Genomic DNA, 57,488 nt, shown 5'->3' with positions numbered 1-57,488 from the left:
AAGGTATCGAGATTGAAAAGGAGGAGTAATGCAGATATTTTTCTTGCTGACCGTTATCGCCACAACACCAGCGTGGCGGATTGAAATGACCGGGCCAGAAGCCACCTTACCAGGGATGGCAACCTGGCAGGAGGTTATGATATCCGAACCTGTAGCAGGCAGCGATGAGATTCGGATTATGCCCGGCTGGCCCAAGAAGGTGCAAAGTAACAGTACATTTTCACCCTGTAGAGGTGCTGCCCTTGCCGACTTTGACGGTGACGGAAGCCTTGAGGTGATTATGCCATCGCCCGCCGGTCAGCTTCATGTTTGGCGCGCTGATGGCAGTTACTATCCGGGCTGGCCCAGAACTTTTTCCGGGATGGGACAGTATGCGGCGGCGGTGGGTGATATTGACCGCGACGGCGAATACGAAATCGCCATCTGCACCCGGGGAATGACTTCGGGTGGTGCGGTCTATGTGTTTGCGGAGAACGGAACGGTCAAAAGCGGCTGGCCCTTTACCGGACTGGTAAATGGAAACTTTGCCGACAGCCCGACCCTTGCCGATATCGATGGCGACGATACGCTCGAAATCATCGTCGGTGAGCGCGACTGGCCCATTGGCCATCTCCATGTGTTGCGTCATAACGGGGTTGAGCAACCTGGTGCCTGGCCCTGTTCTCTGAGCCATGTGCCGGCGCTCGGTGCTGCGGTCGGCGATATCAACCTTGATGGTGAACCGGAGATTGTCTACGCCTCGTACAATGCGCTCTATGTCTTGCACCCCGACGGTACCCTTTTGCCGGGCTGGCCCTTGACAAATCCGAACGGTGGTTCTTTTTCCTATCAATCACCGGCACTGGCGGATATTGACAATGATGATACCCTCGAAATCGTCATTGCCTATCATGGCAGTTCTTCCGGGACCGCGGTATTCCGTCACGATGGGACGCAGGTTAACGGCTGGCCCTACGCTTTTCCCCGCTGGACCTATTGTCCGCCCACGGTTGCCGACCTTTATCGGAATGACGATTTGAAGGTGCTGTGCGGGCTTTCCGGGATTATGGGCGGTGCCGCAGCGGTTTTGTACGGGTTTGATGACGACGGTTCGGTTTTGAACGGGTTTCCGGTTGTCCAAGCGGGTGGTGATGCGGCAGAGGGGAATATCACGGTGGCGGATGTTGATGGCGATGGTGATATGGAGGTTTTGTTTACCAGCAACCTGATGACCAGTGCCGACACCTCAGGTTATCTTTATGCGGTTCATCACGATGGCACACCGGTTGCCGGCTTTCCTTTGCGGACTTATGGCTGGACTTATCTAAATGGTGCGACGGTTGCCGATGTTGATGGTGACGACTCGCTGGACATCGTTACGGTTTCCTACGACAATGCCACAACGATGGCGGTTACAGTCTGGGAGACCGGTGTACCTTTCAATCGAATGGCATGGGAATGGCCTACTTATCAATTTGATATGGCGCGGACCGGTCTTTATCAAAAACCTACAGTCGGGGTGAGCGAAGAAAAGCGTAATAAAACGGTTGTCCAGCGCCTGGTGCCCAGTTGTGTGAGGGCGGGGATGAATGTTTATTTTGTGCCCGCGCCCGAAAAACCGGTGCCGGTATCGCTCTACGACCGTTCCGGCAGGGTGGTTGCGGTGCTCAGGGTTGGACCGCAGGGCACAACATTGCCTTCGGCGCTTGAGCCCGGGGTTTACTTTGTCCGGACTTCCCGGTTAAGCCATCTGGACAAACTGATAGTTGTCAGGTAAGAGTTCGAAGTGGGATAAAAAAATGCGGCGTCCATTTCGGACGCCGCATTGCGTTTGACGCTCTTTTACCGTTTGACAATCAGTTTCTGAGTTTTCCATCCATCGGGTGAAGTTAACCGCAGGATGTAAACACCATTTGCCACCTGACTGGCATCCCAGTTGAGTCTTATTTCACCGGGTTCCACAACCTGGTCAAAAAGGGTGGCAACAGTCCGGCCGCTGATGTCAAAAACTTCTGCCTGGACTCTTCCGGTTCGAGTGAGATGGTAGCGGATTGCGACCGAATGGGAGAAGGGGTTGGGCTGACAGATGATATTAGGGATATTCCTTCCCGGCTGGGTTCCTTCTTCGTCCGCAATGCCGACATTGTTGTCAAACCAGTTCTGGGCGCTGTCAGCGTTCGCCTCGAAGTTCGCCTCAGAAGAGCCACCGACAAAGGCAAACGCGACCCGATAACTGCTTCCCGGGTTCAGGTCAAACGGACCTACCGAAACACCAACCGACCAGTCATAAGCCCGGTTCGAGTTGCGTTGATTGATTGTACCGTTAAGGATGCGGAGCTTCATCCCTTCGGTCATTGCGGAGTCGGGATAGACATAGCGGGCGTGGTCAATGGCGCACAGGTTGGCAAAAGATTGCGGGGCAAGAATTTTAACCCCGACACAGGGGTTGGCACTGGACGAGGAGCGCATAAAGGAGAACCGTTTAGTTTCGTTCGAGGTTACGGTATTGGAGGCGGAATTGGAACCAACATCAAAGTCGGCAATGATACCGGCATAAAGCCCGTTCACCGCACTGGAACCCTGGTTCTGGATGTCGTAAACCAGAACGACGAAGTCGTCGTAGCCGCTTCTCGCATCCATATAGGAGTTCTGAGTTACCCGGATATTTTTCGGGGTGGTGTGGCCTGCATCACTGATGACCGCCCGGAACTGCTCAGCGCCGGCTTGAGGAGGCGTTACTGGCCGCAGGGAGTCAACAATCCGGAAGTCGGTGTTGTAACTGGATGCGGGCTGGCCATAAAACCGGTCAGCGATGTAACTGGTGCTGTTACCCAGAAGGAAACTGGCGTAGTAAAGGCTGGAGGCGGAACTCTTGGGATAAGAGAATCCCGAGCCCGGGTCGGCAGAAGGTGGTTCGGTGAAGCCGATTGAGCCGAGGGCGGTGACGGTAAGTCGACAGTAGCCGGTGTCATGGTCAAGGGTAACGGCGCCGGGTTGCTGTGGTGTGCCCACAGTTAGGGTGAAAGGCTGGTCCCAGGTGCCTTCGCTGCTGGTGATGTGAAGGGTGAAGGAGATTTGAGTGCCGGGTGGGGTAGAGGCGCTGGCGCTCAAGCGGTACCGGTCGCCGCGCGCCGTGTCACCGGAATTCAGGTTGCCATAGGCGCTGGTTGAGTCAATCCGGGTGATGTAAGCCGAAGCGGTGCGGAGCGTACCGTTGACATTGGTTGCACTGGCGTTGCCGAGATTTTTTAAGGTGACATAGAGGTCGGCGGTTTCACCCGGGTCCAGCTGGTTATTGGCACCGTCGTCAACATAGGTGCGCAGAATTGAGATGTAGGGTTGGGGGGCACCGGAAATGACCGTGACCGTCTTTTCCACCGGCAGAAACTGCTTGCGGGTGATGGTCAGATACATTGTGCCCGGGGTGATAGGGTTAATCGTAACGCGGGCAACGCCGGAACCGTCGGTGCGGCCAACTTCGTGGAGTTCACCCGGTTTGTAGAGGCAGACCAGAGCGCCGACAACCGGGTTGCCACCGCTGGTTACCGTGACCTGGAAAGTCTGGGCGCCGGTGGTGGTGGTGTCCTGGTTCTGGACGGCCATTGTGCTGGGAACGCCGTTCCACATTGGTAGCGCCGGGTCACCGAACAGGTTTAACTCATAGTAGCACCAGCGCCAGAGCGGTTGACTCTGCGCCATATAGCCGTAAACCCCTTTGCTCGAGCAGTGGTTGCGGCCGATTTCGACCGTGTCGCCCAAAAAGTAGTAGTCGTAAAACATACAGTCCAGTTTCTCCGAAGGACCCATTGACGGCGGTGTGCCCCAGCCATAGCGGGAGTTCATAATGGTTGCGACCGCGCCGCCATTGGCGTTGTTGACCAGTTCTTCGGCGAGGCAGTCTGAGGCTTCAAAGTTGCCGGAGATACAGGCGATTGAGTTCAATATCACCGGTCGGGTGGAGTTCGTCTGGTTACGGGCAACGGTGGTGGTGTAGATGGGTGTGCCGGATTGGGTGTAGAAGCCGTAGTCATCGCCGTGAGCCGCAACATGACAGAAGTGAAAACCGGCGTTGATCGAGTCACGCATCGGGGTGGTGCTGGTTGGGTTTGCGATGTAACGGTCAGCCCAGCCGGAGGGTGTTTTGGCGGCGATGGTGTCGGACACGATTCTGCCCGAGTAGCCGGTCCACAGTTCCACATAGGGCAAAAGCATCTTTTGCAGGTAGTCGGTGGTCGGGGTTTTTTCGTAGTAGAGGGTTTTATTGACAAAAGTGGTGACCTGGGTGGCATTGTCCACCGAAGCACGACCGATGAACAGGTCGTAAAACAGGTCGACCGTATCACCGCCGACTTCACCGAAGATGTTGTTGCGGTTGCCGTCCCAGGACCACTGCAGGTCGGCGTAGTAAACATCAGCCGGGATGTAGTCAGCAGTGCCAGAAACATTAACATAACCGCGGCGTGCCGGAACAATTGAGTTATCACCGGCTAAGAGAACCTGGATTAAGCCGTGGTTCTGCCAGTAGTCAATGATAAAATTGCGGATTTTTTCCTGCAGGTCCCGTCCGGGATAAACACTGTTGATGGAGTCGGTTTTGAAAATTCGGGTGTAGTAGCCCTTTTTGGTGCGCCATTCGGCAAAACTCTGGAAATTTGGAGCCAGGGAGGAACTGGTGATGATGCAGTAGTCGCAGTCCATATTGTCGCGCAACCGTTGAGGCGGGGCAAACCGCTTGACCGCTTCAGGGTTGACAACAACACTTGCCACCGCCGGCGCAAAATGCTCAATCTGCCGTTCGGTTAAGGTCGGTGGTGTTACTGCACCCGCTTCGTAATCGACATAGACCTTTACCCGGCGGTAAAGCGTGAGTTTGCCGGTAACAGGGTTCCAATGCATAGGATAGACCGCAAAAGGGCACACCCGCCAGCCCATCATTGTGCCGGTGTAGCCGTTCCATTCGTAATCGGCTTCGGGATAGTTCGCCGGTGTTGAGTAAACAACCGGGTCGGGCGGAACAAATGCAAGCGGGTTCTTTGCCGAAAGCGGGACCGGTGGCTGGGCAGGATGAACGCGGTAAACACCGGGCAGTTCCAGTACCTGTTCGGGAACGACCCGAACCGCCGTCACCGAGGCGTTAGCCGGTACAACAACATTGAACGGGGCGATGGGCAGTGACGGTTTACCCGGTTCCGCGGTCGAGGCGAATCTCGGTATCTGAACAACATCATAACCGTTCGCTTCGGTGATATAGAGGTCTCCGGCATTGAACTCTATAGTCTGGGTTATTGTGCCGGCGAACAGTACAACCGGCAAAAACATTAGAAGCCCCCAAAATTGGAGCATCTTGCAACCTGACAAGTTCTTCTTCATTCTCTCTCCTTTTACCTGGGGTTTTGGTTTTGGTCCGGGAAGAAAAAATTTATCTCCCGGTTGACATCTTCTTCGGGATTGGAGGCGTGGACCGCATTCATCCGGACCGAAGTACCAAACTCGGCGCGGATGGTTCCTGGTTTTGCCTGTGCCGGGTCGGTAGCACCGACAAATTCCCGGAGGCGCTGTTGACAGCATTCACCTTCAATCAAAAGCGCTACCACCGGTCCCGAGGTAATGAACTCCACGAGTCCGGCAAAAAAGTCTTTGCCGCGGTGGATGGCATAAAACCCTTCGGCTTCGGCGCGGCTCAGTTGTTTCATCACCATTCCGGTAATCTTAAATTCCGCCTGTTCCAGGCGGGAGATAATCGCGCCGATGTGCCCCTTTTTAACCGCATCGGGTTTAATAACAAGGAGGGTTTTTTCCGGCTGTCGCGCCATTAATATTAAATTTTACTCCTTTAAGCGTCAATGTCAAAATGTTTTTTCGCCCAGGCGTGTGCTGCATTCAGGGCGCGCTGGGCAAGAAGGGTGCGCCTTTTTAAGCCCCGGGCACTGGTGTTAATGGGGGGCAGGATGCCAAAGTTGGCGTTCATTGGCTGGAAATCCGGGTTGGGAGTGGTGATGTATTTCAGGAGCGCACCGAGGACGGTGGTTTCGGGTAAAACAAGAGGAGGTTTGTTCTGAATAAGGCGCGCGGCATTGATGCCGGCTAAAAAGCCGGTGGCGATTGATTCAACATAGCCTTCAACACCGGTGAGTTGACCGGCGATAAAAAGGTCTGGTCTTTTTTTCGTCTGGAGGGTGGGTAAAAGTAGTTCGGGACTGTTTAAGAAGGTGTTGCGGTGGATGCTGCCGTAGCGGAGAAACTGGGCGCGTTCCAATCCCGGGATAAGGCGGAAGATACGCTCCTGTTCGCCGCGTTTCAGTCGGGTCTGAAATCCGACAAGGTTAAACATTGTGCCCACCTGGTTTTCTTTGCGCAACTGGACAACCGCAAAGGGCATTTTGCCGGTACGGGGGTCGATGAGTCCAACCGGTTTTAAGGGACCAAAGGCAAGGGCAAGCCGGTCGCGCCGGGCAAGTTCTTCGATGGGCAGGCAACCTTCAAAGAAGGGGACCCGGTCAAAGTCGTGCGCCGGGTACAGTTCACCGCGGGCAAGTTCTTCTACCAGACGGTTGTACTCCGGTTCGGTTAAGGGGCAGTTTAGGTAGTCGTCGCCTTTGCCATAGCGGGATGCGGCAAACATTTTTTCGAAGTTCAACGATTCGGCAGCGACGATGGGCGCAATCGCATCGTAGAAGAACAGTTGCTGGGCACCAAGGAATTCGCTGAGAAACTGGGTTATTGCGGGTGAAGCAAGCGGACCGGCTGCGATGATGGTGGGGGTTTCTGGTGGCACCGCGAGTTCGTGACGGATTAGTTCAACTCCCGCCTGTTGCAGCGCTTTTTCCACTTCAAGGGAGAACTTTTTCCGGTCAACAACGAGCGCCTTACCGCCCGGCACCCGTGTCCTTTCCGCACACTCAAAGAGAAATGAACCGTAGATTTTCAACTCGGCTTTGAGCAAGCCGTGGGCATTGGTTGTCTCTTCGGACTTCAGAGAGTTAGAGCAGACCAGTTCGGCAACATCACCGGTCTGATGCGCCGGTGTCATTACCAGGGGGCGCATTTCGTAGAGCCGGACCAGAACACCAAGACGGCGACACTGGAGTGCCGCTTCGCAGCCTGCCAAACCGGCACCAATTACCGTGACCATCAACCGGACTAATACAACCCGTTTACCCTTTTCCCTGCAGGGTATTCAACATTGTACTCAAGGTTGATTTCAAATTTGTTGCCCGACGGGATTTCGGTGGTGTAGGTTAATGTACCCTGCGCTTCATCCTGCTCGCTCGGTTTTGGTTCCAGCCGGGTGATGGTAACTTTAATCTCCTTCTGCTGGGAGACCGGAACCTGTTCCACAATTTTGATTTTAATCGGTTTCGGGTTGTAATTTTCAACAGTGGTGCGATAGATAAACTGGAGCCGTTCGGTTTTGTTCAAAAATCCGGTGCGGGTCTTGAAGGTTTTGACCAGTTCCCGTTTCACCTTGATGCGTTCGTCAATACCAAAGCCGAGTTCGAGCGACTCTTGGGGTGCGACCGTAGCGATGGCGGTTGTGCCGGTGTACTCGTCACCGACATAGGTGCTGGCTTCACCGCTGAGCAGAATGAGGTCAGAGGTGTTGGCGAGTTGCGCGGTGAGAAACGCCTTTTCCGAGGCACGGGGCAGGGTGTAGTACTCAAAACGGGCAGGCAGGGTAATCTGTTTCAAGGGCAGTTTTTTTGCCTGCTCCCCGGACTTCAGGTTCACCCGACCGGGAATAACATACTGGATGGACACGCCAGTTTCCACCGTCGATATCTCTTCGCCACCGGGTGCGGGTGCCGCTTTCAGGGCGTCTTCTGGAGCAGCAGATTCCGAGGCATATCCTGCTTCAGCACGGACCGCGCGCGGTGGAGTTTCTTCAATCAACCAGAGGTACCAGGGATAAGGTTGCGGGGGCTGGAGTTCACGGCTTGGTGTTGCGGTGGAGAGGATAATTTTGACATCTTCCCAGTCTTCGCCGGTACGCTGGCTGAGTCGGGCAAAGTAGTTAGCCTCAACCTGGTCGGTACCCGGTTTTGCCCGCAGTTCGTAATAGGGTTGCCAGTTTGCTGCCCGGGGTAATGAATAGGCGATAACAAGCCGGTAAGAACCGGGTTCGCCTTCGGCAACAAACCGCAACAGTTTACGGTTCTCAATCAGGGCACGGGCATCAGTTAGCTCCTGCCGCGCCGCATCAAGCCGTTTTCTTGTCTCGGTTTGCTCCCGGGAAAGGGTAATGGCACGGATTTTTACTTTCGTTAACTCCTCTGCAACAAAGTTCAGGGCACCGCGCCACGACTCCGGCGCAACCTTACCCTCGCGCAGTTCACGCGCGATGATTTCGGGCGTACCAAGTTTTATTGAATTAAGAAAATCCTCCTTTGCCTTGAGCACCGCCGCTTCATCCTCCAGAATTCTTAAACTGTCTTCCAGCGCCCGCACCCGGTTCTCCAGCCTTTTGACCTCCGGAGTTGGTTCGGCAAGATAACCCGGCTTTATTTGCACCTCACCGATGCGTAACCCTGGTGCCCGCACCCGGACCGAGTTGTTATCAAGGGCGCCGGGCAGACCAGGTAGAGTGATTTCGGTAGAGCCGTTCAGGGTGACCGAAGCGGTGCGCACAACCACCACCTGATTGGAATAGACGATAACCGTGTCAATTTTTGCGGAAACGGTCATACCCAAGAGCAGGCTGATGATTAAATTCATTAGACCTCCTTATTTTTCACTGCTTTCAATCGTTGCCCCGCCCAGCACCTCGTCATTCTGCCAGAAAACAATCGCCTGACCAGGTGTTGGTGCCCATTGGGGCTGTTCAAACACAACCCGGACCCGATTTTCGGGCTGAATTTCAACCTCAGCCCAGGAACCAGTGCCTTGATAACGAACTTTTGCCCAGACCCGGGTCTTATTCTCCGGTGGTTTACCAGAGGTCCAGGAAGCGTCTGAGGCGTTTACGACCCGGTGGTACACATCCTGTTCCGAACCAATGATAACTGCATTGCGCATTGGGTCAATTTTGACCACATAACGGCGTTCACCAAAGGCGATTTTTAAGCCTTTGCGCTGACCGATAGTGAAGTGGGCGATACCGGAATGTTCGCCGAGCAGATTCCCGCCTGTGTCGTAGATGGGTCCGGGCTGGAAAATTTCCGGACGAATCTGTTTCAAAAAGGCGGCGTAGTCGTTGTCGGGCACAAAACATATCTCCTGACTTTCCGGACGCCGGGCATTGGGAAGGCCGAAACGGGCGGCAAGTTCCCGGACTTCTTCCTTGGTATATTCGCCAATCGGCAGCAAAAGTTCTGCCATCTGTTCCTGGGTCAGGGTGTAAAGGAAGTAAGACTGGTCTTTGTTTTTGTCAACCCCTCTGTAAAGGTGCCACAACCCCTGCGGGTCTTTTTTTAGCCGGGCGTGATGGCCCGTGGCGATGAATCGGACGTCAAGGTGCCGTGCCTTTTCCCGCAGGACGCCGAACTTTATCAACTGGTTGCAGCGCAGACAGGGGTTGGGTGTCCTGCCCTGAGCGTACTCGGTGATGAAATGTTCAATGACCTGCTTCTGGAACTGAGGGCGGAGGTCAATGGTGTAGAAGGGAATGTTGAGAATGTACGCGGCACGCCGGGCGCTGGTTATCGCTTCGGAACCACAGCAGCTGGAATTAGGAGTGTCTGCCCGGGTTTCGTCGTAGAGCCGCATCGTGATGCCGATTACTTCGTAGCCCTGCTCTTTCAGGAGCGCGGCGGCGACCGAAGAGTCAACACCGCCCGACATTGCAACAACAACCCGCATCAGTTTCCGCCGCAGTTATTTTTTTCGTTTCAGATGTTTATTGAGCGTGTCCCAAAGTTTTTCGTGTGCCTGCGCCGGCATATGACAACCGGGCTGGAGGCGACAGAAATCGACGGTGCGTTGCAGGCTGCGGACCAGCTGGGCACAGGCGCGGCAGGTCTGGATATGGAGCAAGAGGTGTTGTCTAATCGTTGCCGGTGCCTCGCCTTCAACATAAAGTGCTGCCCAGGCTTTTAGTTCGGTGCAGTCGCAGATTTGTGTTTTTTTCTTTCTCATAGCGCTCCTTTAGAGATAGCGCGCCAGTTGCTCGCGCAGCGCCATTCGGCCGCGATGAAGGCGCGACTTCACCGCCGGGACAGTTATTCCCAGCGTTGCACTGACCTCTTCATTACTCAACCCTTCAAGGTCGCGCATCACAACCACGGTTCGGTACTCTTCGGGCAACTTAGCGATTGCCTCCTGCAGCCTTTCCCGCAGGCGCTTCTGTTCAAACGCCTGTTCGGGAGTTGAACGAGAGTCCGGGATGTCGTACTTCAGGTCGTCGGTGTCTTTTATCGGTTCGTCAAGGGAAACGGTTTCCTGGGTTTTGCGCCGGCGCAGTTTGGTAAGGCTGACATTGGTGGCGATACGGTAGAGCCAGGTGTAGAAACTGGATTTGAACTTAAACCGGGAGATGGAACGGTAGGCACGGAGGAATGTGTCCTGCAGGGCTTCGGTGGCATCCTCTTCATTGCCGAGCAGTCGGTAGGTGATGTTGTACACCTTATGCTCGTAGCGCCGGACCAGTTCTTCAAACGCCTCGGTTTTGCCCCGCTGTGCCCGGCGCACCAGTTCATCATCCGAAACCGGTAAGCCCGGTACCGCTAACTGTAGACTCTTGCTTTTTGCCACTAAATTATAAGATATTTATTGCCGAGAGGTTGTCAATTAGCCACGCTGTTGGTTTTTACTTTTCGAATGGCGGTGCAACGCGTTGACCGCGCCATCTCCCGGGCGAGTTGTCAAACACCTGCACGATGTGGTAGAGCACGGCGATTGATTTTCGGGGCGATTCGCCGTGAAAGTAGTCGTGGACGAGATTGATATAGTCAACAACCTGCTTCTCATATTCGGTTAGATTCGGGTCTTCAGGGTGGAGCATCTGGGCGATGGCGCGCAACTCATAAGATTTGGGCAGGTCGAGGAAGACAATCGCGACGCCCGGGTCGGTCATCTGATTTAAAAAGGTATGGGTTTCGAACCCGGGGTTCGAGTACAGTTCGAGCGAAGTCTGTTTGGTCAGGTCAAAAAGTTCCACGCCCCGCTGGTACAGGCTTTCAAGGATGGCAATCTTGCGTTCCATTGAGTCGTTCCAGGAGCGCTGCAACAGGGCAATCATTTCGGGCAGTTTTTCCTTTTTCGGGAGCCAGCCCATCCCTTTGACCGCATTGTTCAGGGAGAAGTAAGAGTCGTTGCGTTTCAAGCCGTGCGTGGCAACGATGCCGTTGTGCGGTCCGGCAAGTTCGGGCATATCGCCGCTCTGGTTTTTCATCATTTCCCGGATTTTCCCTAACTGGGCAAGGCGCCGGCTGAAGTTCCACTGGATAAAACCCTCGGGCACGACGACAAGCTGGAACTCCTGCCATTTCCCTTCAACCCGCGCTCGAATTATGCCCGAATCCAGTCGGCTCACATCGATATTGTCCTGACGGAACCAGCCGTGATAGGTGCCCCGGTTTGCCGCAGCGGAAAGGGTGTCCGGGACAAACTTTACATCCTTCCAGAACTGGGCGCTGCTGTGTTCGGGGTTCTTAAATTGGGGCATATCACCCCCTTGCGCCATCATTAGGGTGCTCAGGACAACAAGCAGACTTATCAAAAGTTTTTTCATCTTGACCTCCTGTGGTTTGAGTTTCAACTGCTCGGCGGGTAATTACCGGTAACCCGGTGCCCGAATGTGCCCGGCGGTGTTCGAAAATCCGGACGATACCAATGGCGATTAAAAGCCCGATGCCGGCAAGAGCGGCAGCACCGAGGTCGTTGAGAAGGGTGGTGCCGATGACGACGCCGGCAATCATCAGCAGGGCGGGCAGACCGAATATCAACAGGCTGGAGCGGAGCCGTTCTTTTTCTTCATGCTGGATATAGACTTGCTCTCCGGGTTTAGCACCAATCGGGTTCCGGGCAACGATGGTGCGGGTGCGCTCGCAGGACCAGTTGCAGAGATGGGCGGCGCCACAATGCCGGCAGGAGTCAGAAGGGACGACTTCAACTTCAGCCCGGTCACCCTTGACCGTTTTGACCACGCCGGGCTCTTCCGGAACGGTTGAGACAGGTTCCTCGGGCATAAAAAATTTTACCGGACCGGTTGTTGAAGTCAAACCGATAAGGAAAGAACCTTTGGTGTTATTCGTTATCCGGCACGGAGTTCTTTTTTCTCTTTCGGGCAGGGAGAATCTGGACAAGAAAACCCAGAATGCCGAGTCCAATCCAGGAGAGCGCCATCACCGGTGAACTTGAGCCGCGCCAGTTCAGCAAATTATATCCTTTAAGCAGGGCGAAGATGCCGGTGATTGTGGAGTAGGAGCCGATAAATGCGGTCAACAGGCAAAGCACCGGCCGACTGATGAAAAGGGCGAGAATGCCACCGAGAATGCCGGCAAGTCCGATGATTAAGAGGTGATAGCCACCGGTTGCCGGCAGCAGCGCGCGGCAGAGCAAAACTGTGCCGGCAGCACCGAGCAGGAAAATGCCCAGTTTGAACAGCAATGACATCAACAGGGCACAGACAATTGCGAGGACAACGATGACAATTATCGTTACCGGTCCGGTGATGCTCAGGGTTAAACTTATGATACTGCCCAAGTAGGCGCCCAGCGCCAGGCCAATCACAACAAGGGTGAAGCGGAGCAGGCGATACCCAAAAAAGCAGACCAGAAGCCCGAGAACGGTGGCGAGGATGGCAACAAGGGTAATCCGGGATGGTTCCATATTAATGTTACTGCGGCTTTTTTCGTTTTCGGCTCAACACCTCTTTCAGGCGAAGGATAACACCGGAGAGCATCATAAATATCAGCCCGATACCAATCACTACACCGCCCCAGCGGAACCAGGCGTGCAGGTGTAAAAGTTCGTGGAACCGCTGAAACAGTAGAATCAGTACGCCGGTCAGAGCGGTTAATAGAACAAAGGGCGCAAGAACCATGCCGACATAGATGTGTGCCTTGCGCAGTCGCCGCATCGCTCAATCTCCGGTATAACGGTTAAAAAAAAGTACCTTATCCTGAGGGAGCCGTTCAGGCCGGGTTTTTTCCCATTCAACCTGCTTTTCGGAGAGAACCGGGCTGATGGTGTCGGCGTGTTTGCCAATCAGAATCAGGGTGATGATGTTAAACCGTTCCGGGATGTTCAAAACTTCGCGCACCTTTTTCGGGCTATAACCGGCAATCGGATGGGCAACCAGTCCCAGTTCGGTTGCCCGCAGAATCAGAAAGGCGGTCTGCATTCCGGTGTCAAACAGGTAATACTCCCGGTCGTGAATGATGCAGTCCGCCTCCTTTTCGGCAAAAACCGCAACCACAATTGAGGCGGCATAGCACCATTCATTCCCCTTGCTGAAAGCGGGTTTGAGTTGCTCAAGGGTTTTGGGGTCGTAAACAAAGACAAACCGTGCCGGCTGGTTGTTGAAACAGGTGGGCGCGAGCTGGGCACTGCGGGTCAGGTCGCGAATCAAATTTTCATTGACTTCAATTGGTGCCAGTGACCGGTAAGCCCGGCGTGAGTTAATTGCTTCTAATACGGTCATTTTAACCTCCATTACCGGTAAGTGTACCGTTTTTGGTTAACCGGTCAATAAAATTGGCAAGACCGGTCAAACTGTGTTGTTGGTTCTTAACCGAATTCCTGAACAGTAACCGGATAGAATGCGGTTTCAGTTTCTGTATACTTTAAAGTATAACGCCCGAAAAAGCCGGTTTTTACATAAGGTATTTGGATTGAATATGTTAGCCATTATTCCGGAAATTTTCCCTACCCAACCCCGGGGTAGTTATGGGAATGGTATGGGAAATTCTTGGGTGGTTGGTTTTCCCTGTGGTTTAAACTCCGACATCCGGTTTTCGTTGATAGCTGGCGGCAAGGTGAAAACCGGCAGGTTTTTCGAGGTTAAGGAGTGGTTAGGAGAGGAATACCGTGATGTTGTTTGACATAGGTACAGTTTTCGATTAAAATTAACATAGACGCTGGTCCGGTCCGTTCCCAGTTTGAATCACCACCAACAAATGACGAACTTACCGGAAGGTGTCAGAGAGTATAAATAGAAGGAGATAGTATGAAGAGGCTAATTTTAATAGCAAGCCTGATACTTTTAGCCGGTATCGGATTCCAGGCACAGGCAGACCAGAATGCGGTCGGTGCCGTTCGGTACAATGATATTGCATCGTTCGCGTCGTCCGGTTCATCAGAAATTTCTGCGCCAACCCGAGTGGTAACCGAAGGTGACATACCTGCAGGATATCGTCCTACACCAGCGTTACCGGTCTATTATGAGCCACCTCAGGTCGGAGAAGTTGTGGACCACGGTGGATTGGAAGGGGAAGCCCAGCCGCTCTGGGGACCGGATGTTCAGGTTTATGCCGGGGCGCTTAGAAGCCCGTCTCCGATAAGGTCGGAGCGGATGATTGCGTATGACCAGAGTCAAACCGGTATCCTGTACGCCGCTTTTGTGGTGTCGAGTGGTGATACCGCCCGAATTTATCGTTCAACCGACGGTGGCAATACCTGGGCACCCTGGAACTATGTTGCTCATACCGGTAATGTGCTGAGTTCACTGGAACTTGTGGTCGCGGAAGGCGACTCCAGTTTCGTATTTCTGTTTCTGCGGACCTCAGCCGGCAACGGTGATATTTACTGTGCTCGTTTTCGGCCCTCAGGTGGTGGAGTGGTATTTCCCGTTAAGGCGGACAGCGATACGATTGTGAACCTTTCTGCCTGCCGGGATTTTGGCAACCCTTATTACCTTTATGTGACATTTGAGTTACGCAATGGCCAATATAATGTTTACACCTACCGGTCAACCAATTACGGCGTAAACTGGGCAGAGGCGGGGAACAGCGAAGTTGCGGACAACCAGGTACCTCCCAAACCGGACATCTGCTGTGGCAACAATAACCGGATATTTGTTTTTCTACTTGACAAACGGCAGAGTTCAGTTGATTCGGCGTCGTTCCGGGTAAAGATTAGCACCGACCGGGGTACGACCTGGCTCTCTTCTATTCAGGTAGGTGTTCCATTCGTTCGGGTTTACGATGGCGTGGCAGCGGCAAGAAGAGACGTGCCGACAGTCTGGCTGGTTCATGTTCGGAATATGGAACTGGTCAATGGTAGGGGCGAAGGAGTTTTTTACTACTATTCGACCGACAACGGCGCCACCTGGAACTATGGCGGTGATGATGGTATCGGACACGCGGACACCGACAACAATGAGGTGATGCCGAGCATTGCTCCGCTCTGGCGTGATGGAACGCCAACGGTTTGCTATGCGATTGTGCCTTCAGAATCTTTGATGTTTACCTGGTGCTGGGGTGATACCAACTGGGCAACGCCGATCAAGGTCAATGACCATAGGCATGCGGGCAACTTTGCACCCGCCGCGGGCTGGAAAACGGTTGGCGCGAGCAGCTATTCCACGGTGCTTTATGCCGGTGTTGGTCCATCCGACCTCTGGTTTGACGCATTTGATTTGACCGGTGTCAAGGAGCGACATCAAACCGGGGTCGCACCGGTTGTTGTTGTCAAGCCCAATCCGGCGGGAAATCGAGCGGTAATTAACTGGACGCTTAATCAGTCGCACGATGTCGTGCTGACCGTGCACGATGTTTTAGGGCGACCGGTGGCGGTCCTGGCACAAGTTAAGGCAGAACCCGGAACTCATCAAGCGGTCTGGAACTGTAAAGATGTTCCGGCTGGTGTTTACCTGTACCGCTTAAGCACGGGCAGGGCAACTTATACCGGACAGATTGTGGTTTCCCGGTAAAGACAACAAAATGAACTTGCGGGCAGAGCCAGCCGGCTCTGCCCTTTCTTTTACAATAAAAAAGTTGACAGAGACCGATTTTAAGTCTATAATAAAAGCGGTAGGGCTAACCCCGTTAAGGGGAATCGGTTTAAGATGCTGGCATTAGCCTGAACTGATTAAGCGATTTCCCAAAATAGCCGGTTAAAGCCCGTCCAGGCGCAGAGCAGTGTAGGGGCTGTGCTCAATGGTTAGTTGGGCGCAGTTCTGGGGAATAATCCCCGACTCTGTTGCCGGATGGTAGGTTAGATTAACTTTTAAGGAGGCTTGAGATGGCAATAAAGACCGTTGACAGTGGAGCGTTGACCCGGCGTTTAAGCGGGCGCGCCGCCACTTTTAACTGGGAGCCAGCCAAGGTAGGGCCAAGGTTCGAATGGCTGGATTACGAGACTATCCGAATCCTTGAAGGCGGTCTTGCCGGCAAAATCCTCGGTGTCAAAACCGAGATTTTACGGCACTCGGCGACGGTTTCTCTTTACGACGACAAGAACCAGATTGGCATTGTGTCAATTGAACGAGACCCACCTGGAAAAGGTATAATCCTCTGGGATGCGGGTATTAAAGAGCGGTACCGGCAGAACGGACTTGCCGCAATAATGACCTGGATTATCTTCCGGGAACTTTTAGCGATTCAGGATGTCGCGACATTTCGTATTCGGATGGTACGGTCGCTAAAGACCGGAGAAAAGGGCACCGAGATACAGAATGTCGGGATGGGGATAATTGCGGTGCGGTTTGGTTTTACACCGGAACTTAACCTCCGGCAGATTCTTACTGGAGAGAACATAACCGGGCTTGAGATTCTTCCACCAATGAATGGCAATCCACCGGCACTAATGTTCAGTTTGAAACGGGACCCTTTTGTTCTGGTTGCGTTTGTGCTCAATCCGGACACGATGAAACCGACCAACGACTTTCGCACCTATCTCGAGTTAAAACGGGACGATTTGGTAATTCACGAATGGGCAGAGCGCGGGGCGCTGGTTGTCAATGGCAATTACCTGCTGCGTGAGCCTCAGGTAAACCATTTTATTAACCGGATTGCGGTGAGCGAAACCGAGGCGCTGACCTTTCGGGAAAAGATTCGCGGGCTATAGAGTAAAAAGGATTTTAAACTTGGTCGCTGTCCTTTGCAGGGCGGCGATTTTTTCTTATTATTAACCGATGGCTGGACACAATCACGGTTCAAACCGGCAGGGGCGGAGTTTGCTCATTTCGCTGGTTTTGAACTTGATGTTTGCCCTGGTTGAGGCGCTCGTCGGATTTCTTGCCAATTCGCTGGTACTGCTGGCGAGCGCCCTGCACGATGCCGGTGATGCGGTGGCGCTGGCGATTTCTTATCTGGGCTGGCGGCTGGCGCTTTTACCACCTAACCAGCGCCGGACCTTTGGTTACCGCAAGGTACGGATTTTAGTGGCGTTTGCCAATGCGCTTGGACTCGGGGTGTTCACCTTTTTTGTCATCCGCGAGGCGGTTTTGCGGCTGTTGCATCCCGAACCGGTGAGAAGTTCGTTACTTGTGGCAATGGCGGTTTTAGGCATCGTCGTCAACGGTAGCGCGGTTTTGGTTCTTTCCCGGCATCGCGGTTCGTTAAACATCCGGGCGGCGATGTGGCATCTCCTTGACGACCTTTTTGGATTTGTTGCGGTGCTCGTGGGCGGGATAGTGATTCATTTTACCGGCTGGTCTTCTGTTGACCCGTTACTTTCCATCGGGGTCAGCGTACTGGTACTTTTTGGCATCTGGCGCGTGTTCCGGCAGTCGGTTAGTATCCTGATTGACTCAACCCCGCGGGACCTGAAGTTTCAGGAGGTGCGGGATTTTATTTTGAACTATTCGCCGGTGGTCACGGGAATTCACGACCTCCACATCTGGACCTTGGGCGAAGAGGAACGGGCACTGATGGCGCATCTGGTGGTGAATGATGGACGGGTAAGCGAATTTCATTCGTTGCTCGCGGGCTTGGACTGCGCCCTGCGGGAAAAGTTCGGAATTACCCATACGACCTTTGAACTGGAGTGTGGCGCCTGCAAGTCCGAAGAGAATGTGTGCCTTAGTTAATCGTTTTCTCCGGTGTAAATTACGCTCCGCGGTCGTTGGTTTTTGCCTCTGATGAGGTAAACACCCGGTGCGACCCGATTGCCGTTGTTGTCTCTACCATCCCAGATAGCGGTGTTACCGGTAGTAACAAGCCGGCGCACAACCCGTCCTGAGATGTCGGTTACGGTCATCGTCTCATCAGATTTTAACCCGACAATTCGAAACGGTCCCGGTCCCACCGTCGGAACAACTCTCAGATGCGAAGCGGCGTAAGCTGGTTTTTCCTCGATGCCCTGGCAGTAGGTGGTCCAGTAAACTCCGTTGCCATTTTCTGCGACATATACCACGCCGGGTGAACGCTCTGGCGCCAGAGGAAGGTAACAGATTCGCGGCCTAACATTTTTGCCCGGCTGAGCGTTGTGGGCGTTGACTTTTTGCGGTTCGGTCCAGACATTGGGTTGAGAGGCGGTACCAAGGCGCAGGTAAACGGAGTTATCACCGGCTTGACTGGCGATATAGGCGATGGCAACCTCATCCGGTTGAAGTGGCGGTTGGGTTTTAAGTCAAAGTACCGTTCTTCAAAATTGGGGCTTCCGGCAAGTGCGACAGGTTCGCTCCAGTTGATACCGCCATCCGTAGAGTAAACACACTCAATGTCCCAGTTGCCCGAGTTGTTGCGGTTACGCGCATACGCACACCAGACGGTTGCCAGCGAGTCAACCGGGTTAAAAGATGCCGCAAGAAGCGGGGCTTCAATCCGGTCGCCGTCCGTACTCATCGTGTAGCGCACCCATTGCGCCGGGTCCAGTCGGTCTAAGTTGGTCCAGATGATTAGTGTGTCGTTACTATTACCCGTGACCCCGGCAAAGTAAATCCGATGTCCGGCACCCGCGGCAAGGTGAGGGTCACGGACCAGTATCGGGTAACTGTCAACAAGCGGGAACCAATCATTGCCGTAATCGGTGCTTCGGAGAAACATCAGGGCTATTGCTGGGGTTGGTGGGTTAGTGTCAACAACACAGATGTAAATCCAGTGCCCGGACCGGAAATGGTCGGTACAGCCCGATGCGTAATGGGCATTGACTTCATCAGGCTGGATATAACCGAAAAAGCCAATACTGCTTATACGATTTATCATTTCCAACCAGAGGTTGTGAGGTAGTTCATCAGAACAGTCGAAAAGGGCGTAGAAAAATGAGGAGTCGCCATCACTGGCAAAAGAGAACACATAGGTAAGCAGGGTGTCGCTACTTTCACCCGCGCCAAACCATTCCCAGGTTTCACCATTGTCGGTTGAAAGGAATAGTGTGTCTATTCGGGGCGGGTTGGTAAATGTCTGCACAATAAGCATGCCATCGGCAAAATCTTCGGCAATCAGAAAGTCCGGACTGCTGGGCTGAATCCGAATGTCAGCCTGTGCTCCGGCGGCAATAAGACAGAAAATCATTAGTATTGCTTGCCGGTAGGGTCTCATTTAAACCTCCTGTTTACAGGATAAATTATCTGTGTAATTTCTATTTTGTCAAGAGTAATCAGAGTGGTGTGCGGCGCAGACGCAGGGAGTTGGTGACAACATTGATGGAGGAGAGCGCCATCGCCGCTTCGGCAATTAACGGGTGGAGTAAACCGAGAATCGCCAGCGGGATTGCCAGCAGGTTGTAGAATAGCGCCCAGAACAGATTTTGCTTAATCTTTTTGAATGTGGCGCGGGACAGTTTTACCGCCTTGATCACACCGCTGAGTTCGCCGCGAATCAGGGTGACATCCGAGGCGGCGATTGCGACATCGGTACCGGTGCCGATGGCGATGCCGACATCAGCCGCTTTGAGCGCGGGCGCGTCGTTGATGCCGTCGCCGACCATTGCCACCGTGTTGAATTCAGCACGCAGTTTTTCGATGGTACTTTTCTTTTCGGCGGGAAGAACTCCCGCGATGAAGCGGTCAATCCCAACCTGCCGGGCGATGAGTGCCGCGGTTTGCGGGTTGTCACCGGTGAGCATTATCGGCGTGATGCCGAGGGTTTTGAGTTCAGCAATCGCCGGCGCTGAATCCGGTTTTGGGGTGTCGGCGACAACGATAATGCCCAAGGGATGGTGTTTGGTTGCCACATAGAGCAGGGTGCCGTTTGTTTCAAGGGTGCGGGCAAGCGATTCTAATGGCGCCGGGTCGATACCGAGTTGTTTTAATAGTTCTAATTTGCCCACCGCGACCAGTTCGTCTGCTACCATACCGGTAACACCAAGCCCGGGTTGAGCGGTGATTTCGGTTGCCGGCAGGGGCGTGACATTTGCCGCTTTTGCTGCCTGAACAACCGCCCGCGCCAGGAGATGTTCAGAACCCTGCTCGACCGCGCCCGCAAGGGCAAGAAGGTGCTCCTCTGTTACACCGGACACTGGTACGATTTGCACAACCTGCGGTTTGCCCGCGGTTATGGTGCCGGTTTTGTCAAATACAATCGCCTTGACCCGGCGCAGGGTTTGCAGCGCCTCACCGGAGCGAAATATGATTCCCTTTGCTGCGGCAACGCCACTCGCCACCATCAATGCGGTTGGTGTTGCCAAGCCCAGGGCGCAGGGGCAGGCAATCACGAGAACCGCAATGCCGGCAAACAGGGCAAGGGAAACTCGCGACAGTTCAGGACTGACCCAGGGCAGAAAGGTGTTTGCCCAGATGAGGACCGGTTTAAGGGCTGGGGCAAAGAAGAACCACAATAGCGCGGTCAAAAGGGCAAGGCTGATGATGACCGGTACAAACCAGGCGGTGATGCGGTCAGCAAGCGCCTGAATCGGGATTTTTTTGCTCTGTGCCTCCTCAACCAGACGAATCACCTGAGAAAGGAAGGTGTCTTTGCCCACCCGGGTAACCGCGACTTTGATAAAGCCGGTCTGATTGATGGTGGCGCCAATTACCTCGTCTCCGGGTTTACGCTCCACGGGCAGTGATTCGCCGGTTGCCATTGACTCATCAATCGTAGTTTGACCCTCAACAATTTTACCATCGGTTGGGATTTTCTCACCAGGACGCACGACCATAATGTCACCCGGTTTCAATCGGTTGACCGGAACTTCAACTTCTTCTCCGTTAACATGGACCCGAGCGGTGCGGGCACCCAGCGCCATCAGTTTGCGAATTGCATCGGCGGCTTTGCCTTTTGCCCGGGCTTCAAGGAATCTGCCGGTGAGATAAACCGCTAAAAGCATGCCGGCAACCCTGCCGAGGTTTTCAACCCTTAAGCCCAGAAGCACCGCAATGCCCGATACGAGTGCGGCGATGGTACCAAGCGCGATTAAAACATCCATTGATGCGGCACCGACCTTTACCGAGTTAAAGGCGCTTTTCAATGTGTTTGCACCCGGACCGAGAAGAACCGCGATGCCAAACAGGAGTTCGATTGCGGTCATTATATGCATTGGCAGATGGAGAATCCCGGCAAGGTGCAGAATCATCAAAACCATCGGAGGAATAACAAGAATCCAGGACCAGACCATCCGGCGTTTTGCCCGGGTGAGTTCTTTGGTGATAGCGGTGGGGTCATCCTTTAACTCGCGGAGTTCGTAACCGGCAGCGGCGAGCGCCTTCTTGAACTGGTGCACCGGCGTGGTCTTCGGGTCAAACTCGACAATCGCTTCTTCCGCGGCGAAGTTGACCTGGGCGAGCACAACACCGGGCAGTCTGGTTAACGTCTTTTCAACGGTTCGGGCACAGCCGGCACAGTGCATACCACCGACGCTCAAGATGGCGGTCTCGGTCTTTTTTCCTTTTACTGGCGCCGCCATCGTCTTTGTTGTGTTGGGATTCAAGTACTGTTCCGGGTCGGACTGGAAAAGTTTCAGGCAGTTCAGGCTACAGAAATAGTATGTTTTCCCCTTGTACTCCCATTTACCTGCTTCGGCGCCCTCTTTTACGGTCATACCGCAGACCGGGTCAATATGGGTTATCTGTTCCATAACTATTAGACTGATGGGAACCAATAAAGGGTGCCGGAGAAGTATCCTCCCTGTTTAAGAAACGGTTAACGCCCCGGATACACAAGGCGCACCGTTTTGGTTTTGGCATCGGTCCGCATCAGGAGGTAGTAAACACCGGGTTCAATGTTATTGCCGGGTTGCCAGCGGACAACACCGGAAGAAATGGTCAAGCCGTCTTGATGCGAACGGGCGCGGATTCTGCCTACCGGGTCAACAATCGCCACCTGCGACACATTGTCCGAAAAGGTAATGGTAATATCAAAGCGGAACGGATTGGAAGATAAACGGACTGCGCCCAACATCTGGTTCGGATTTTCCGCGATGCCAATCGGTCCCCAGCGGGCAACAACAGTATAAGGCACACCGTTCAGAACATCAACCCGACCGGAATAGACCGGAAAACTGTCACCGGACACATCAACCGTGGTGGCGCACTCCACGCCGACAAACCAGCGACCCGAGATAGGATAGTTTACCCGCAGAAGTTTGGTATTGCCCGGGCTTGTGTCCGCATATTCCGCAACAGAGCGGAAGGCGAACTCGCCCGGATGCAGATACAGATTAAAGTCGGTCGATTCGGCACCGGTTAAATATACGGCAAGGGTTTCGCAGCCGGGTGGGATGTCACAGGCAAAGTGGTGGTACTGTTTGTCACCAATCATAATGAATGCCGGGTCACTACCAGTGGGCTGATTCATCACCCGGGGCACACCGTTTGTGAGCAGTCCTTTGAGCCGCGGCACACCCTGACCATCAAGGGCATAACGCACCATACCCATCATAAACTGCAGCCGTTCCCCGTAACTGTAGCCTTCAGGATGGGAACCGGTAAGGACAATTCTGCCGCTGGTGTCCGCACCTTTCCACGCCCAGCAACTTGCCTTACGATGCGCCCGGTGTCCGGTTGTGTCGTAACGGAGCAGGATCTCTGATTCCGGAGGAAAGTCAAGGGACTCATTGGCAAAGCAGCCACCGTTGTGCGGGACATTGGCGATGTAATGGTCGCCCCCAAAGTTGTAGTAGGACAACAAGGGCGAGGAGTCAGGGATAAAGTGTCCGGTTGAAGATGAGGTGATACCGGTCGCCTTTACCCTGCCGGGCCAGAGATGATAGAAGTAAGGGAACACGCCCGTGTCCTGATGGCTTAAGGCGGCAAGATAGGCGCCGGCACAGGTGCCGATGTAAGTTCCACCCCGGGCACAGAAGTCACGAATGCGCTGTCGGCCCGTGTCGCCCAGCGCTCTGCCATGCCGGCCCGCGTCGCCGCCATTGGTGTAAAGGAGCCGAAAACGTGGCGCACCATCCGGATAAAGCAGGTAGCCGTTGGCATCATCGGGGTTATTAACCATAATGTAATGCATCAGAGCACTGTCATCGTGCGCCAGAAGTTCCATTGTTAAACCAAGACTCTCTGCCGCGTAGAGGCGCAGGCGATGGGTCAAGCCGGTGCCGCCATCCATAAAGATGTCTTTGTAAAAACCTTCGGTTGCCGGTGTGGGGGACAATAGCGCGAAACAGAGTAACGCACAGAACTGTAAGAACCGCCGCAACAGAAAAATTATAGACACTGCTTATCGGTTGTAAATGGTGGGATTTTACCGCAGGCGATATTTACATAACTGGCGGAGAGGGTGGGATTCGAACCCACGGTACCCGTAAGAGTACACATGCTCTCCAGGCATGCCCGTTCGTCCACTCCGGCACCTCTCCGTTGCCGGTTTTATAGGAGAATAGAAGAAACTGTGCCCGATGTCAAACCGATTCATTGAGTTGACATTTTTCTATGGAGCGGTATTTTGTCCTGTGGTGTGGTTGAGCTGTGTTGCTCTAATTTTGAGCCCGCTTGCGGTGCCGGACACAGTTTTTCTTCTTGGCCGATGTCCGGTTGAATCGGTGATAAGTTTAACCGCCGGACCCTTTTTTTCTGATTCGAGTGACCAGGTGGTAGTTGAACAGCGGATGGGCGAATTGAGCCTGTTTTCTCTTAATGATAAAGAACGGGCGAAGGTGGTTGTTTCCCGGCTGGTTTTGCTTAGATATGGTTCCCGGGGTTTTGAGCCGGTGTGGCGGTCAGGTTTGATGGCTGAGCCGAAGGTGCTGAGTGCAAAAATGAGTTCGGATGTGGCAACGGTTGGTGATTTTGACCTTGACCGGTTTTATGAGGTTATTCTGGTCGGTGGGGATTCGGTGCGGATTTTGGAGTTGAACGGTGAGGAGCGAACGGTAGAATTTTCAGCAGGAACGGTTGAGGGTGCGGTAATCGCCGATGTTGATGGTGACTCTTTTCCCGAACTGGTGACCCTTGAGACGGTTTTTGATTCACTGGGGAAGCGGCAGGTGGTGAAGGTTTTGGCTTGGCAGGATGGTGGGTTGGCATTGAAGGGTAAGCCGGTTGAGATTTCAACGGGTGAAGGTGATTTCCGGTTTTCACTGTTGGGTGCGGCACGGCTGGAAGATTATCCCGGGATGCCGGTGATATTGGGAAGCGAGGAGAAGAGGATAAAGCCAGGAGTTTACGGTGCGGTTTATGCGGTAAGCCCGGACTCTTTTGCGGTTACTTTTATGCCTTTTCCAACGCGGGACTGGTTTTCTAAGGAGGAGGTTTTGCCCGCAGGCCGGTTGCAGCTTTTTAATGTTGGAGATACCCTAATGGCTTATGGTTTTTTTGTTCCCGGGTCAAGGCCGGGTGGTCCGGCAAAGAGTTTTGCCGCATTGCAGGACGGCGAGTGGCGATTGTTACGATTGCGGGAAAACGCCCAGCGTCTGAGCGGTTTAGTCTGCCGGTTTCGGTATCGGGGTGAAATGGGCTGGCTTGAGTTGCGGGACGGTCTATTTTACTTTTATCCGGAAGCGCCATTTTACTGGCGATAGTCAGTTTGACTGGGGAGCGGCCGTGGCTAAAATTGTCAGGTGCGTAAGGTTTATGTCCTGGAGCGGGACCTGCTTTTTGCTCTGACGAATCAGATGAAGGAGACCGCCCATTATCTGGATTTGGAGACCGGTGATGTGATTCCGGTTTTCAGTTTTAACCGGGATGAGATTCTTGCTCGGGTCCGGGCGAATCCGGAGAAGTATGTTCGACTGGTTCCTCAGACAAGAAGCCAGGGGATTGAGATGATACACCGGTTTATTGAAACGGTAAGCCGGGCGGATTTGAAGGCAAAACTGAAGGCGGCGGTTAAAGAGGGCAGGGTGTTCAGTCAATTTCGCTGGGTACTGGAAAATGAGCCCGATGAGTTGCGGCGCTGGAGGCAGTTCCGGGTGATGGTGCTCACCGAACCCCTGAAACAGAAGTTACAGAAACGGAATATAGAACTGGTTTTGGTTCCGGATGATGCTGCCGGAACAACACCCGCTGCAGTGCCCGAAGACGAACCGGACGAGGGTTAAAGCCGCTAATTCATCAGTACAAACTTTTTTGTCAGCCGTTGGGCGCCGGCAGTAAGTTGGATTAAATAGGTACCGGCAGGAACACGGTTGCCGTAATCATCAACACGGTGCCATTCGAGCCGATAGTGACCTCCGGGCTGTGTGCCCGTAACCAGTGTTTTCACCTTCCTGCCGGTTGGGGTAAAGATTTCGAGCCGGACATTTTCGGTTCGCGGTAGTGCATAGGTAATGGTGAGCCATCGGTTCGGAGTTGAGCGGAGGCTGAGTTCGTGCCGGCTGAACCGGGGTTTTTGGTTCGGTTCGGTTTGAAGCCCAGCCATAACATTGTGCTGGTCAAGAATCCATTCGTTCGGGTCAAACTCTAAGGCACTGGGCTGTGCCGGAACGGTGAAAACATTGCGCTGTGGGTTTTCGGTGACCGGGTAACGGATGATAGTGTCACCACCGGCAAAGGTGATTTTTACTTCAACCGGGATGTGGAATGTTGTTGGGGCGCCGTTCATATTGTCCTGGGCAAGGTCAATTATCACCTGCCAGCCATCTTGCGTTTCCTGCGCATACCAGCCAATCTGGTAGTTGGGATAACCGAGGTTGTAAACCCATTCGTCAAAGAACCAGCGCAAATCCAGGCCGCTCATTCGCTCAAGGATTCGGCGGTAGTCTTCGGTGTTGGCGTTACTGAAGCGGAAACTGTCGCCGTAGGCACGCAGGGCACGGAAGAATATGCCTGGTGCGTTCCAGACGGTGTCGCCAAGCACATAGCGGAGCATATGCTGGACCCAGGCTGCTTTGCAGTAGGAGTGGCCCCAGTCAAATTCGTGGCCCGCAGGCGGGTTGTATATCGGGTGCGGGTCCTGCGCCTCTTCGTCAAAGTAGTCCTGGGCGCGGTCGCGAATGAGGTTATGGAACGCGGCAAGTCCCTGCTGATGCCAGGTGTAGAGTTCGTCCGAGTAGGTGGCAAACCCTTCATTGAGCCAGATGTTCCGCCAGTCAAGACAGGTAACCATATCACCCCACCAGTGATGGGAAAGTTCGTGGGCGATGCCGTTGTCATTGCCAACCTGAACCCAGTAGCGGTGGACCATCGTCAAAGTCTGGTTTTCCATCCCGCCCCACTGGAACGGATAGGCGCAAACATGGCCATACTTTTCGTCGGCAAAGGGGTAGGGTCCATAACGCGCGGTATCGGAGAAGAACCGCATCATATCCGGGACATTGCGGAAGGCGTTGACCGCAAGGCTGGAGTCTTCAGGCCAGATGAAGTTCTGGATATAGAGCGATTCACCAGGCGCCGGATAAAACCACTGTTTGAAAGTTGCCCATTTTGAGGCGGCAAAGGTCACGAGATAGGTGCTGATTGGATAACGATGGGTCCACCAGCAGGTCTTTTTGCCACCGGCAACGGAGATGCTGTCAAGAACACCATTGGCACAACCTGAGAATGAGTCCGGTGTGGTGATGTTGACCCGACAACCCCGTTCGGCTTTGTCCCAGGGTTCATCAAAGCAGGGGAACCAGTAGCGGGCATCAGAGGGTTCGGTAGTAGAGTAGCAGATGGCGTGCGGGATACCCTGTGTTCCCCGGCTGTAGTAAAAGAAGCCGCGATTCTGAATCGTGGAATTGCGGTGATAGTAAATGTCAACAGCAAGCGATTCGCCATTGGCAAACTCCCGGTCAAGGTCGATAAGGAGGCGGCCGCTGCCCTGAGTAAAGATGCAGGTGTTACCTTCCCGGTATACGGAGTCGCAGATGAGGTTGACCATGTGAAGGCTGAAGGTGTCAAAGTTGTTATGCCGGGCGATAAGTTCGACTCGGGTGTGGCCGCTCATTGCCCTTGAGTTCATCGGCAGGTCAAGGTCAATTGTGTAGTGCCGGACATCAAAGTGGTGGGTCGATTCAGCAAAGGTGTAAATGGGTGGTTCGAAGGGCAGAAATTTGCCTTCAGTTAACGGCTGGGCAGAGCCGGCACCAGCCAGTAGTATCACAATCAAAACCAAGGCAGATTTTTTCATTTTTATCTCCTTTTTCTTTTCAATGTTTGTGGCGTGCCGGGAATATCAGCCCCATTAGCACAAATACGATGAGGCTGACTAGAATTCCCGGTATAAATCCGTGGATACGACCCGGGTTTTTCAATGCCATCCAGATTAAGGCGGTGCTGCTACCGGCAAGCATTGAGGTAAATGCGGCAACCCGACCGGGTCGATGCCAGTAGAGCCCAAAAAGGTAGGGCCAGAGGGTTGTTGCGGCAATTACCGCCCAGGAAAAACCGGTGATGACGAGAATCATCGCCGGTGGTTTGATGGCGATGAGGAAGGCAATTGTACCGATGCCAGCAGCGACAAGCCGGGAGATGGTGACCTCTTTTTCCGGGGTAAAATGGGCACCGAAGCTGTCGCGCAGCAGGTCCTTGACAATCGCGCTGGCAGCGGTGATGAGGACGGCAGCAAATGTTGACATTCCGGCAGCAACAACGCCGGTGAGGAAGACGGCAGCAGCGGCAGGGGGTAAGGCGGTTTTCACAAGGTGGGGGATTGCCTGGTCCGGATTGGCAAGGCTGGGAAAGAAAAGGCGCGCTGCAGCGCCGTTGAAATAGGGCAGAAGCGCCATTGCGGCACCGGCGGTTGCCAGAACCGTTCCCAGTTTCAAAACCCGAACCGTCTTGATGGAGTAGAACCGGCTGACCAGTTGCGGCATTCCCCAGACCCCAAAACTGACAATCGCCGAATAGGAAAGTAGTCCAGTCCAGCCCCAACTACCCGGGGTCTGGACAAATTTACCGCCCTCGATTGCGCTCAGCCGGGTAAACAACTGGTTAAGACCGCCGGCACGAAGGACCGAGGCTCCGGTTAGTAGAATGAGGGCGATAATCATCACCCAGGCTTGAAAGAATCCGGTCCAGACAACAGCAAGGTAACCGCCCAGGGCGACATAGACGATGATGACAACACCGGAAATCAATAACCCATAAATGTAGGGCAAATCCATCAGAACCGAGAAGGAGTGTCCCATTCCCTGAAGTACTGAGACGCTGTAGACGGTAAGGAAAAGCCCGATGATGAAGGCGGCAAACAGTTTTGCTTCTGGTGAATGGTACCTTTTACCGATGAGGTCAGGCAGGGTAAGGGCGTGGAGTTTGGCGGTCAGGGTGCGGGTTCGTTTACCCAGGACAATCCAGGCGAGGAGAGTGCCGACGAGGACATTGGTGGCACCAATCCAGAGTGTTGCCAGTCCGTATTTGTAACCGAAACCACCACCGCCGATAATGACAACCGAAGAAAAGTAGGCGGCGACAAAGGAGAAGGCGGTGACCCAGGGTCCAAGTGAGCGAGAGCCGAGATAAAACCCTTCAGCCGAGCGTTTCATCCGGGCGCTGGTGAGGACGCCAATCACAAAAAGGGTTGCGAGATAAAGGAATAAAATCAGGGCGTAGATGAGCGTGGGGCTCATTTAATCGTCCTCAAGATGGGTGAAAACCGCCCAGACGATTGCGGCAACGATGCTGCCGAGCGCCACAAAGACCGCCCCGAATGTGAGCCAGGGGCAGTTAAATGGTCCGTTCACAGGTTCTTATATTAGCCGGTACATCAGCGGTGTCAATAAATCGATAAATGCTTGACTTTCAATCACTGGGGTGTTATGATTGTAAGCCGGTGTATTACCGGCATTCAAAAAATGGCGTTTAAATTAACGAAAGGAGTGGCGATGCGTAAAGTAGCGTTAGTATGTCTGGCACTGGGTATTGGACTGGCGTTCGCCAGTGGCGAGCGCTGGCTGAGCCCAACACCAACCCATCATTACACGATTCCTGAGCCTGAGCATGGAATCTTTCCGCCGGCACCTGAGGTTTTCCTCTCGGTTACCGACACATTCAAGTACGACGACAATATGCCGGCGAGCGCCTGGGCTTGGAATCAGGGCGGTAATGGCTGGGGCGTGAAGTTTATCAGTCCGGCGAGCAGTTTCACTCTGAGTGGCGCGCTGATTCACTTCTATTCGGGCTGGCCGGTTCCGGGTGGCACACGGGCGATGGTTAAGGTTTATGCTGATGATGGTCCAGGTGGTTCACCTGGAACCGAAATCTGGCATTCAGAAACCCTGAACATCACCCGGGGTCAGTGGAACTACATCCCGATTGGTGAACCGATTGTGGGCACGAACTACTACATCTTCTATGTTCAGGTCGACTCCTATCCAATCTGTCCGGGACTTTCGATTGATGCGGCGAACAACGCACCTTCGCACCGGATGTGGAGTTTGCTGGGCGGTGCTTTCAGCGAAGACGCCCGAAGGGGTGAGTGGTTGATTCGTTCGGTAGTTGAGTGGGACCCGCCAACGACCGATGCCGCAACGCTCTGGTTTGCCACCAATATGCCAATGGATACGCTACCGAATGTCAACTTGACAATCCGGGCGACAATTAAGAATTTAGGAACCGACCCGCTACAATTAGGCACGCCGGTGCGGCTAAAAATCACCGGTCCGCAGAGTTACACCTATGAGGACACAATGACGACCAGCGCTGCTTTGCAGCGGGGTCAGACCGCGCAGATGAACTTCTCTCCGGCATGGCGTATTCCCAGTGTGACCGGTAACTATCAGATTAAGGTGTGGACCGAAGCAGCCGGCGAGCAGTATCCGGCAGACGATACGATAATTTACGACCTGAGCGTTGCCCGCTGGATTGAGTATGCGAACTTTAACAACCCGCGTTGGCTCACCTGGGCAGGTCCGGAGCGGGCAACAAAGTTCAATCCGGCGGACTTCGGTGTCCAGTATCCGGTAGGACTGGGCAGGGTTCGAAGCCAGTTCTATCTCCATCCCAGTTACCCCTGGCCCGATTCCACCTTCAGGTTCAAAATCTACTCGGGTGATGGTTCGACCCTGCTTTATGAATCAGGTGACCTTGAGGCGCCTGCGGGTGCGCCCGGCAGCGTAATTGCCTATGATTTGGACTCGCTGTTAATCTTCACCTCGGGTGAGTTCTATGTGGCAGTGGCGCCGGTGCACTCATCGGGTCATCCCTCAAGCCTCGCTGACGACACCAGCAACAACCGCAGTTATTACGGTGCGGCGGGTAGCTGGATGCCCTGGACCAATGGCGAACTTTTCATCTCGGCTTCGGTGCAGGGTGGGGTTGGTGTTGAAGAAGGGTTCAACCCGAATCTGCGTAACGCCCAGCTTGTGTTCACCAATCCAGCAACCGACCAGGTGGAAATCCGCTGGCAGGTGCCGAAGCCCGCACGGGTCCAGCTTGCGCTGTACGATGCCACGGGCCGACTGGTGCGCAATCTGTATCAGGCGGACGAAGCCCGGTCCGGCAGAGTTGCGGTTGACCTGAAGTCGCTGGCAGCAGGGATTTATCTGGTGCGGCTGGAAAGCCCAGCTGGTTCCACAACGCACAAGCTGACCGTCAACCGATAAGAGGTAAAGTCGCTTTTAAAGGGGGTCAATATTGACCCCCTTTTATTTTTCCTGTTCCAGGCGGTACAGTTGTTCGTCGGATAAGCCGAAGTAGTGGCCAATTTCGTGAATTGTGACCCGGCGCACCAGGTCGCGGATTTCCTGTTCCGTCTGGCATCGGGCTTCGATTGGCTCCTGAAAGATGACGATGGTGTCGGGCAGGACATTGCCGTAGAACGGTCCCCGGCGGTTAAATGGCACCCCCTGATACACACCGAGAATTGTCCAGGGGTCTTTGCCGAGATTTTCTGCCAGTTCAACCGGTGCCCGGGGCATCACCATCACATTCAAGTTGTGGATACGGTTGCGGAAGAATTCCGGGAGGTTGCGCACAACATCTTCTACTAAAAGGAAAAACTGCTCCTGGTCCAAATCAGCTCCGGGGTCCGAACAGGGCGGTGCCGATGCGGATGAGCGTGGCACCGGTTTCAATCCCAATCTCAAAGTCGGAACTCATTCCCATTGAAAGATGAGGCAGGGCGATGCCGAACTTTTGTTGCGCCTCCTGGCGCAAAAGGGCAAGGAGTTCAAAACAAGGTCTTGATGCCTCCGGGTCGTTAACAGCCCAGCCCGGACCAATCGTCATCAGCCCTTCAAGTTTAAGTTGGGGTAGTTTTAAGACAGCGGCGAGCAGGTCAAACAGGTTAGCAGGCGGCACGCCATGTTTGGTTGGTTCCTGGGAGGTGTTGACTTCAATCAGGACCGGGACGGTTTTGTTTAACTGTTCAGCCCGGCGTGCGAGTTCCTGCGCCAGATGCAGGGAGTCAACGCTTTCAATAATGTGGAACAGTTCCAGCGCCTTTTTCACTTTGTTAGTTTGCAGGGTACCGACAAGATGCCAGGTCACCGGTGCCTTGATTGAGGGGATTTTGGCGGCCGCTTCCTGAACCCGGTTTTCACCGAAATGGGTGATGCCGGCTGCAATCGCCTCGACAATCTGTTCAACCGGTTTTGTTTTGGTTACCGCAACGATGGTTATCTCTCTGGGGTCACGGCCGGAGCGGGCACAGGCGGCTTCAATGCGCTGGGTGAGGTGTTTCAGGTTTTCAGCGATGCTCATCAGGGGATTATAAAACACCACAAAGGGAAATCAAGGGGGGATACCGGTAACAGTTCCGAGGAGGGGTAGGGGTCTGTCCCAAAACCGAGAACTGGAAATTTTTTATTGTTGCCAACTGTTTGTAAAAAGATAGGTTAGGCGGGTGGCTATGATAAAAAGGTGAGTTCGGGCGTTAATTTAGTTCTCTTTCTGGGTCTAAAAGATGGGAAAGATGGCAGAAAAAGGGTGAAGTTACGGTTTTGTGCTTGACAACAGGCGGTTAGTGGTAATACTCAAAACCGGTGGCACGTAAGAAAAAGGTGATGCCTGAGCCTTCAGGTGTGCGACCGGTTGATAAGGGCGCACTACCCGGTTTTCTTCTAATATTCGGGGTGGCAATAACTTTGCGGGTTATTTACCTTTTTCAGGCGAAGGCAAACGACCCTCTGTTCTTCTCTCCCCAGATGGATGCGCTTTACCATCACCAGTGGGCGCAGGCGATTGTCGCCCGAACTGATTTTATCACTGACGCCTATTTTAGGGCGCCACTCTATCCATTTTTCCTTGCCCTGCTGTACAGGATTTTCGGGGTTGATTTTTTTGTTGTCCGGCTGGTGCAGGCGGTTTTGGGTGCGCTGAGTTGCGGTCTGTTGTTTCTTCTGGGAAAGCGGTTGTTTGACCGGCAGACAGGGTTGGCTGCGGGGTTGCTGATGGCGGTTTATCCTTTGTTTATCTATTTTGATGGTGAGTTGCTGATACCGGTTCTTTTAATTTTTCTCATCCTTGCCGGTTTTCTTGCCTTCTTTATCAGCAAAAAGTTGGACCGCCACTGGTATTTACCGGGGTTTATCTTCGGGCTGGCAGCGCTTGCCCGACCCAATGTACTGGCGTTTTTAGTTGCCCTTTTTTTCTGGTTTATATGGCGGTACCGCACGGGCTGGTGGCGTCGGGTTGTGCCGTTTTTCCTGGCGGTGCTCTTACCGATTGTGCCGGTTTCGGTCCGCAACTTTGTAAAGAGCGGCAAACTGGTTTTGATTGCCTGGCAGGCAGGGACAAACTTTTACATCGGGAACAACGAGCACTCGGATGGGACTACGGCAATTGTGCCGGGTACAAGGGGTTCCTGGTGGGGTGGTTACAACGATGTCAAAGTGGGTGCGGAACGGGCACTGGGTAGAACTCTGAAAGGGGCGGAGATTGACCGGTACTGGATGGCAAAGGGGCTGGAGTTCTGGAAGCGCAGTCCGGGCCGGGCGCTCATTTTGACCCTGAAAAAGATTTACCTGCTGTTTGCCGGTTATGAGGTTTCTAACAACCGGGACATCTACTTTTTCAAGCGCTACAGTTTTTTAAACTTTCTCGTTTTCTCCCTGCCCTTTTTCAAGTTTCCTTTCGGACTGGTCTTGCCTCTTGCCCTTGCCGGTTTTTATTTGAGCCGGGAAAAGTGGCGGACATTGCTGCCGGTTTATCTTTTTGTCACTGTTTACGGTTTCTCATTCGTGCCGTTTTTCATCACCGCGCGCTACCGGCTGCCACTAGTGCCGTTCTATCTTTTAGCCGCGGTTGTTGGATTAAGGCGCTGGCGCCTGGTGAAAGGAAGTGAAAGGGTACGCGCCGGCTTAATTTTTCTGATCGCTTTACTCGTATTTAACCTTAATATTGCTGGAGCAGGAAGAAGGGCGGACCGGGCGCAGAATCACTTTACCGCGGCGCTCGGTTACTACGAGAGCGGGAAACTAAAACAGGCAAAAATGGCAATCGAGCAGGCGCTCAAGATTGACTCAGCAACAAACATCATTGGTCTGGCAACAACGATTTATCTTGATGAGGGCAGGTTGGAACAGGCGCGGCAGTTGGCAAAAAGGGTGGTGCAACTTTATCCGGACGAACCGGATGCGTACGGCGTAGCGGGTAATGTGTTTGCCCGGACCGGTGAACTTGACACAGCAGAGATGATGTTTCGCCGAGTGGTGGAACTGGACCCTTATGGGCTGGAAGGGTGGAACAATCTTGGTAATATCGCACTGATGAAACACCGGTTTGGTGAAGCAAAGGGTCTGTACCAGCGGGCGCTGAGTTTGAACCCGGCATTCACCACCGCGCTGTTTTCTCTGGGTTTGGCTTATTACTATGAAGGCAAGGTTGACTCGGCGCACATTCTGTGGCAGAAGGTTCTGACGCTTGACCCGAAGCACGAGAAGGCGCGTCAGGCGCTGAACCAGTTGCGTTGAAGATGGGGTTTGACCGGACAATGGGAAGAGATATAATTGCCAAAACAGGAGGTGACTTTTGCGGTTTACAGTTCTGATTTTAGCCCTGATTCCGGTTTTGGTTCTGGCACAGGAGGATTCGCTAATCTTTTACGATAGCGGCATCAGTACCACCTGGTGGTGCTCGGACCGGGATTCGTTTGGCGCGGCGGTGCGGTTTACACCTGCCCTGTATCCCTGTGAGGTCCTCGGTTCAAGAGCCGAAATCAACTACAGTGGTGGCAGAGAGATTTATCTCCGGATTTACGACGATGACGGTCCGGACGGAAAGCCCGGAACGATTCTCTATAATGAACTGCGGCTCGATGTGCCGCCGGCACGAACCCCGGGTTTTCGGGACTATGACCTGACACAACCGGTGGTTTTTGACTCCGGTGACTTTTACATTGTCTGGTGGCAGAAGAATGTTTGGGATATGCATTTTTCAACTGATGACCATTTTGATTCCATATCCCGGCAGTGGTGGTTTTTCCCGGATATGGGCTGGGTGACACCGATGGGAATGGATGCGGCGGACCATCTGATTCGGGCAAAGGTGCGTTATGGAACTGGTGTGACCGAGCTGTTAACCGACCAGTTTAATGAGTTAGAACCGCGGGCTACGGTAGTGAAAAGCAGCCGGTTTTTATCCTCAAAGATGGGGACCGAAGGGCAACTGGTAGATGCCACAGGCCGACGGGTGATGAAACTCGGGTCCGGTAGCACTGACCTGAGGCGGTTGAGTTCCGGGGTTTACTTTATTAAGAGCCGTTTCCGGGTGAATAAGTTTGTGGTTGTTCAGTAATTTTAGAGCCGGTGTAATTGCGGTCGGATTGCGGTTACTATTAACAGGGTGGTGAGGACCAAAAGTCCGCTGACAAACAGGGCAAAGGGTGCACCCTTTGCCTGAGCCAGGGCACCGGCAATTAAACTACCAACCGGAAACATACCGTTGAAAAAGATGTTGAATACGCTCATTGCCCTGCCCCGAATATTATCCGGCGAGAGGGTTTGAATCAGGGTGTTGGTGAGGGCGGCGACGCTGGTCTGGCAGAAACCGATGAAGACAAACAGGGCAAGGGCGAGATTGGTGTTGCGGACAAACGAGAGGACAAGAAGCAGGATACCCAACAGGCAGGTGCCGGTGATGAGAATTTTGCCCCGGTGCGGGGTGCGACTTAATGTTGCGAGGGTAAGACCGCCGGTCAGGGCGCCGGCACCCAGCGCCGACATCAAAAAGCCATAACCCCGGGCACCGAGATTGAGCACATCGCGGGCGATTACCGGCATTAAAGGTATGTAACAGATGCCAAACGAGGAGAAGATGCCGGTCATTATCATCAAAAGCCGGATGTCGGGGTGGGACTTTACAAATTTCAACCCGGAACCGACACGATGAAGAAAAGGCTCGTTGGTTTGCGGTGGCGGCGGGGTGTTGAGTTTAATAAAGAACAGGGCGACGATGATGGCAAGAAAACTGAGCGAGTTGAGCGCAAAGCAGACCGCCGGACCGCTGAATGTCAGTATCGAGCCGGCGAGTGCCGGACCAATCAGCCGGGCAAGGTTGAACATAGAAGAGTTGAGGGCGATGGCGTTAAGGACATCTTTTCTTTCGACCAGGTCCGGGACAAGCGTTTGCGCGACCGGCGCGTTGAGTGCAACAAAGATACCGGCAAAACCGGAGATGAGCAGGATGTGGGTGATGGTGATGATTTGGAGCCAGGTCAAGAGGGCAAGGAGCAGGGCAAACAGGGCAAGGGCGGATTGGGTGATAATCATCAGGTTGCGCTTGTTGAACCGGTCAGCAAGGACACCAGCGGGCAGCGAGATAAACCAAACCGCAAGCCAGGACAGGGTCGAGTCGAGCCCGACAAAGAATGGCGAGTTGGTTATTGAAAGGACGAGCCAGCCTTTGGCGGTGTTCTGCATCCAGGTGCCGATAAATGACACCATATTGCCCAGCCAGTAGAGCCGGTAGTTGCGATATTTGAACGCGGCAAAGGTCGCGGTCCAGGTGATGGTGGAGTTTTTTTTGCCTTCCGACATCAAGAGGAAAATTTTACCAATTTTGCTCTATTTGTCCAATTACCAAAAAGGTGGTTAAAATCCGCTCGTCAGGTCGGTGAGTTTAAAACCGAGAGACCAGCGAAAGGCAAGGGGTTTTTCACCGGGTTCGGGTTTGCTCTTCCAAATAGGGAAGTCGGCATAGAGGGGACCCAGTTTGACCCGGATGCCAGCATCAAGGCAGGGCGAGAATAGTTCGCGACTTAAGGAGTTACCAACATTGCCGAGGTCAAAAAATGGTTGCAGTGCCGAAAGGGGAAAGCGAAAGGTGGTGGAGGGAAACAGAATGTGGATGTTGATACCATAGGCAAATTTGCCATGCCGGTATTGACCGTAGTAGCCCCGACAGTTGACATCGCCGTCGTAGTGCCAGTGTTCCTGTCCGGAGGCAAAACCTTCGTAAGCCCAGGAGACAGGCTCGGCTGGTGTGTAAGATAGTCCACCGGAAAGGTAGAACTCCTCCTGGGACGGGGTTGTGCCGAATATGGTGCCGGCAAAAAGCCGAATTGCAACCGGGATGATTTCCGGAATGAAGAGGGTGAAATTTTCGGTAAGGCTGATTTTCGAGTACTGGAACTGGGATAGCAGTTTTTTAATCCCCTGATTGAAAAGCAGTTCACCGTTGAGGTTGATAAGCGGAGATTGGAGATTATGGGCGAGGCGAGCCCGGAGTTCGGCAATGCGGGCAAGTTCCCAGGCACGGGGGTCACGGCCTGAGGAGTCAAGGAGCTCGTAAATTCGATAGCCGAAGTCAAACTCGGTCTGGGGTGGACGCAATGCCGGTCCAAAGTCGTTAAGAAGATACAACCGAACGCCCCGGTCGCGAAAGGAGTTGTCACCAGAGAAGTAAATTCGGGACTTAAACGGGTAAAAAATTATCGGTGTCTGATAGCTGACGCCGGTGTGCCAGTCGGATTTGTGGGAGGCGTAGTTTTGCAGGATAACCCAGTTGTGCTCGCCTTTTAATGGTCCGGTGTCGAGCAACTTTCTACCGGCGAGCCAGACTCCGGGTTGAAATCCGCGATAGCTGTCAAACCAGAACCAGGGTCCATAAAATAGCTGATAGGCGTCGAAACTGGGCAGGGCAAAGATGGGTTTGATTTCCACTCTTCGGGGGTAATGGTTGTTCCAGCGGTTGGCGTCAAGGATTTTTTCGTGCGGGTCGATGACGAGATGGGCAATTTTCTTTTCCCGGGAGAGAGATAGAGAACCGTTTTCCAGTGGTATGGTGTCGATGCGGGATGTGCCATCGGCAAACACGGTTTTAATTTCGACCGGTAAAGGATAAGCATCCTTTGCCGCGATGGATATTTCAGTGTTGTTGTCAGTACGACGAATCTGGCGGATGGCAAAATCGGCTTTGCCGTTTTGGCTGAGAAGCCGGTTTACGATAACCTCTTTTTCCGGTCCAGCGATATGGGTAAGGGATGCGATGAAAGCCGGAGTTGTTGGGTGGAGGTCGCGGTTGAGTTCAAGATAGCGGCGAATCGCTGAGTCGATGCGGGCGGTGCCTATCTCCTTTTCGAGCGATTTCAGCAAAAGGACGGCTTGGGAGGTAACAATTGCATCGGTGGCAAGCGGTTTGGCGACAGGTTGGGTTAAAGATGTGGTCAGGTTGTTGGTGGCGGCGAGGTAAAAGGAGATACGGTGGAGATAGGTGTCCGACAACCCGTTGAGGAACGGGAGAGAAAACGGCAGGTCAAGCAGGGTGTTTTCACCGTAAACTGTTTCAAGGTAGCGGTTAGCGGCATAGGCGGCGATGCCATTGGAAAGGAGCGGATCGCAAAAGGCATCCGGTGCCGGGTTGAAAGAAAAAAACTGCCGGGCGATTTCCTGGGCAAGGGTTTTTTCCCAGAGCCGGGTAAAGGGCAGCGGTTGTTGTCCGATGATGATGAGTCCCGGAGCGGAGATGGGCGTCTGAGTGATGCCGGGCGCGACAACGATGGTGAGTTGCGTCAAGGGAGGTGTGCCAAAGAAATGGGTGAAGACTGTGTTCATCAGACGGACCTGATGGACAATTTGATGAGCACGGGTGCTGAAGTTGCGGGTTAAGAATATATTGAGAGTGGGGGCGGATTTTGAGTCGTTGTAAGAGATGAGGTCCGGAGCGATAACCAATGCGAAGTCGGTGAGGTTTCCTGCCCGGAAACAGTAGAGGGTGTCAGAAAGATTTAAGACCTCTCCATTTGTGGCGACAACACACTTTTCCGGGAGGTGTAGTTTGACTTCGTAGTCGGCAAAGGCACCAGGCGGTGCGCCTTGCGGGTGAAAGTCGCCACGGTGCCAGCCGAACCGGTCAAATGCAACGACCTGGGGGTACCAGCGAGTTAAGATAAAAAAAGCGCCCTTTCTGCCGAAATTGAGTATTAAGTCGGGGATTTGGATTGTGAAAGACAGCGTCAAGGTTATTGACTCTTCAGGGGCAAGGGCGGAAGGCAGAAAGATTTCCATAAATGTTTCGTCGATTTGGAACTTTAACGGTGTATCTTTGTAACGGACATCTTTGATGATAAGCGCACCATGACTCCTTTTTGGTTGCCTTGCCCATTCAAAAGAGCCCTGTTGAATCAGTTCAGTTGCCATTCGGGTTTTGCGGTGTTGGAAGGCGTTAGGGTAGAGGTAAAGGTAAAGCGATTGCTGGGGTACAGAGGAGATATTACGGAAGGTTATCGTAGCACTGCCGGATAACATAGAATGGCGCGGAAGGAAATGGGCATCAATGTTGTAAGATACCGGAGGGTTAACTGCGATTACGAGTAAAAGAAAAAACATCAGGCGGGGGTTTCTGCGCCGAAGATTTTCAGGCAGACCTGTTTGATCTGTTCGAGGATTTGAGGGTCAAGTCCTTGTTTGGTTGCCCGCAGAAAAATTTTCTCAAGCGCGCTGTTCAGCGATTTCTTGTCGGTGCGGAATCGAGTAATCAGGGCACAGACCGAGCGGACAAAGGTGAAGTAGTACCGGCGTTTGATGCCGGTCTGGTGTGATATACGAAGCAGGTCCCAGAGATGGTCCTGCGCAATTTTAACCTGGCGCCAGAACTGTTCGGAAAACAGTTTCTTTTCCTCACTTTCTTCGGGTAGCGACCCACCCCAGGAAATGGCTTCTATTGTAGATTTTGTGGGTGGAATTATCACAGGTTCGGAAGGGGTGGGTTTGCTCTCCGCTGCTGGATTTATTCCAATTGAGGGAAGAACATCAGCGATGTCTTTCCAGGTGGCACCACAAGCGACAAGGAATCCGGTAATGGTCCGTAATGTTGGATTGGGTACCAGCCCCTTTTCTAATCTGAGGATGTACTTATAACCGTGGGTAGGGTTTAAGCCCAGCAGTTCTGCTAGCTTCATCTGAGAAATGCCAGCGTTTATCCGAATCTCTCTGAGCCGAGAGCCAAGGGCAACCAACCCCTGAAGCGCATACTTTTTTGAACCGCTCATTATCTATTTAAGAATAGATATTAATTAACCATTTGTCAAGTTTTGCCTGAAGTTGTTACGAAAATGTGTTTCATTACAGAAAATTAGTGTCTCATTATCGTTAACAATGATATAAGTTAAATATTTTCAAAGCGTTAAAGTTGTTATTCGATGTGTATCATAATTCTGAGTGTATCGCCAGATGAGACAGTTCTGGTTCAAGTTTTGGGAATTGAATTCGTAACTCATTGTAAAATAATTACTTGCTAATATTATTAATTATGGCACAGATGCTGCACATTTTTTCGAATGAGAGGAGGTAAGATGCTGGATACAAGATTTGGTCGGTTGATAGGTTTCTTGGTGGGAATAGGGCTGCTCGTAACCGCGGTGATGCTTTTTCGGTCGCATCGGAGTGATGGAAAAAGAGATGAGGTGGTGCAGTTTGATAACGAGGCGATGAGTGAGGTTTATCAGGAGCGTGTGGAGCAGACCAGGATTATTATGTCGGGCCTGGGTGGTAAATAGAGGTAAAGATGTTGCCATCATTTTGGGTATACGACCAAACCAGGGCGAATGAAGATTGGGTGGCGTTTATTGCCGGGTCATTATGGGATGGCTTAGAGTGGTTGAGATGTGAAGGCGAAGGTGGCTGGGGTTAATCTTTAACCCTGGCCACCTTTTCTTTCATCGTAACCGATTTGTCGCGCCGATCGTCAATTTTAATCGTGGTAACTAAACGGGTGCAGCCCAACGCGGCGAGTGTTTCGTGAATCTCTTTTATCACAGCAAAGATTTTGTCCCAGTCGCCTTCAATACAGGTTCCCATCGGGTTGAGTTCGTAGTTGAGTCCGCTCTTTTTTATAACCTCGAGCGCGGTCCGGACATACTGGCTGACGCTCGTGGAACCAGTTCCGACCGGCACAACGCTAATTTCAACAATCGGCATAACTCTTAATTTACATAAACCGTTCAAACCGGTCCTTTGTTGCCTTGCAAACCGGGCATTTGCCAGGTGGTTCTGGTCGAGCGCAAAGGTAGCCGCAAACTTTGCAACGCCAGACCGGATAGGGAAGGCGGTTCAAGGGTTTTTCAGATTGTTCTGAAGATGTTGGTTCTGAGTAGCCTTCAATCATAAATTTCGCAGGTCGACGTTCCGGAATTGACTTGTGCGGTATTTTACCATTAATCCATTCCTCGCTGACATAAAGGGCGCAGTAGCAGGCGCCAAACTCTTCTAGGTCGGAGTCACGATAATAGCAGGGGCAGATGATATCAATGTCTTTGGACTTTTCACCGAAAGCGATGCGGCACGGGCAGGCGCGATAGCCAAACCGCTTTTCGTTGGTCAATAACCCTTGAATCAGTCTCAAAGTGAACTGTTTGTCGGGATTGAGGTGATAGCCACCTTCTTCGGCTTCCTTGTTCAGTTGTTCGTAGACCTGTATTACTTCCGGTGGAAAATGTTCACCGCTCATTTTATTTCAAGAAGTTCTTTTATCCTTTCTTCGTCAAAACCGACCACGACCGCGTCGTCAATCTGAATCGTCGGAAATGAGACCCGGGGGTTGATTTGCTGAACATGATTTACCACCTCCTCCCGTTCCTTTCCGACACAGAGGTCAACATCAATGTACTCGTATTCAATGTTGTGGCTGTTTAACAAATCTTTGGCACGGCGGCACCAGCCGCAGGTGGAAAGGGCAAATAGCGTTACCCGGTGTTTTTTGTTGGTTCCGGCGACCCGAGTCAGGTTCATCTTTTCCTCCCTTGATTTTCTTTTATCTCTTTGCCGCATTCCGGGCAGGTGCGAGCACCCTGCGGCAATGGTTGATTGCAGTCCGGGCAGTAAACAATCTGTGCGCCGCACGGTTTACAGAAATTTTCTTCTTCAAGAAGCGGCTGGTCGCAATAGGGGCAGCGACAGCCCGTTGTGCGCCTGGCTTTCATTTTTCCCCCTTTGGTTTTTCGGATTCGGGACTACATCTGGACTTGCGCAGGTAGTCCTGGATTGCGGCGTGGAGCGCATCAGCACCGAGGTTGGAGCAGTGGAGTTTATTGGGTGGCAAACCGCCCAGTTCGGCAGCAACCGCCTCGTTGGTAATCTTCAGCGCCTCCTCAATTGTCTTACCCTTCGCCATTTCGCTGACCATTGACGAGACCGCAATAGCGGCACCACAGCCAAAGGTTTTGAATTTCACATCGGTAAGAATCCCGTTTTCAACCTTGATGTAAAAGGTCATCATATCACCGCATACCGGGTTGCCAACTTCTCCAACGCCATCGGGATTTTCAATCTCCCCGACATTGCGGGGGTTACGAAAGTGGTCCATTACCTTTTCTGAATACATAATTATCCTTCTTCTATATTTTCCCTATGTTCGGGCTCGTGTCCAGTTTGGTGTTCTTCATCAACGGTGCCAAACTGGTACGGGTCTTCGCCTTTAAGATAACGGGCGTAAAGGGGTGAAAAGGAACGCAACCGCTCAACAATCGGCGGGAATTTTGCTAAAAAGTAATCAACATCATCATCGGTGTTGTCTTTACCCAGTGTGAGCACGAGCGAAGACTGGGCGATAGCATGGGGCAAGCCAATCGCTAAAAGGACATGGGATGCCTTCAGGGTGCGGGCGGTGCAAGCAGAGCCGGATGCGGCAGCGATGCCCTGGTCATCAAGAGATAAAAGCATCGCTTCACCCTCAACAAACTCAACACAGAGGCTGATATGGCCCGGTAGCCTTTTTTCCGGATGACCCGTAAAAACAATCCGCTCAACCTTTTGGGGCAGTTCGGTGACAATGCGACGGGCAAGCGCCTGCATCTTTTGCGACCACTGGTTGACCTGGTGCTGGCAGATTTCGGCTGCTTTTCCCATACCAACAATTGCCGGAACATTCTCAGTTCCTGCCCGGCGTCCTTTTTCCTGAATCCCGCCTTCAATCAAAGGCACAAGCCTTTTACCCGGTTTCAAATAGAGCGCGGCAGCACCTTTCGGACCGTAAAACGACTGAGCCGAAAACGAATAGGCATCAACCCCGAGGTCGGTTACATCAACCGGCAGTCTGCCCAGCAGCGCAGTGCCGTCCGAATGGACCAATATGTTTTGCTCGTGGCATAGCGCAACAATCTCTTTGAGCGGTTCAATGGTGCCGATTTCGTTGTTGGCGTGCATTATTGTGACAAGGATGGTTTCCTTGCGGAGCGCCTTCTTCAGTGCATCGATATCAACCATTCCGAACCGGTCAACCGGTAGAATTGTATAGTCAAACCCGAGCCGCTTCAGGGTCTTCACCGGCTCAAGAACCGAGAAGTGTTCAATCGCCGATATCACAATGTGATTGCCCCGGGATTTGTTGGCAAGGGCAAAACCTTTGATTGCAAGATTGTTACTCTCGGAGGCGCTGGCGGTAAAGATGATGGATTCGGGTGGTGCGTTAATCAGGCGGGCAACCTGCTGCCGGGCGTGTTCAACCGCCTCCTTTGACTTTTTGCTATACTGATGAAAACTCTGGGGATTACCAAACTCCTCTTTCAGGAAGGGGAGCATCGCTTCCAGCGCTTCAGGCAAAACCGGGCTCGCTGAGGCGTGGTCAAAATAAACCTGTTTCATAACTGTTAGACCTTGAATTAACGATTCCGGGTGCAAAAGGGGCGGGGAGAATAACTCCCCGCCCATCCTTTCTCTTTAACTTAGCGCAGTATAACCGCTTTGGTCTGGGTGGTGTTATTGTTGCGGAACAGTTTAATAAAGTAGATCCCAGAGGAAACCGGCTTGCCGGTTTTATCTCTACCATCCCAGGTTATGCTGCCACCCCTGGCTTGGGTTATATCTTTTACCAGTTTGCCCGAGATGTCGTAAACCTCAAGACGCTGTCCGGTATGGATAACAAGCGGGAGCCGCAACGGATTTGCGAACCGCAAATCACTTATTGGCATACGCTTCTCTTCGGCAACACCAACTTGGTCCGGGCTGAATATCAGGGTGCCATATCTTGCGGCATTGTTCCATTCGGCGCCGGGCATGCGGGTGGGCCAGGTTGCCCAGTAGATGCTGCCAGCGGCAGCAGCGTAAACATAGAACCCGACGGTGTCACAGGTCTGATTTATGTTGTAGTTCCATTTCAGAGTTCCTTTTTGGACCGCCGCCTCGAACTGCAGGTTGCCAGAAGCGGTGCCTGCCCGGGATATGCCGTTTCCGCTTTGCCAGCGCTGCCAGTAGTTGCTGGGAAGGTTTCCCGGTCCAATCAAGGCACGGTAGATGACGGTGTCACCGGTTATCCAGACAAACCAGTGGTTGCCTTCAGATGAGTCAACTGCCCAGGTTCGGGACAGGTTTTCGTCAAGGTAACAGCCAAACTGGTCGTAGTCTTCAATCGTGGTTTTGGCTTTAAGGTCAAGCGCCCAGTAAACTTTGCTGGAATCGTGTTTCACATATAGATAGCAACTACCGGCGGGGCGCGCACCGCTGCCCTGCATATTCAATACATCGGAGATGTCCCACTTCAGGGCGTCAGACCATTCGGCATTCTGGATATTGCCGTCGAGCGTCGGGGTAACAATGGCAAAGGGAGCAACCAGCGTGTCCCGGATTAAGAAGGTTGTTGAGGTGAGACGGGCGGTGTCATTGATACGGTTTTCGTCGTTTGAAAGGTTGGTGAACATTTTTATGGAGTAGTTTGTTCCTGCCGGACCTGCGGTCCAGTTAGGAGAAAAGGAGACCGAATCGGTGGCACCAGGAGCAAGAATTTGAGTGTAGGTGTAGTTTGCGGTGTAGATGCGGGTTCCAGCCGAATCAATCCAGCAGGTGACCGGGAAGTTACTCTGCGGTGCGGTGCCAAAGTTGGTGATGCGGGCGATTGGGGTGATGGTGGTATTCGGGTCAACTATGGAAGTGGGAGATTTTATGGAACTGACACCAATGTCGTTTGTTCCGGACGGGCTATGGACAAGCATCTTGTAAGCCCAGAGGACATAAGCCGAGTTCGTGTAGCAGTAGCCATAACCGTTGTCCGGACCATAGAACCCGATGCCTTCTGCAGTACTACCCACGCCGGCGGGCGGTGTGAATGTAGCAAGAACCTGAAATGTGTTGGCAACGGTATCAAAGGCGCAGTAACAGGCAACATCGCTGATATTGTCATTGAGCCAGAGCCGATTCGGAATCATCCGGTCCAGGGTTAAATCCATTATCCAGCCCACCAGCGGTGCACCGGTGTTGGTTAAGGTTTTTAGCACTGTCCCAGACCGGTCAATAAGGTTAATCCGTGGCGGAGTAGTTGAATTGTCGCCGACCCAGAGCCGGCTACCATCCCAATCCATACCGCGGGTACGATTAGAACCGATAGGACCAATCTGGCGGATGTAAGTTTTTGTGGGCAGATAATAGACATCGATGTGCTCCGAAGGGTAGAACCCGGACACATACAGGGTGTCACCAACCTTGACCGGCGACATCTTGTATTCAACTGTATGACCAATCAGGGAATCAATGACCGCACCGGTCTGCCTGTTGAGTATTCGGACGATATAGGGTAAATCTGCCCGGTTCCAGACGAGAAAGATGGTGTCGCCATAAACCTTTAAGCCGCACAGAGCATCAGAACCACCAATCGGTGCCAGAGGGATTGAGTCGACTTTTATCCAGGATGAGTCGTCCGTGGGTGGAATCGGTATGGTTTTGTGCATTGAGGCGCCGGTAATTAGCGGGGAGATTCTTGACCGGTTAACTTCACCGGAGGCGAACAGGGCGCCAGCTTCTGCGGCGAAGAGCGTTGTAACCGCAACTATCCCGAGCAGGACGCCCACTTTTACTACTTTTTTGTAGAACACGATACCTCCTTTTGAGAGAAATTAACCGTCCGGAAAGCCCTTCTCTCGATGGAACAATCCGGGGCCAGAACCCTTTTAGCCTTTTTTCTGGTCAAGATAACTATACCGACAAAAAAGGTATTGTCAAGAGACGGGCACGCTTTAGCCCATCTAATGCTAACCCACTCTGAAATTATAAACCTGTCGTATTCGGTAATAGGAGACTAAGCTTTAGCCGGGCGGTTGAGCAGAGTTTTGGGTTTAGCAGATGAGTTGCGGTTGGTGTTAAAGTTTGAGTTCGCGGGTGGTGTCAGAGCGGCGAGCGGTTGGGCAGGGGTTTTTGATGCGGTAACTTAAGAGATTGGGGGTTGAGAAGTTAGCCCAAAATGTGCCTGAAAAACGGTAAGACCAACAATTTCCCATACCATTCCCGAGACTACCCCGGGGTTGGGTAGGGAAAATGGGGTGAAGTTGAGTTAAGTTTTTAAATTACAAATTGTTATAAGAAATCAGCCTGTTCTAAGTTGTATACTTTAAAGTATACTTTTCCCGGCTGGGTTTTCGGGCGGATTTACATCCGCTCCATCACTTCGATGCCCAGTAAGCCAAGGCCGGTTTTAAGGATGGTGCCGGTCATTTCAACCAGGGCGAGCCGGGCGAGTTGCAGTTCCCCGGTATCGGCGTTAAGCACCGGGATGCGGTCGTAAAAGGTGGAGAAGTCCCGGGCAAGGTTATAAAGGTGGTTGGCGATACGGTGGGGTTCATAGTTTTCCGCGGCAGAAAGGATGGCATCAGGAAAGCGGGCGATGTCAAGAAGCAGGGCCTGTTCTTCCGGGGCGATGAGCAGGCTGGGGTTGGCGCTTGATAGGTTGGTTGGGGAGGCTTTGCGCAGAATCGAGCGGGTGCGGGTGTAGGCGTACTGGAGGTAGGGCGCTGAGTCACCATCAAGGGAGAGCATCCGGTCCCAGTCAAACACCACATCTTTGCGCCGGTTCTGGGAGAGGTCGGCGTACTTTATCGCGCCGATGCCCACCTTGCGGGCGATATCCGCTTTTTCGTTTTCGGGCAGGTCCCGGCTCATCACAACCTTTTTTGCCCGCTCTATCGCCTCTTTAATGACATCTTCAAGAAGGATGACCCGACCTTCCCGGGTGGAAAGTTTGCCCTGGGGCAGGCGAATTAAGCCAAAGCCGATGTGGATGCAGGGGGTGGTGATGCCTAAGAGTTTGAGGGCGGCGTTGAACTGTTTGAAGTAAAGTTCCTGTTCGTTGCCGACGACATAGAGGATTTTTTCCGGGTGCCAGGTTTTGATACGGTACTCAACGGTCGCAATTTCCCGGGTCGCGTACAGGCTGGTGCCGTCCGACTTCTGGAGGATAAGAGGGACCGTAATGCCCATCTGGTCAAGGGGAATAAGGACAACCGGTTCTTCCGGGTTGACCTCGTCATCGATATTTTTTTCGTCCCGGGGCGGCGTCTGTTTCCGGGCAACACCCATTTGCAATGCCCGGTCAATCACATCCTGCAGAAAAGGGGCGTAAAAACTTTCGCCCAGGGTGACATCAAAGGTGATGCCGAGGAGCTGATAGATTTTTTCAAACTCCTTGAGGCTGAGAAGGACAAACTGCTGCCAGCGGTTACGTGCTTCCGGGTCGCCCTGTTCCAGCCGGCGGAACCAATCCCTTGCCTTGATTTCAAGTGCCGGGTCCTGTTTTGCCTTCTGGTGGAACTGGACATAGAGGTCAAGGAGGTGCAGGGTCGGGTTCTGGTTTAGCTGGGTTTCGTTTCCCCACAGTCCGTAGGCGGCAAGGAGTTTGCCAAACTGGGTTCCCCAGTCACCAAGGTGGTTGTCACCAATAACCTGATAGCCGAGATAGGAGAGGATGTTTTTTAACGCCTGACCGATAACGGTGGAGCGGAGATGGCCCACCGAGAACGGTTTGGCGATGTTGGGTGAGGAGTAGTCGATTACGACGGTTTTGCCTTTGCCCAGGGTAAAACTGCCGTACTTATCCGGTGCGGCACAGTAGTCGGCAAAAACGGCACAGGCGAACCGCTCGGGATGAAATTTTAAGTTGATGTAGCCATTGAGCGGTTTTGCCGAGGCAAACAGCGTGGCGCTGAGGTCAAGGCGCGGGCTGATTGCGGTTGCCAGTTCGTTCGGGTTTTTGCCGAGGGTTTTTGCCAGCCGGAAAACCGGGATGGCGAGGTCGGCTTGGACACCCGGGACCGGGGCGCGGATTTCGTCCGGCGCGATGGTGTAGCCCAGTTGATTGAACTTTTCTATCAAAAGTTGGCGGGCGCGGAAGAGCGTGTAGGTAATTTCCATCGCAGCGGCGGGTTTAATACCGTTCGTAACGCTCGATTATTGAATAAACCTCATCCACGGTTTGGGCTTTGGTGAGCCCGTTCCGTACCTCGTCGCGGCGCAACAAACTGGACAGTTTGGCAAGGGTCCAGATGTATTCCCGTTTCATCGTCTCTGGTGAGGCGATGAGAAAGATGAGATGGGAAGGCTTACCGTCCAGGCTGGAAAAGTCAACACCGGTGCTGGAACGGCCAAAGGCAAGGACGGTGCTGACCGCGGCGTTGGTGCGGGCATGGGGAATGGCAACACCAAAGCCGATGCCGGTACTCTCTAAGTTTTCCCGGCGCAGGATGGCGCTGACAAATTGCGCCTCATCGGTGACAAACCCGGCTTGCACAAGCGGGGCGGCGAGTTCTTTAATTGCCGCCTCTTTTTCTTTGGCGTTTAGTTCGAGAATAATAGCCGAACGGGGAAGAAGTTCTGAAACCTTTTTCAGCATCAATCCTCCTTACTATTTCCCGCAAGGGCGGGGATTTTTTTTACAAACACTACTGGCTGGGGTGACTGTTTGATGATTTCAACGGGAGAAAACGGACCATCGGCGCCGACCACGACCAGGTCCGGGTTGTAACTGGCGAGGATTTCACGAAATCGCTCAAGCGGTTCGCCCGGTTCAAAGAGCAACGATATCCGGACATCCTGGGCAAACGCCTCGTCCTCAACCTCATAGAGGAGTTCCCAGGCTTCTTCCTCTTTTTTGGTGTCTGTTTTCTGTGCCCGGGTTCGGGGAGTTGCCGGTTTTCCTTCCGGGGGCAGGACATAGAGGGCATAGACCCGAGCCGATAGGCGCTGGGCAAGGTTTATCGTCCAGGTGGCGGCAGCGCGTGCCGCCGGGGTGTGGTCAAGCCAGAGAAGAATCTTTTCCATCATTTGCCAACACAGAAGTTTTCAAAAATTCGGTTCAGGAGTTCTTCGCTGGTGAGCGGTCGGTCAATCTGGTTCAAGGCGTCAAGCGCAAAACCGATTTCAACGCTACGGGTTTCGAGGTTGGAACTCAAAAGGCTGGCGCAAAGCCGGTCCCGGCAGGTAATAAGCGCCTCAATTTGACGCCGGGTGATGACCGGACAGGTTGTGCGGATAGGAGAGGCGGAAAGATGGCGGACGAGCGCCCTGCGCAATCGGTTGATGCCGGTGCCGGTTTTGCAGGATAGGGTAATTGCGGGAGCGGGCAGGAAATGGTTATCAAGATGACGGTTGAGGTCACTCTTGTTGATAATATAAATTTTAGGGAAATTTTCGGTCAAGGCAAGAATTGACCGGTCCTGAGGTTGTGCCGGCTGAGAGCCGTCAAATACGACAAGGAGGAGGTCGCTGTTTTTAAGGGCGACTTCGGTTTTGCGGGTGCCGAGTCGGGTTAATGGGTTTCGGGTTTTCGGGTCAAAGCCGCAAGTGTCAATAAGCCGGACCAAAATACCGTTGATGGTGGTTGTGGCGTCAAGATAGTCACGGGTCGTGCCCGGGAATGGGCTGATGATTGCCCGTTCTTCACCCAGAAGGCGGTTAAACAGACTGGATTTGCCGACATTGGGACGGCCAATGATTGTTACCCGCGCCGGTTCCAGTAAAAAGCGGTTGCGTTCTGCCTGAGAGATTGCCTGGTTAAGTTGCGCGATGATTTCTTTGGATTTTTTATTGAGCCCGGTTTCGTCGGTCTTTTCTTCTTCATCAAAACCGAGGAGGTATTCGGTTAGGGTGTAGAGTTCGCGTATCTTTTCTCCGAGTTCGTTGACCAGCCGGCTGGTCGCGCCCTGATATGCGGCGATAAGAGAACGGTGCGCGGGCAGGGTCTGGGCATAGACGAGCGCGCCCAGCGCCTCAGCCTGAGAAAGGGTGAGTTTGCCGTTGAGCACCGCCCTACGGGTAAACTCACCGGGTTCGGCAATACGACAGCCATAACGCTGGCAAAGGCTGGTAATCAGGTCAATAATCAAGGGGCTGCCATGGCAGGAGATTTCCGCAAGGTCTTCGCCGGTGTAGGAGCGGGGTTTGGGGTAAAGGGTTATCATCACATGGTCCACCGGTTGGCCTTTTTCATCTTTGAGCCAGACCAGTTTTAAGGTCGGACCGCGCCTTTTTTCTAATGGAAAATCGGGCACAAGCCGGCGCAGGACAGACCAGGTGTCTGGTCCGGAAAGCCGAATTACCGCCAGGGCGCTGACCCCAGGCGGAGTTGCCGGGGCGACAATTGTGTCAGACCGCATTCAGTTTTTGCGGTCCGGTTTCAACCGGTGCAATCACGACGTTACGCCGCGGTCCGGTACCGACCGCATAAACCCGCACTCTGGGCATATCTTTTAACGCTTCCTGGACAACATTCTGCTCTTTCTCGGTAAGGAAGTCCAGTGCCATCTCGCGTCCGGTTTCCATAACAATCTTGGCAACGGCGAGCGCCTTTTTGCGCAGGAAGTTGTCCCGGCGCTGGCGATAACCGGCAACATCAACGAGAATTGGCGCGACATCAGGAAACTCCCGGCGGACAATGGTACGAACCAGGTGCTGCAGTGCCTTCAGGGTTGAGCCCCGGCGGCCAATGAGTATTGCGCTGGCACGTTTGGTTTTGATGTTTGCGAGATAGCCCTGCTCGTCCCGGGTCACTTCGACGCCGGCACGAACTCCAAGGTAACCGATAAGTGTCTGCACGACTCGAGTAATCCGCTCCATTTCAGCGGAGTTTGTCTTTTCGGTGTCTTTTACTTCACCCCCAGATTCGGGGACTTTCTGATTTTCTGCCATATATTACCTCCTTTGGTTGCGATTACACTCTCCAGAATCGAGAGGATATTATAGATAAACCAGTACAACTGCAGACCGCTCGAAAGGTTTAAGAAGATAGCGGTGATGAAGACCGGAAAGATGATAGTCATCGCCCAGTTCCGTTTATCGGTTGAGGTCAGAAGGTTCTGGGCGATGAATGATATTCCCATCAGGATGGGCAAAAGACCAATGGCAAACCCACCGATGAGCGGCACCCCATGGGGTATGTGACCGAAAAGGGTGTCGGGCTGGGACAGGTCTTTAAGCCAGAGCAAAAAGCCGGCACCGCGCAGTTCGATGAAGTTGCGCAACACCGCGTAAAGGGCAAAGAAGACCGGCATCTGGACAAGTAGGGGCAGGCAACCCGAAAGCGGGTTGACTTTGTAGAGCTGGTACAGGCGCATCGTCTCCTGATTGAGCATCTGGGGGTCGTCCTTATACTTCTTTTTCAGTTCCTCAATCTTGGGCTGGAGGAGCTGTAAGTTACGCATCTGTTTTAACTGGGTGCGGGACAGGGGATAGAAAATCGCTTTCATCAGGATTGAGAATATGACGATTGCCCAGCCCCAGTTGCGCACCAGTTGATAGAAGAGCCGTAAGAGATAAAGGATGCCCAAAGCGATTGGTTTGAGCCAGCCCAGACTGACAACATTCTCAAATCCGAGATGGAAGGAGCGCAACCGGTTGTATTCAATCGGTCCGGCATAGACAAGGAAGCGGGCACCGTTTGCGGATTTTACCGGCGCGATAAAGCCAATCCGGTTGTCGGCAAGCGGTTCAGCCCGAACCGAGTCGAAATTACCGGTCTGGTTTACTATGGCAAGGAAGAAGTATTTGGACTTTAAGCCAACCCAGTCCGCGGTGGTAAAAAACGGTTTTTTGCGTAGTTGCCCCGAGGAGATTTGACTGATTTTGCCGGCGGTGCGGGCGTAGAAATGGAAGTTGGCAAGGTCTTCTTTGACCTCCTTCTCGGTTGTTGGAATGCCAGCCCGGGCATCAAAGGTCAGGGTGCCTTCAGGCGGCAAGCCCTCAAAGTGAACAAGGATGGTGTAATCTTTTCCCAGTACCAAGGTCTTTTTCAACTGCCCCTGAGGCAGATTGTAGGTGAAGGTTACCGTGGATTCGGTCTGAATGAGGGTTGCGGGCAGGTTAAGCAGTTGGGTGTTAGCGAGCAGGGTGCTGTTTTCCGGAACCAGTTGCACCTGGTAGCGTTTAAGATAGCAAGATTTGAGCGCACCGCCCCGGCTGGTGAATTCGACCTGCAAAAACTTGTTTTCAAGAAGAGCGGTGGTTTCGGCAACCGGGGTATCAACAGGCGGTGCGGGCGCGAGGGCAACCGTTTCCCGGGGTGCAGGTTGGACCGCGGGCTGGGTTTGAACTGTATCGGGTACAGGTGCGGGTCTCGGTCTTTTGGGCAGAATCATCGGGTAGAAGATGAGGATTAAGACGATGATTACAAAGCCGATTAGCATTCGTAGGTTGTCGTTCACTTTTTAACTCCTTTTATTTCTTTTTTCTCGGGTACCGGGTCATAGCCACCAGGTGAAAAGGGGTGGCAGCGTAAGACCCGACGGACAGCAAGCACGATACCTATACCGGCGCCGTGTTTTTCCAGCGCCTCCAGCGCATAATGGGAACAGGTCGGATAAAACCGGCAGGAGTTAGGTAAAACGGTGCCGAGCGTCCACTGATAGAGCCGAATAAGGAGTTTAAGCAGCGTTTTGAGCATTACCGCTCCTCGGTTTAGGAACAAACGGTTTTGTTTGGTAGGTGGTGTCCGGCAAGGTGACACCCTCCCCTTTGTTCCCTCCTGTCAAGGGAGAAGAAGAGGTGCGGGATTCGGTCAAGGTAGAGGAAGGAGTGTAAGTGGCGCGGGCAAGGTTCTGCAGTTCCTGTTTTAACTGGTGAAAGTTGAGCCGAGCCGCATCGGGCTTTACCTGAATTAGATAGTCAAACCCCGGAGCAAACCAGTCTTTGTTACGGCGGTAGATTTCCCGGAGCCAGCGTTTGAGCCGATTGCGGACCACCGCACCTTTGATTCGAGAACTTAAATGAATGGCAACGCGGCGGGGAGGAAGAGTTGCCTGGTTATTTGATGGTTGATGCCGGAAGCGGAGGGTAAGGGTAACACCGGCTACCCTTTTGTCCGAGCGCAAAATTGCCGCAATCAAGCGGCGACCCCGGACAATCTCCTCTCGCTTCAGGCTCTCGCGCATAAATCAAGATGTGCCTTGCGGGCACCGGTCGATTCATACGGTCAGACGATGACGACCCTTACGCCGGCGATTGCTGAGCACCCGTCTGCCACCGACCTTTTTCATCCGGGCGCGAAAGCCGTGCGTGCGCTTGCGACGAATCTTTGACGGTTGATAAGTTCTTTTAGGCATAATTTTATCCTATAGCCGATTATAGGAAACTTTTCATCTGAGTCAAGTTAAAAAGGGTGGTTTTTAACCGGCGATAGACAAAGTGATGTCCAAACTTCTATTCTTGACGATGGAATTTCAATCGGTAAACTCATTTTTGTGAAAAGTTTGGCTTTCAGAATAGTTTTACTGGTCGGTTTGATTTTCCCAGTTTCCTGCGGGGCGTTACCACAGGCACCTACCGGTAACCAAAAGGTTTCTCCGGCAACGGTTCAGGAGGATGTTACCCGTTCCCGGGTGAATGCGATTGTTGTTGCTGCCCGGAATGTAAGTCCAGCGGTGGTTTCGGTTGTTGTTACCCAGACCCGGGTGGTGAGTTATGAGCCATTTGACATCTTTGGGTTTGACGACTTCTTTCGAGACTTTTTCCCCCGCCACACATTCCGTCAGGAGATTAAGTCGATGGGTTCGGGTGTGATTGTTGACCAGAAAGGTTATATTGTCACCAATGCCCATGTTGTGACCAATGCCACCCGGATTAAGGTGACGCTGCCCGACAACCGCAGTTTTGACGCGGAACTGGTGGCACTGGACCCGGACCGGGACCTGGCACTTTTGAAAATACCCGGAGAAAATTTGCCGGTTGCGACGCTCGGCAATTCTGATGAGCTGATGACTGGTGAATGGGCGATCGCGATTGGCAACCCGTTCGGTTTTCTGATTGAAGATGCCCAGCCCACGGTTACGGTTGGGGTGATTTCTGCTTTGCATCGGGACATTAAGTCGGGAAGGGGTGATGCGGTTTATACCGATATGATTCAGACCGATGCGGCAATCAATCCGGGAAATTCTGGAGGTCCGCTGGTCAATGCCCTGGGCGAGGTAATCGGGATTAATACTTTTATCTTCTCTCATGCCGGTGGTTCAGAAGGGGTGGGTTTTGCCCGACCGATAAATGAGGTGAAGCGGTTTATCAATGAGGCGCTGGGTCAGGCATCAGCCGATTATGAGAAGTTTTCCACAAAGATTGGGGCGGTGGTTGCGGATATCAATCCCGCACTGCGAACCCGGTTTGGTATCGCCCATAAGAAAGGGGTGGTGGTGGTTGAGGTGAAGGGTAACAGTATCGCCGAGAAGATTGGTTTGATGCCGGGAGATGTGATTCTTTTGAGTAATGGGAAGGTGGTGGATGGGGCGCGCACTTTTAAGGAGCGGCTGGAACGGCGGTTGAATTTTATCGACCTGGTGATTGACCGCAAGGGTGAACAGTTAAGGGTTCTGTACCAGTTACAATGAGTACGAGATATTCAACCCCAGAAATGGCAGAACTGTGGAGCGAAGAGGCAAAGTTTGCCTCCTGGCTTGAGGTTGAGAAGGCGGTTGCGATAGTTCAGGGAGAGATGGGGATTATTCCGAAGCGCGCAGCAAAAGAAATCCAGCGTGCCAGTTTTAAGGTCAGGGAGATTGAGCGGTTTGAAAAAATCACCAATCACGATGTAATTGCCTTTACCCGGAGCGTTGCCAAGAGCATTGGCGAGTGGGGGCGGTATGTCCATTATGGACTCACCTCCTATGATGTTGTTGATACGGGACTGGCGTTGCGGTGCCGTCGTGCCTGGGAGATTGTGCTGGCGGCGCTTGATGAGTTAAGAAGAACCGTTGCCCATCTGGCACTGGAGCATCAGGACACGCCAATGATGGGCAGAACGCACGGGGTTCATGCCGAGCCGATTACCTTCGGTTTGAAGTGTCTTTCCTGGCTGGCAGAAATTGAGCGGGGTATTGAGCGGGCGCGCCGGGAAAGGGAAGAGATAAGTTACGGTAAGATTTCCGGTGTTGTTGGAGCCTATACGATACTGCCGCCGGAAGTAGAGAAAAGGGTGCTGAAGCGTCTTGGTTTGAAGGTTGAGCCGGTTTCAACACAGGTTATACCCCGGGACCGGCACGCATCAACCATCCTTGCCCTAACGCTGATTGCGGCAGGGCTGGAGCGTATCGCCACCGAAATTAGAAACCTGCAGCGTACCGAGATTGGCGAACTAGGAGAACCGTTTGGGAAAACCCAGGCAGGGTCCTCAGCGATGCCCCACAAGAAAAATCCGATTATCTGCGAGCGTGTCTGTTCTCTGGCGCGGATTATTCGGGGCTACGCCCTGGTGGCGCTGGAGAATATCGCTTTGTGGCATGAGCGGGATTTGACCAATTCAGCAGCGGAGCGAATAACCATCCCCGAAGGTTTTACTCTGGTTCATTACTGTTTGCGGCAGATGAATAAGGTGCTTGCCGGGCTGGTGGTAAACAAAGAAAAGATGAAAAGGAATTTGCTTCTTTCCGGCGAGACATTTTTCTCCCAGTCATTGCTCTCGGCGCTGGTTGAGAAAGGATTGAGTCGCACCCGGGCATATCGGTTGGTTCAGCGCCTTGCCTTTGAAGCAACAGAGCAGGGAGAACGGTTCACCGACCGGGCGCGCGCGAATAAACAGGTGCAGAGGTTCTTGACTCCGAAAGAGTTAGACCGGGTGTTTGACATCAGGGAGCTTTTGAAAAATGTTAAGGCGGTATACCGGCGACTCGGGCTTTTGCCGGACAAAATAGGGGAGAAGAAACGGTCAAAGTTAAAATTGGGCAGGGCAGGCGGTCTGCGGTATGGTTTTAACTGACGGCTCGCGTCTGATAATAGAGTCACTTGCCCGGGCTGGTGCTGATGTTTTTGTCGGTTATCCCATAACCCCGGCAAATCTCCTTTACCGATATGCGATTATGAGGTTTCCGGCGGCGCTCAGCGCGCCTGATGAAATTACCACGATGCAGTGGCTCTGTGGTTTTTCTGCCACCGGGCTTTTACCTGTTACCGCGACATCATTCCCCGGTTTTGCCTTGATGCTCGAGTCAATCAATATGGCGTATATGATGGAGTTACCGGTTGTTGTAGTTCTGGCACAGCGGCTTGGTCCGGCAACCGGTTCAGCAACTGCGGGCGCTGATGGTGACCTGTTGCTTTTACGTGGAACGATTTCCGGGGGGCATCCGTTACCGGTGATTTGTATCAACAGTCTGGAGGATTGCTGGACGGTTCCGCCGCTGGCGCTGGCAACTGCAGCCAGTCTGCGAACGCCGGTTGTGCTTTTGACCACCAAAGAGATTGTGATGACCCAATGCAGTTTTGACCTCAAAAAACTGCCGGAAGTGCAGCCGATATCACGTCCCGGGTGTCCTGATGTGGAACATTATGAACCTTATGCACCAGGAGCAGACCTTGTTCCGCATTTTCTGCCGGTTGGTAATACTCTTCACCAGGTTCGGTTGAACGCTTCAACCCACAACCAGCAGGGCATCATTCAGCATCTTTCTGCTCCGGGGCTGGAAAATACCGCCCGGCTGGAAAAGAAGATGTACGCCAACCTGAGCCGTTACACAAGATACAGCCTTGATGAGGAAACGGGTGCTGACACCTTGATTGTTGCCTGGGGGAATGCGGCGCTGGCAGCACGTGAGGCGGTTAAGTTGCTTCGCAGTAAAGGGAAAAAGGTCTCGCTGCTTTTACCTAACACTTTGCTGCCGGTGCCGCCTGAGTATCTTGACATCATTTCCCGTTATCCCCGAGTTGTTGTTGCCGAGGAGAATCTATCGGGTCATTTCCGGACCGTTCTGTTCGGTGTGCAGGGACGGGACGGTGTTGTTGGCGTGAACTCGCTGGGGAAGATGATTGCACCCGAAGAGATTGTCGATAGGGTGATGGAAAATGGTCGAGTCGCCTTTTTTATCTCCTGAACCACTGCCGTTTTGTCCGGGCTGTTCGCACCATTTGGTAGTTCGGCAAACCGCCAAGGCGCTCACCCGGCTCGGGCTGAAGCCACTGGAGGTGGTTCTGGTCACCGACATCGGCTGTCATGGCATCGTTGACCCGTTTTTCCGCACCCACACGGTTCACGGGCTCCATGGCCGTTCTTCAGCGCTGGGCGCGGGAATTGCTGCGGGACTAAAAAAGGGTAAGGTGGTCGTTTATATGGGAGATGGCGGGGCTTCAATCGGCATTCAGCATTTGATTGAATGTGCCCGGATGAACTTCCCGCTCACGGTTCTGGTGTTGAACAATATGCTTTACGGAATGACCGGCGGTCAACCAAGCTCTCTTACACCCTGCGGTTTTAAGACCCCTTTGCGCCCGGAGGGGAAACTGGAACCTCATTATGACCTGTGCCGAATTGTTCATAGCGCGGGTGCGGAATATGTAAGCCGCCTCAATGGAACAGGTGATTTTTCTGACGGTCTGGTCGAGGCTTTTTCAGTACCGGGTTTTTCTCTGGTGGAGGTTGTGGAAATCTGCACGAGTTACGGTTTGAGGTACAATCCCGGGCAGAAAACAGAGGCGCTTGCGCAAAATGCCGGGCTGGAGTTTGGTGTCTGGCGCAATCCGGCAAAACCGGTCCTACGGTTAACATTGGACACCAACCGGGCTTCGCTTTTAGACGAGGAGCCAATTACCCGGCAATGGACGGCAAAAGTTGAGAATCGGCTGGGCATCTTACTTGGTGGTTCGGCAGGCGGTGGGGTGCAACAAGCCGCTGAGTTGCTGGCAAGAGCAGCGATTGTCAGTGGTCTTTACAGTACCAAAAAGGGTACCTATCCGGTAACTGTTGGCACCGGTTACTCAGTAGCCGAGGTTGTGATTGACCGGCAGCCGATACTGTATACCGGTATTCAAACTCCCGATGTGGTGGTCGTTGTTTCTCAGGATGG

The 57,488-nt window shown here is 53.1% G+C and carries 55 protein-coding genes and 1 tRNA gene (2 of these 56 cut by a window edge); 16 read left to right on the top strand and 40 right to left on the bottom strand.

The features are described from left to right. Both HPY86_07990 and HPY86_07985 read left to right on the top strand, forming a co-directional pair. Positions 1–29: the 3' end of a hydrogenase maturation nickel metallochaperone HypA gene (locus HPY86_07990; GenBank protein NPV14852.1), read on the top strand. The gene continues 310 nt to the left of window position 1, outside the view; only the last 29 of its 339 coding nucleotides appear in the window; the start codon falls outside the window, past its left edge; the stop codon is at positions 27–29. Continuing rightward, entirely contained in the window at positions 29–1,756 is a 1,728-nt protein-coding gene (locus HPY86_07985) for a T9SS type A sorting domain-containing protein (protein NPV14851.1), read from the top strand. The genes HPY86_07990 and HPY86_07985 overlap by 1 nt, the downstream gene beginning before the upstream one ends. Positions 1,757–1,821: 65 nt before the next feature. On the opposite strand, the gene HPY86_07980 is transcribed toward HPY86_07985, so the two are convergent. Genes HPY86_07980 through HPY86_07925 form a run of 12 tightly spaced genes read right to left on the bottom strand, consistent with a single transcriptional unit; the run spans position 1,822 to position 13,558 of the window. Then, entirely contained in the window at positions 1,822–5,349 is a 3,528-nt protein-coding gene (locus tag HPY86_07980) for a T9SS type A sorting domain-containing protein (GenBank protein NPV14850.1), read from the bottom strand. Between the two features lie 11 nt (positions 5,350–5,360). After that, positions 5,361–5,792, bottom strand: a complete 432-nt coding sequence (ndk, locus tag HPY86_07975) for a nucleoside-diphosphate kinase (GenBank protein ID NPV14849.1) — start codon at positions 5,790–5,792, stop codon at positions 5,361–5,363. A 20-nt stretch (positions 5,793–5,812) separates the two neighbouring features. Beyond that, positions 5,813–7,111, bottom strand: coding sequence for a methylenetetrahydrofolate--tRNA-(uracil(54)-C(5))-methyltransferase (FADH(2)-oxidizing) TrmFO (gene trmFO, locus HPY86_07970; protein NPV14848.1), 1,299 nt, complete (start codon positions 7,109–7,111; stop codon positions 5,813–5,815). Positions 7,112–7,119: 8 nt separating this feature from the next. Then, on the bottom strand, positions 7,120–8,691 hold the full coding sequence (locus tag HPY86_07965; protein ID NPV14847.1) for a DUF4139 domain-containing protein: 1,572 nt from the start codon (positions 8,689–8,691) through the stop codon (positions 7,120–7,122). Positions 8,692–8,700: 9 nt separating this feature from the next. Beyond that, complete coding sequence (gene mnmA / locus HPY86_07960) at positions 8,701–9,774, bottom strand: tRNA 2-thiouridine(34) synthase MnmA (GenBank protein ID NPV14846.1); 1,074 nt, start codon at positions 9,772–9,774, stop codon at positions 8,701–8,703. Between the two features lie 15 nt (positions 9,775–9,789). After that, positions 9,790–10,050: a hypothetical protein gene (locus HPY86_07955; protein NPV14845.1), complete on the bottom strand. Its 261-nt coding sequence runs from the start codon at positions 10,048–10,050 to the stop codon at positions 9,790–9,792. 9 nt (positions 10,051–10,059) lie between these two features. Continuing rightward, complete coding sequence (locus HPY86_07950; protein ID NPV14844.1) at positions 10,060–10,665, bottom strand: sigma-70 family RNA polymerase sigma factor; 606 nt, start codon at positions 10,663–10,665, stop codon at positions 10,060–10,062. Positions 10,666–10,720: 55 nt separating this feature from the next. Next, positions 10,721–11,644, bottom strand: coding sequence for a hypothetical protein (locus HPY86_07945; protein NPV14843.1), 924 nt, complete (start codon positions 11,642–11,644; stop codon positions 10,721–10,723). Next, complete coding sequence (locus tag HPY86_07940; GenBank protein ID NPV14842.1) at positions 11,580–12,101, bottom strand: SoxR reducing system RseC family protein; 522 nt, start codon at positions 12,099–12,101, stop codon at positions 11,580–11,582. The genes HPY86_07945 and HPY86_07940 overlap by 65 nt, the downstream gene beginning before the upstream one ends. Before the next feature lie 58 nt (positions 12,102–12,159). Then, positions 12,160–12,744, bottom strand: coding sequence for a DUF4203 domain-containing protein (locus HPY86_07935; GenBank protein ID NPV14841.1), 585 nt, complete (start codon positions 12,742–12,744; stop codon positions 12,160–12,162). A 7-nt stretch (positions 12,745–12,751) separates the two neighbouring features. Next, positions 12,752–12,994, bottom strand: a complete 243-nt coding sequence (locus HPY86_07930; protein NPV14840.1) for a hypothetical protein — start codon at positions 12,992–12,994, stop codon at positions 12,752–12,754. Positions 12,995–12,997: 3 nt separating this feature from the next. Continuing rightward, positions 12,998–13,558 carry a nitroreductase family protein gene (locus HPY86_07925; protein NPV14839.1) on the bottom strand — a complete coding sequence of 187 codons (561 nt, stop codon included), beginning with the start codon at positions 13,556–13,558 and terminating at the stop codon, positions 12,998–13,000. A 196-nt stretch (positions 13,559–13,754) separates the two neighbouring features. Here HPY86_07925 and HPY86_07920 point away from each other — a divergent pair, with 196 nt between their 5' ends. The 4 genes from HPY86_07920 to HPY86_07905 all read left to right on the top strand — a co-directional run bounded on the left by HPY86_07920 (position 13,755) and on the right by HPY86_07905 (position 17,887). Then, positions 13,755–13,958: a hypothetical protein gene (locus HPY86_07920; GenBank protein ID NPV14838.1), complete on the top strand. Its 204-nt coding sequence runs from the start codon at positions 13,755–13,757 to the stop codon at positions 13,956–13,958. Positions 13,959–14,083: 125 nt separating this feature from the next. Beyond that, complete coding sequence (locus HPY86_07915; GenBank protein NPV14837.1) at positions 14,084–15,787, top strand: T9SS type A sorting domain-containing protein; 1,704 nt, start codon at positions 14,084–14,086, stop codon at positions 15,785–15,787. A gap of 311 nt (positions 15,788–16,098) precedes the next feature. Then, entirely contained in the window at positions 16,099–16,923 is an 825-nt protein-coding gene (locus HPY86_07910) for a hypothetical protein (GenBank protein NPV14836.1), read from the top strand. A 67-nt stretch (positions 16,924–16,990) separates the two neighbouring features. Then, entirely contained in the window at positions 16,991–17,887 is an 897-nt protein-coding gene (locus HPY86_07905) for a cation transporter (protein NPV14835.1), read from the top strand. Here HPY86_07905 and HPY86_07900 read toward each other — a convergent pair. The 5 genes from HPY86_07900 to HPY86_07880 all read right to left on the bottom strand — a co-directional run bounded on the left by HPY86_07900 (position 17,884) and on the right by HPY86_07880 (position 23,544). Further along, positions 17,884–18,105 (bottom strand): hypothetical protein, encoded by a 222-nt coding sequence (locus HPY86_07900; GenBank protein NPV14834.1) that lies wholly within the window; start codon positions 18,103–18,105, stop codon positions 17,884–17,886. The two genes, HPY86_07905 and HPY86_07900, sit on opposite strands and share 4 nt — an antisense overlap. Positions 18,106–18,119: 14 nt before the next feature. Then, a complete protein-coding gene (locus tag HPY86_07895; protein ID NPV14833.1) occupies positions 18,120–19,340 on the bottom strand; it encodes a hypothetical protein in 1,221 nt (406 codons plus the stop codon). A 58-nt stretch (positions 19,341–19,398) separates the two neighbouring features. Continuing rightward, entirely contained in the window at positions 19,399–21,777 is a 2,379-nt protein-coding gene (locus tag HPY86_07890) for a heavy metal translocating P-type ATPase (GenBank protein NPV14832.1), read from the bottom strand. A 101-nt stretch (positions 21,778–21,878) separates the two neighbouring features. Next, a complete protein-coding gene (locus HPY86_07885; protein ID NPV14831.1) occupies positions 21,879–23,384 on the bottom strand; it encodes a hypothetical protein in 1,506 nt (501 codons plus the stop codon). A 70-nt stretch (positions 23,385–23,454) separates the two neighbouring features. Next, a tRNA-Ser gene (locus tag HPY86_07880) sits at positions 23,455–23,544 on the bottom strand. 39 nt (positions 23,545–23,583) lie between these two features. Between HPY86_07880 and HPY86_07875 the strand changes: the two genes are divergently transcribed. Both HPY86_07875 and HPY86_07870 read left to right on the top strand, forming a co-directional pair. Further along, entirely contained in the window at positions 23,584–24,705 is a 1,122-nt protein-coding gene (locus tag HPY86_07875; protein ID NPV14830.1) for a hypothetical protein, read from the top strand. Between the two features lie 39 nt (positions 24,706–24,744). Beyond that, a complete protein-coding gene (locus HPY86_07870; protein NPV14829.1) occupies positions 24,745–25,224 on the top strand; it encodes a hypothetical protein in 480 nt (159 codons plus the stop codon). Positions 25,225–25,229: 5 nt separating this feature from the next. Here HPY86_07870 and HPY86_07865 read toward each other — a convergent pair whose 3' ends face one another. Then, on the bottom strand, positions 25,230–27,236 hold the full coding sequence (locus tag HPY86_07865; GenBank protein NPV14828.1) for a hypothetical protein: 2,007 nt from the start codon (positions 27,234–27,236) through the stop codon (positions 25,230–25,232). A gap of 19 nt (positions 27,237–27,255) precedes the next feature. Next, complete coding sequence (locus HPY86_07860; GenBank protein ID NPV14827.1) at positions 27,256–28,674, bottom strand: hypothetical protein; 1,419 nt, start codon at positions 28,672–28,674, stop codon at positions 27,256–27,258. A gap of 189 nt (positions 28,675–28,863) precedes the next feature. Here HPY86_07860 and HPY86_07855 point away from each other — a divergent pair, with 189 nt between their 5' ends. Beyond that, positions 28,864–30,648, top strand: a complete 1,785-nt coding sequence (locus tag HPY86_07855) for a T9SS type A sorting domain-containing protein (GenBank protein ID NPV14826.1) — start codon at positions 28,864–28,866, stop codon at positions 30,646–30,648. 42 nt (positions 30,649–30,690) lie between these two features. Here HPY86_07855 and HPY86_07850 read toward each other — a convergent pair whose 3' ends face one another. Both HPY86_07850 and HPY86_07845 read right to left on the bottom strand, forming a co-directional pair. Beyond that, positions 30,691–31,059, bottom strand: coding sequence for a metallopeptidase family protein (locus tag HPY86_07850; protein NPV14825.1), 369 nt, complete (start codon positions 31,057–31,059; stop codon positions 30,691–30,693). A gap of 1 nt (position 31,060) precedes the next feature. After that, entirely contained in the window at positions 31,061–31,747 is a 687-nt protein-coding gene (locus tag HPY86_07845) for a YggS family pyridoxal phosphate-dependent enzyme (protein ID NPV14824.1), read from the bottom strand. Between the two features lie 281 nt (positions 31,748–32,028). On the opposite strand from HPY86_07845, the gene HPY86_07840 reads away from it, so the two are divergent. After that, positions 32,029–33,957: a tetratricopeptide repeat protein gene (locus HPY86_07840; protein ID NPV14823.1), complete on the top strand. Its 1,929-nt coding sequence runs from the start codon at positions 32,029–32,031 to the stop codon at positions 33,955–33,957. Positions 33,958–34,015: 58 nt separating this feature from the next. Then, positions 34,016–34,780 carry a hypothetical protein gene (locus HPY86_07835; protein NPV14822.1) on the top strand — a complete coding sequence of 255 codons (765 nt, stop codon included), beginning with the start codon at positions 34,016–34,018 and terminating at the stop codon, positions 34,778–34,780. A 2-nt stretch (positions 34,781–34,782) separates the two neighbouring features. Here the strand turns inward: HPY86_07835 and HPY86_07830 are convergent, their stop codons facing one another. The 3 genes from HPY86_07830 to HPY86_07820 are packed head-to-tail and all read right to left on the bottom strand — an operon-like array spanning position 34,783 to position 39,473. Continuing rightward, on the bottom strand, positions 34,783–36,021 hold the full coding sequence (locus tag HPY86_07830; GenBank protein NPV14821.1) for an MFS transporter: 1,239 nt from the start codon (positions 36,019–36,021) through the stop codon (positions 34,783–34,785). A gap of 54 nt (positions 36,022–36,075) precedes the next feature. Then, positions 36,076–38,811, bottom strand: a complete 2,736-nt coding sequence (locus HPY86_07825) for a hypothetical protein (GenBank protein NPV14820.1) — start codon at positions 38,809–38,811, stop codon at positions 36,076–36,078. Beyond that, positions 38,811–39,473, bottom strand: a complete 663-nt coding sequence (locus tag HPY86_07820; GenBank protein ID NPV14819.1) for a helix-turn-helix domain-containing protein — start codon at positions 39,471–39,473, stop codon at positions 38,811–38,813. Before HPY86_07820 ends, HPY86_07825 begins: the two co-directional genes overlap by 1 nt. Before the next feature lie 303 nt (positions 39,474–39,776). Between HPY86_07820 and HPY86_07815 the strand changes: the two genes are divergently transcribed. Then, complete coding sequence (locus HPY86_07815; protein NPV14818.1) at positions 39,777–39,980, top strand: hypothetical protein; 204 nt, start codon at positions 39,777–39,779, stop codon at positions 39,978–39,980. A gap of 130 nt (positions 39,981–40,110) precedes the next feature. Here HPY86_07815 and HPY86_07810 read toward each other — a convergent pair whose 3' ends face one another. The 16 genes from HPY86_07810 to rpmH form a co-directional block, all read right to left on the bottom strand. Beyond that, the gene (locus HPY86_07810; GenBank protein ID NPV14817.1) at positions 40,111–40,401 is read right to left on the bottom strand and encodes an MTH1187 family thiamine-binding protein; all 291 of its coding nucleotides are present in this window, start codon (positions 40,399–40,401) and stop codon (positions 40,111–40,113) included. A gap of 10 nt (positions 40,402–40,411) precedes the next feature. Beyond that, positions 40,412–40,930, bottom strand: a complete 519-nt coding sequence (locus tag HPY86_07805) for a ferredoxin:glutaredoxin reductase (GenBank protein NPV14816.1) — start codon at positions 40,928–40,930, stop codon at positions 40,412–40,414. Further along, the gene (locus HPY86_07800) at positions 40,927–41,211 is read right to left on the bottom strand and encodes a glutaredoxin family protein (protein NPV14815.1); all 285 of its coding nucleotides are present in this window, start codon (positions 41,209–41,211) and stop codon (positions 40,927–40,929) included. Before HPY86_07800 ends, HPY86_07805 begins: the two co-directional genes overlap by 4 nt. Further along, complete coding sequence (locus HPY86_07795) at positions 41,208–41,402, bottom strand: hypothetical protein (GenBank protein NPV14814.1); 195 nt, start codon at positions 41,400–41,402, stop codon at positions 41,208–41,210. The genes HPY86_07800 and HPY86_07795 overlap by 4 nt, the downstream gene beginning before the upstream one ends. Beyond that, the gene (gene nifU, locus HPY86_07790) at positions 41,399–41,803 is read right to left on the bottom strand and encodes a Fe-S cluster assembly scaffold protein NifU (protein ID NPV14813.1); all 405 of its coding nucleotides are present in this window, start codon (positions 41,801–41,803) and stop codon (positions 41,399–41,401) included. Before nifU ends, HPY86_07795 begins: the two co-directional genes overlap by 4 nt. Positions 41,804–41,805: 2 nt before the next feature. After that, positions 41,806–43,062, bottom strand: a complete 1,257-nt coding sequence (locus HPY86_07785) for a cysteine desulfurase (protein NPV14812.1) — start codon at positions 43,060–43,062, stop codon at positions 41,806–41,808. A gap of 80 nt (positions 43,063–43,142) precedes the next feature. Next, on the bottom strand, positions 43,143–45,281 hold the full coding sequence (locus tag HPY86_07780; protein NPV14811.1) for a T9SS type A sorting domain-containing protein: 2,139 nt from the start codon (positions 45,279–45,281) through the stop codon (positions 43,143–43,145). Positions 45,282–45,831: 550 nt separating this feature from the next. Then, the gene (gene argS, locus HPY86_07775; GenBank protein NPV14810.1) at positions 45,832–47,589 is read right to left on the bottom strand and encodes an arginine--tRNA ligase; all 1,758 of its coding nucleotides are present in this window, start codon (positions 47,587–47,589) and stop codon (positions 45,832–45,834) included. A gap of 13 nt (positions 47,590–47,602) precedes the next feature. Beyond that, complete coding sequence (locus HPY86_07770; GenBank protein NPV14809.1) at positions 47,603–48,067, bottom strand: PTS sugar transporter subunit IIA; 465 nt, start codon at positions 48,065–48,067, stop codon at positions 47,603–47,605. Next, entirely contained in the window at positions 48,067–48,498 is a 432-nt protein-coding gene (locus tag HPY86_07765) for a universal stress protein (GenBank protein NPV14808.1), read from the bottom strand. Before HPY86_07765 ends, HPY86_07770 begins: the two co-directional genes overlap by 1 nt. Further along, positions 48,495–49,829 (bottom strand): tRNA uridine-5-carboxymethylaminomethyl(34) synthesis GTPase MnmE, encoded by a 1,335-nt coding sequence (mnmE, locus tag HPY86_07760; protein ID NPV14807.1) that lies wholly within the window; start codon positions 49,827–49,829, stop codon positions 48,495–48,497. Before mnmE ends, HPY86_07765 begins: the two co-directional genes overlap by 4 nt. Next, positions 49,819–50,361, bottom strand: a complete 543-nt coding sequence (locus HPY86_07755; protein NPV14806.1) for a hypothetical protein — start codon at positions 50,359–50,361, stop codon at positions 49,819–49,821. Before HPY86_07755 ends, mnmE begins: the two co-directional genes overlap by 11 nt. Further along, positions 50,319–51,872, bottom strand: coding sequence for a membrane protein insertase YidC (yidC, locus tag HPY86_07750; protein NPV14805.1), 1,554 nt, complete (start codon positions 51,870–51,872; stop codon positions 50,319–50,321). Before yidC ends, HPY86_07755 begins: the two co-directional genes overlap by 43 nt. After that, a complete protein-coding gene (gene yidD, locus HPY86_07745; GenBank protein NPV14804.1) occupies positions 51,869–52,111 on the bottom strand; it encodes a membrane protein insertion efficiency factor YidD in 243 nt (80 codons plus the stop codon). The genes yidC and yidD overlap by 4 nt, the downstream gene beginning before the upstream one ends. Beyond that, entirely contained in the window at positions 52,092–52,598 is a 507-nt protein-coding gene (gene rnpA, locus HPY86_07740) for a ribonuclease P protein component (GenBank protein ID NPV14803.1), read from the bottom strand. Before rnpA ends, yidD begins: the two co-directional genes overlap by 20 nt. Positions 52,599–52,631: 33 nt before the next feature. After that, positions 52,632–52,769, bottom strand: coding sequence for a 50S ribosomal protein L34 (gene rpmH / locus HPY86_07735; GenBank protein ID NPV14802.1), 138 nt, complete (start codon positions 52,767–52,769; stop codon positions 52,632–52,634). 138 nt (positions 52,770–52,907) lie between these two features. On the opposite strand from rpmH, the gene HPY86_07730 reads away from it, so the two are divergent. The 4 genes in view from HPY86_07730 to HPY86_07715 are tightly spaced (each overlapping or abutting the next) and all read left to right on the top strand, a layout consistent with a single transcriptional unit that may run on beyond the window. After that, positions 52,908–54,044 carry a trypsin-like serine protease gene (locus HPY86_07730; GenBank protein NPV14801.1) on the top strand — a complete coding sequence of 379 codons (1,137 nt, stop codon included), beginning with the start codon at positions 52,908–52,910 and terminating at the stop codon, positions 54,042–54,044. Further along, positions 54,041–55,408, top strand: coding sequence for an adenylosuccinate lyase (locus HPY86_07725; protein ID NPV14800.1), 1,368 nt, complete (start codon positions 54,041–54,043; stop codon positions 55,406–55,408). Before HPY86_07730 ends, HPY86_07725 begins: the two co-directional genes overlap by 4 nt. Next, positions 55,395–56,519, top strand: a complete 1,125-nt coding sequence (locus tag HPY86_07720; protein NPV14799.1) for a hypothetical protein — start codon at positions 55,395–55,397, stop codon at positions 56,517–56,519. Before HPY86_07725 ends, HPY86_07720 begins: the two co-directional genes overlap by 14 nt. Then, positions 56,491–57,488, top strand: the 5' portion of a protein-coding gene (locus HPY86_07715) for a hypothetical protein (GenBank protein NPV14798.1). Its footprint extends 319 nt past the window's final position; the window shows 998 of its 1,317 coding nt (coding positions 1–998); the start codon lies at positions 56,491–56,493; its stop codon lies off the right edge, out of view. Before HPY86_07720 ends, HPY86_07715 begins: the two co-directional genes overlap by 29 nt.

The sequence above is a fragment of the candidate division WOR-3 bacterium genome, assembly GCA_013177935.1.
Lineage (GTDB): Bacteria > Hydrothermota > Tepidihabitantia > Tepidihabitantales > Tepidihabitantaceae > Tepidihabitans.
The sequence above is the reverse complement of the archived record's forward strand: the minus strand, read 5'-3'. Positions and strand labels throughout refer to the sequence as shown.

What these genes read in the sequence shown, in the direction of transcription:
- HPY86_07910 (NPV14836.1), top strand. Translation starts at nt 16,099, where the DNA reads ATGGCAATAAAGACCGTTGACAGTGGAGCGTTGACCCGGCGTTTAAGC.
- HPY86_07915 (NPV14837.1), top strand. Translation starts at nt 14,084, where the DNA reads ATGAAGAGGCTAATTTTAATAGCAAGCCTGATACTTTTAGCCGGTATC.
- HPY86_07855 (NPV14826.1), top strand. Translation starts at nt 28,864, where the DNA reads ATGATTGTAAGCCGGTGTATTACCGGCATTCAAAAAATGGCGTTTAAA.
- argS (NPV14810.1), bottom strand. Translation starts at nt 47,589, where the DNA reads ATGGAAATTACCTACACGCTCTTCCGCGCCCGCCAACTTTTGATAGAA.
- HPY86_07935 (NPV14841.1), bottom strand. Translation starts at nt 12,744, where the DNA reads ATGGAACCATCCCGGATTACCCTTGTTGCCATCCTCGCCACCGTTCTC.
- HPY86_07755 (NPV14806.1), bottom strand. Translation starts at nt 50,361, where the DNA reads ATGGCAGAAAATCAGAAAGTCCCCGAATCTGGGGGTGAAGTAAAAGAC.
- rpmH (NPV14802.1), bottom strand. Translation starts at nt 52,769, where the DNA reads ATGCCTAAAAGAACTTATCAACCGTCAAAGATTCGTCGCAAGCGCACG.
- HPY86_07860 (NPV14827.1), bottom strand. Translation starts at nt 28,674, where the DNA reads ATGAGCCCCACGCTCATCTACGCCCTGATTTTATTCCTTTATCTCGCA.
- yidD (NPV14804.1), bottom strand. Translation starts at nt 52,111, where the DNA reads ATGCTCAAAACGCTGCTTAAACTCCTTATTCGGCTCTATCAGTGGACG.
- HPY86_07905 (NPV14835.1), top strand. Translation starts at nt 16,991, where the DNA reads ATGGCTGGACACAATCACGGTTCAAACCGGCAGGGGCGGAGTTTGCTC.
- HPY86_07825 (NPV14820.1), bottom strand. Translation starts at nt 38,811, where the DNA reads ATGTTTTTTCTTTTACTCGTAATCGCAGTTAACCCTCCGGTATCTTAC.
- trmFO (NPV14848.1), bottom strand. Translation starts at nt 7,111, where the DNA reads ATGGTCACGGTAATTGGTGCCGGTTTGGCAGGCTGCGAAGCGGCACTC.
- HPY86_07785 (NPV14812.1), bottom strand. Translation starts at nt 43,062, where the DNA reads ATGAAACAGGTTTATTTTGACCACGCCTCAGCGAGCCCGGTTTTGCCT.
- mnmE (NPV14807.1), bottom strand. Translation starts at nt 49,829, where the DNA reads ATGCGGTCTGACACAATTGTCGCCCCGGCAACTCCGCCTGGGGTCAGC.
- HPY86_07865 (NPV14828.1), bottom strand. Translation starts at nt 27,236, where the DNA reads ATGAAAAAATCTGCCTTGGTTTTGATTGTGATACTACTGGCTGGTGCC.
- HPY86_07820 (NPV14819.1), bottom strand. Translation starts at nt 39,473, where the DNA reads ATGAGCGGTTCAAAAAAGTATGCGCTTCAGGGGTTGGTTGCCCTTGGC.
- HPY86_07770 (NPV14809.1), bottom strand. Translation starts at nt 48,067, where the DNA reads ATGCTGAAAAAGGTTTCAGAACTTCTTCCCCGTTCGGCTATTATTCTC.
- HPY86_07940 (NPV14842.1), bottom strand. Translation starts at nt 12,101, where the DNA reads ATGCCCGAGGAACCTGTCTCAACCGTTCCGGAAGAGCCCGGCGTGGTC.
- rnpA (NPV14803.1), bottom strand. Translation starts at nt 52,598, where the DNA reads ATGCGCGAGAGCCTGAAGCGAGAGGAGATTGTCCGGGGTCGCCGCTTG.
- HPY86_07930 (NPV14840.1), bottom strand. Translation starts at nt 12,994, where the DNA reads ATGCGGCGACTGCGCAAGGCACACATCTATGTCGGCATGGTTCTTGCG.
- HPY86_07800 (NPV14815.1), bottom strand. Translation starts at nt 41,211, where the DNA reads ATGAACCTGACTCGGGTCGCCGGAACCAACAAAAAACACCGGGTAACG.
- HPY86_07965 (NPV14847.1), bottom strand. Translation starts at nt 8,691, where the DNA reads ATGAATTTAATCATCAGCCTGCTCTTGGGTATGACCGTTTCCGCAAAA.
- ndk (NPV14849.1), bottom strand. Translation starts at nt 5,792, where the DNA reads ATGGCGCGACAGCCGGAAAAAACCCTCCTTGTTATTAAACCCGATGCG.
- HPY86_07875 (NPV14830.1), top strand. Translation starts at nt 23,584, where the DNA reads ATGTCAAACCGATTCATTGAGTTGACATTTTTCTATGGAGCGGTATTT.
- HPY86_07980 (NPV14850.1), bottom strand. Translation starts at nt 5,349, where the DNA reads ATGAAGAAGAACTTGTCAGGTTGCAAGATGCTCCAATTTTGGGGGCTT.
- HPY86_07890 (NPV14832.1), bottom strand. Translation starts at nt 21,777, where the DNA reads ATGACCGTAAAAGAGGGCGCCGAAGCAGGTAAATGGGAGTACAAGGGG.
- HPY86_07720 (NPV14799.1), top strand. Translation starts at nt 55,395, where the DNA reads ATGGTTTTAACTGACGGCTCGCGTCTGATAATAGAGTCACTTGCCCGG.
- HPY86_07805 (NPV14816.1), bottom strand. Translation starts at nt 40,930, where the DNA reads ATGAGCGGTGAACATTTTCCACCGGAAGTAATACAGGTCTACGAACAA.
- HPY86_07830 (NPV14821.1), bottom strand. Translation starts at nt 36,021, where the DNA reads ATGTCGGAAGGCAAAAAAAACTCCACCATCACCTGGACCGCGACCTTT.
- HPY86_07845 (NPV14824.1), bottom strand. Translation starts at nt 31,747, where the DNA reads ATGAGCATCGCTGAAAACCTGAAACACCTCACCCAGCGCATTGAAGCC.
- HPY86_07765 (NPV14808.1), bottom strand. Translation starts at nt 48,498, where the DNA reads ATGATGGAAAAGATTCTTCTCTGGCTTGACCACACCCCGGCGGCACGC.
- HPY86_07925 (NPV14839.1), bottom strand. Translation starts at nt 13,558, where the DNA reads ATGACCGTATTAGAAGCAATTAACTCACGCCGGGCTTACCGGTCACTG.
- HPY86_07725 (NPV14800.1), top strand. Translation starts at nt 54,041, where the DNA reads ATGAGTACGAGATATTCAACCCCAGAAATGGCAGAACTGTGGAGCGAA.
- HPY86_07895 (NPV14833.1), bottom strand. Translation starts at nt 19,340, where the DNA reads ATGAGACCCTACCGGCAAGCAATACTAATGATTTTCTGTCTTATTGCC.
- mnmA (NPV14846.1), bottom strand. Translation starts at nt 9,774, where the DNA reads ATGCGGGTTGTTGTTGCAATGTCGGGCGGTGTTGACTCTTCGGTCGCC.
- nifU (NPV14813.1), bottom strand. Translation starts at nt 41,803, where the DNA reads ATGTATTCAGAAAAGGTAATGGACCACTTTCGTAACCCCCGCAATGTC.
- HPY86_07985 (NPV14851.1), top strand. Translation starts at nt 29, where the DNA reads ATGCAGATATTTTTCTTGCTGACCGTTATCGCCACAACACCAGCGTGG.
- HPY86_07920 (NPV14838.1), top strand. Translation starts at nt 13,755, where the DNA reads ATGTTAGCCATTATTCCGGAAATTTTCCCTACCCAACCCCGGGGTAGT.
- HPY86_07955 (NPV14845.1), bottom strand. Translation starts at nt 10,050, where the DNA reads ATGAGAAAGAAAAAAACACAAATCTGCGACTGCACCGAACTAAAAGCC.
- HPY86_07815 (NPV14818.1), top strand. Translation starts at nt 39,777, where the DNA reads ATGCTGGATACAAGATTTGGTCGGTTGATAGGTTTCTTGGTGGGAATA.
- HPY86_07795 (NPV14814.1), bottom strand. Translation starts at nt 41,402, where the DNA reads ATGAAAGCCAGGCGCACAACGGGCTGTCGCTGCCCCTATTGCGACCAG.
- HPY86_07810 (NPV14817.1), bottom strand. Translation starts at nt 40,401, where the DNA reads ATGCCGATTGTTGAAATTAGCGTTGTGCCGGTCGGAACTGGTTCCACG.
- HPY86_07945 (NPV14843.1), bottom strand. Translation starts at nt 11,644, where the DNA reads ATGAAAAAACTTTTGATAAGTCTGCTTGTTGTCCTGAGCACCCTAATG.